Source organism: Nocardiopsis lambiniae (genome assembly GCF_031845465.1).
In the GTDB taxonomy this organism is placed as follows: Bacteria; Actinomycetota; Actinomycetes; order Streptosporangiales; family Streptosporangiaceae; genus Nocardiopsis; species Nocardiopsis lambiniae.
On record NZ_JAVREP010000018.1, the window covers coordinates 57,538 to 104,296 of the forward strand.

Genomic DNA, 46,759 nt, shown 5'->3' on the forward strand with positions numbered 1-46,759 from the left:
ACGTCGGGGACGACCGCCAAGCCCAAGCTCGTGGTGCACACCCAGCGCTCCTACCCGGTCGGACACCTGTCCACCATGTACTGGCTGGGCCTGCGACCGGGCGACGTGCACCTCAACGTGTCCGTCCCCGGGTGGGGCAAGCACGCCTACAGCAGCGTGTTCGGACCGTGGAACGCCGAGGCGACGGTGTTGACGGTCCGCCAGAACGCCTTCTCCCCCGAGCGACTGCTCGATGAGATCGTGCGTCGCGGGGTCGACACCTTCTGCGCCCCGCCGACGGTGTGGCGGATGCTGGTGCAGACCGACCTGGCGTCGTGGAAGGTGGGCCTGCGCGAGGCCCTGGCCGCGGGGGAGCCGCTGAACGCCGAGGTGGTGGACCGGGTGCGCGAGGCGTGGGGGATCACCGTCCGGGACGGGTTCGGCCAGACCGAGACGACCCTGCTCATCGGCAACTCCCCCGGACAGCCCGTGATCCCCGGCTCGATGGGCTGCGAGATGCCCGGCTACCGCGTCGTGCTGATCGACCCGGCCACCGACAAACCCGCCGACACCGGCGAGATCTGCGTGGACATGACCAACGCGCCGCCGGGGGTGATGAAGGGGTACGCCGACAGCCCGGAGCTGACCCGCGAGACGACCCGCCGGGGCCTCTTCCACACCGGCGACCTCGCCGCCCGGGACGCGAACGGGAACATTACCTATATCGGCCGCGGGGACGATGTGTTCAAGGCGTCGGATTACCGCATCTCACCATTCGAACTCGAAAGCGTCCTCGTGGAACACGAATACGTGGCCGAGGCCGCGGTCGTTCCCTCCCCCGATCCGTTGCGGCTGGCGGTGGCCAAGGCGTTCGTGACACCGGCACCGGGAGTGGCGCCCACCGCCGAGACCGCCCGGGCGATCCTGGCCCACACCCGGGACCGCCTCTCGCCCTACAAGAGGGTCCGCCGCCTGGAGTTCGCCGATCTGCCCAAGACCGTCTCGGGCAAGATCCGTCGGGTGCAGCTGCGCCGGGAGGAGGCCGAACGCGGCACGATCGCGGACGGTTCGCGCAATCCGAACGAGTTCTGGGAGGAGGACCTGTCCGAGCCGGACGATTGACCCGGGCACGTCACCGCCGGGGAATTTCCGTCTCGAATCGCGAGACGCGTTTTTCTCCATTGTCCGCGGTACCGCCGTCCGTCATGTGACCCTCGTCCGAAATACCGGTGTAACCGCGCCGTACCTCCGCGGTCGCGCTAGTGTGCACAGTGGCGGCAGCGCACACGAGAGCACAGGACAAGGGGAGCAGCATGCCCAGCACCAACGACACACGGGTGGTCGACTACAAGCCGCTCATCGCTCCCGGGGACCTGCTCTCGGAACTGCCCCTGGGCCCGGAGCGCACCTCCCTGGTCGAGCGTTCCCGTGCCGAGGTCAAACGGGTCCTGGACGGTGAGGACGACCGCCTGCTGGTCGTCGTCGGCCCCTGCTCGGTGCACGACCGGGAATCGGCCATGGACTACGCCCACCGACTGGCCGAACTGGCCCCCTCGCTGAGCGAGGAGCTGTGCGTGGTCATGCGCGTCTACTTCGAGAAGCCGCGCACCACCGTCGGGTGGAAGGGTCTCATCAACGACCCCGACCTCAACGACACCTACGACGTCCACCGCGGTCTGCGCCTGGCCCGCGAACTCCTGCTGGACATCAACTCCCTGGGGCTGCCCGCGGGCACCGAGTTCCTCGACCCCATCACCCCGCAGTACATCGCCGACGCCGTCTCCTGGGGCGCGATCGGCGCCCGCACCACCGAGAGCCAGGTGCACCGCCAGCTGAGCAGCGGCCTGAGCACCCCGGTGGGCTTCAAGAACGGCACCGACGGCGACGTGCAGGTGGCCGTGGACGCGGTGGGCGCGGCAGCCGCCTCCCACACCTTCTTCGGTGTGGACACGGCCGGCGCCGGTTCGGTGGTCGTCACCGAGGGCAACCCCGACTGCCACGTGATCCTGCGCGGCGGCCGCACCGGCCCCAACCACGACGCCGCCTCGGTGGCCTCCGCCCTCGACGTCATCGGCAAGGCGGGGCTGCCCCGCCGACTGATGATCGACGCCAGCCACGCCAACAGCGGCAAGGACCACGTGCGTCAGGCGGGTGTGGCCGCCGAGATCGCCGCCCAGGTCGCCGACGGCCAGCGCGGCGTCATCGGGGTCATGCTGGAGAGCTTCATCGTCCCCGGCGCCCAGAAGCTGGGCGACCCGACCGCGCTCGTCTACGGGCAGTCCATCACCGACAAGTGCATGGGCTGGGACACCACCACCGAGGTGCTGTCCACCCTCGCCGAAGCGGTCCGCACGCGCCGCAAGACCCTCTGAACCCACGGCACGCGCGAGCGCCCCGCCCCCTCGACCGGGGGCGGGGCGCTCGCGGCTCAGCGGGGCCCCGCGCCCTCCGGGAGGACCTCCAGGGCCGTCAGCAGCCCGCGCCCCAGGGTCTCGCACGAGTCGGGTTCGAACCCCTCGTCCGCCTCCAGGCGCAACGCGAACGTGTGCACGCCCGCCTCGCCCGTCACCCAACCGACCCACCATCCCGGCGCGTCGGTGCCGTCGTCGCAGGACGAGCGGCCGTACAGCGCGTACCCCCGGCCCCGCTCCACGAGGACCTCCTCGCGCAGCGCGCTCTGGTGCTCCGCGTCCACCGGCAGCTCCCCCCGGGCCAGCCCGGCCAGGAACTCCGTCTGCTCCACGGCGGAGATCCCGAGCGGGCCGCGCGACCAGAACGCCTCCACGTCCTCGGTCCCGCCGATGTCGCGACCGCCGTACTCGAAACGGTCCACCCACGTGGCCATCGGTCCGTGCCCCACCCGGTCGACCGCGTCCCGGGGGGCCGGACCCCCGGCGTCCACCACCTCACCGGGGTCGGTGATCGCGCCCGTCTGCAACGCCGTCAGCGCGATCACCAGGTCGAAGGTGTCCCCCGGAACGGCGCGTTCGCGCGCCCGCTCCGGTTCCACCAGCACCGAACGACGTTCCTGTGTGTCATAGAGCACGAACGTGCCCGTCACCTCGGCCGCCGCGAACACGTCGGCCAGGTCCGCCCGCTCCGAGGCGGCCACGTCGCCACCGACGACGGCGGCGGCCCTCCCCTCCCCGGAGTCCGGGGGGTCCTCCTCCCGGGGAGCGGAGCACCCCAGCAGCGTCACGACCGTCGCGCCGACCACCGACGCGCATCCGATCCGTCTCGTTCTCCGCATGTCGAACAGCACTCGTCCCCCTCGGTGCGCGTCCCGTTACAGGGCACACCGTAGTCCCTTCCCGCCCCTTCCGCCCGGGATTCGCCCGGTCCGGTACCGGAGGTGCCACCCTTGGGCGGCGGCGACGGCCGCTGCTAGGCTGAACGTGTTGCTGACCCCGTACGGGAGAGTGCCCGCGCATCCGGCTCGGGCCGCCGAAGGAGCAATCCCTCCCCGAAACAACCTCTCAGGCACAGTGGACCGTACGGGCGAGACCACTCTGGAAAGCAGGGACCCACATGTCCCTCGCCGAAGGTGCAAGCCACGCCGAGCACGTGGTGAAGCTCTCAGGCACAGATGACAGAGGGGGAGGATGGCAACGCCTATGCACGACACGACGCCCATCCTCTCGGGAGTGCCCATGTCAGAGCCCACCTCCGCGCCGCGGCCGACCGCGCTGCGCGCGATCCACGAGAAGGCCGGTGCCGCGCTCGTCGACTTCGCCGGTTGGCTCATGCCCCTGCGCTATGACAGCGAGACCGCCGAGCACAAGGCCGTCCGCGAGGCCGCGGGCCTCTTCGACCTCTCTCACATGGGCGAGATCCGCCTCACGGGCCCGGACGCCGCCCGAGCCCTGGACCACGCCCTGGTCGGGCACCTGTCACAGGTCAAGCCGGGCAAGGCCCGGTACACGATGATCACCAACGCCGACGGCGGCGTCATGGACGACCTCATCGTCTACCGGCTCGGCGAGGAGGAGTACCTGGTCGTGGCCAACGCCGCCAACGCCGACGTCGTCGCCGAGGCCCTCCTCGAACGCGCCGCCGGGTTCGACGTGAAGGTCACCGACGAGTCCGCCGAGTACTCGCTCATCGCCGTCCAGGGCCCGCGCGCCGTAGAGATCCTCGCGCCGCTCACCGACGCCGACCTGGACTCGATCCGCTACTACGCCGGGTACGAGCACACCGTCGCCGGAGTGCCCGCCCTGCTGGCCCGCACCGGTTACACCGGCGAGGACGGCTTCGAGATCTTCGTCCGGCCCGCCGACCGCGCCGTCGAGGTGTGGGAGGCCCTCGTGGCCGCTGGCGCCGACAAGGGCCTGGTCCCCGCCGGCCTGTCCGCCCGCGACACCCTGCGGTTGGAGGCGGGCATGCCGCTGTACGGGCAGGAGCTCACCTCCGACCTCACCCCCTTCGACGCCGGGCTCGGCCGCGTGGTCAAGTTCGACAAGGAGGGCGACTTCGTCGGCCGGGCCGCCTTGGAGGAGGCCGCCCGCACCGCGCGCCCCCGCCGCCTCATCGGTCTCGTAGCGCGCGGACGCCGTCCGCTGCGCCGAGGCCAGGACGTCCTGCGCGACGGCGCGGTCGTCGGCTCCATCACCAGTGGCGCGCCCTCTCCCACCCTGGGCCGCCCCATCGCCATGGCCTACGTGGACGGCGAACTCGACACCACGACCGGAGCGTTCACCGTGGACGTGCGCGGTCGGGGCGAGGACGTCGACGTGGTCGAGCTGCCGTTCTACCAGCGGCAGGCGTAGACGTGGGTCCCGCACCAACGGGACCTCGGCGCTTCGCACGGCGGAACCCCGGACCGGGGTCGGCACGGGCGGAGCGCGATCAGGCGTAGGCCGGGCCGGGCGGCCGTCATCCGGCGGCGCGGCAGGAATGAAGAGAACCTCCAAGGAGAGTTGAAGTGAGCGTTCCCACGGAGCTGGGTTACACCGCCGAACACGAGTGGGTCTCGATCGAGGACGGGGTCGCCACGGTCGGCATCACGGCGTTCGCCGCCGAGTCCCTCGGCGACATCGTCTACGTCGAGGCCCCCACCACGGGGACCGCGGTGAGCGCGGGCCAGACCTGCGGCGAGGTGGAGTCCACCAAGTCCGTCAGCGACGTCTACTCCCCCGTCGACGGCGAGGTCGTCGAGGTCAACGCGGACCTGGAGGGCGAGCCCGAGTCCATCAACTCCGACCCCTACGGCGCGTGGCTGTTCAAGGTGCGCCTGTCCGGGGAACCCGCCGCCCTGCTGTCCGCGGAGGAGTACACCAAGCTGACCGAAGGCGAGGACTGACCCCCGATGGCCACCGACAACACGCTCAACAAGAGCCTGAGCGAACTCGACCCGGAAGTATCGGCCGCGGTCGACGCGGAGCTGGCCCGCCAGCGCGACACCCTTGAGATGATCGCCTCGGAGAACTTCGCTCCGCAGGCCGTCCTCGAAGCGCAGGGCACCGTCCTGACCAACAAGTACGCCGAGGGCTACCCGGGCCGCCGCTACTACGGCGGCTGCGAGCACGTCGACGTGATCGAGCAGCTCGCCATCGACCGGGCCAAGGACCTGTTCGGCGCCGAGCACGCCAACGTGCAGCCGCACTCGGGCGCCCAGGCCAACACGGCCGTGTACTTCGCCCTGCTCAAGCCGGGCGACACCATCCTCGGTCTGGACCTGGCCCACGGCGGCCACCTGACCCACGGGATGCGGATCAACTACTCCGGCAAGGTCCTCAACGCCGTGGCCTACCACGTGCGCGACGAGGACGGCACCGTCGACTACGACGAGGTCGCCGCCCTAGCCAAGGAGCACCAGCCGAAGATGATCATCGCCGGCTGGTCGGCGTACCCGCGCCGGTTGGACTTCGCCCGGTTCCGGGAGATCGCCGACTCCATCGGGGCACTGCTCATGGTCGACATGGCGCACTTCGCCGGTCTGGTCGCCGCGGGCCTGCACCCCAACCCGGTGCCGTTCGCCGACGTGGTCACCACCACCACGCACAAGACCCTGGGCGGTCCGCGCGGCGGCCTGATCCTCACCAAGGCCGAGCTGGCCAAGAAGATCAACTCCGCGGTGTTCCCCGGCATGCAGGGCGGCCCGCTGGAGCACGTGATCGCGGCCAAGGCCGTGGCGCTGAAGGTGGCGGCGGGCGAGGAGTTCGCCGACCGTCAGCGTCGCACCGTGTCCGGCGCCAGGCTGCTCGCCGAGCGTCTGACCCGCCCGGACGCCGCCGAGGTCGGCGTCAAGGTGGCCTCCGGGGGGACGGATGTGCACCTGGTGCTGGTGGACCTGGTGAACTCCGAGCTCAACGGCCAGGAGGCCGAGGACCGGCTGCACTCCATCGGCATCACGGTCAACCGCAACGCGGTGCCCAACGACCCGCGACCGCCGATGGTCACCTCGGGTCTGCGGATCGGCACCCCGGCGCTGGCCACGCGCGGTTTCGGTGACGAGGACTTCGCCGAGGTCGCCGACGTCATCGCCGAGGCGCTCAAGCCGGAGTTCGACGCCGCGTCGCTGCGCGCCCGGGTTCGGGCGCTGACCGAGAAGTACCCGCTCTACCCCAACCTGTAGGGCCCCGCCGTGCGGGGCCGCCGGCCCCGCACGGCGTTCGTCCGGCAGGTACGGCCCCTGTGCTCAACGAGGAGGACAGACCCTTGGCCATCAGCGTGTTCGACCTGTTCAAGATCGGTATCGGACCGTCCAGTTCGCACACCGTCGGCCCGATGAAGGCCGCGCGCACGTTCGTCACCCGACTGCGCGAGGACGGACTCCTGGGCGACGTGGCGCACGTGCGCGCGGAACTGTACGGATCGCTCGCCCTGACCGGCAAGGGCCACGGCAGCGACACCGCCGTGATCCTCGGCCTGCTCGGCCACACCCCCGAGGGGGTGGACGTGGAGGCGGTGCCCGCGCTCGTCGAGAGGGTCCGCGGGGAACGCTCCATGGCCCTGGGCGGCCCGGACGGGCCCCGGGTGGGCTTCGACCCGGCCGTGGACGTGGACTTCCGCCGCAAGGAGAGCCTGCCCGACCACCCCAACGGGATGCGGTTCATCGCCCGGGACTCCACCGGCGCCGACCTGGCCGCCAAGGTGTACTACTCCGTGGGCGGCGGGTTCGTCGTGGACGAACGGGCCGCCGGTTCCGACCGGATCAAACCCGACGACACCGTGCTCCCGCACCCGTTCGACAGCGCCGAGGAGCTCCTGGGGCTGTGCGCGGAGACGGGCATGTCGATCAGCGCGATCATGCTCGCCAACGAACGCGCCTTCGGCCGCACGAACGCGCAGATCACCGACGAACTCCTGGAGATCTGGTCGGTCATGCGCCAGTGCGTGCGGCGCGGGGTGACGACCGAGGGCACGCTGCCCGGCGGCCTTCGGGTACCGCGCCGGGCACACCGGCTGTACCGGCAGCTCGGCGGGAACTGCGACGCCTCGGGACTGCTCGCCCCGACCGCCGCCGATCCGGACCCGATGCGCGGCAGCGACTGGATCACCCTCTACGCGCTGGCGGTCAACGAGGAGAACGCAGCGGGCGGCCGGGTGGTGACCGCGCCCACCAACGGCGCGGCCGGGATCGTCCCGTCGGTGCTGCACTACTACACGCACTTCAGTCCGGGCGCGGGGGACGAGGGTGTGGTCCGCTTCCTGCTGACCGCGGCGGCGATCGGCATCCTGTTCAAGCAGAACGCGTCGATCTCCGGCGCCGAGGTGGGCTGTCAGGGCGAGGTCGGCTCGGCGTCGTCCATGGCGGCGGCCGGTCTGGCGGAGGTGCTGGGCGGCACCCCGGCCCAGGTGGAGAACGCCGCGGAGATCGCCATGGAGCACAACCTGGGGCTGACCTGCGACCCCATCGGCGGTCTGGTGCAGGTGCCGTGCATCGAGCGCAACGCCCTGGCTTCGGTCAAGGCCATCAGCGCGGCCCGCATCGCCCTGCGCGGCGACGGCAGCCACTTCGTGTCGCTGGACAAGGTCATCAAGACCATGCGGGACACCGGCCGCGACATGCACGACAAGTACAAGGAGACCTCGCGCGGCGGCCTCGCCGTCAACGTCATCGAGTGCTGAGGATCCCCGCTCTGCACCTATTGACGAGAGCCACACCGCACGGATAGACGTTAACAACAATCGCGCACTGGAGTGCGCTTGACCAACACGATCGCCGTGTGTACCTTTTCATTTGCAGGATGGTCCACGCGATCGCGCTTTCGGTGAACCCACCCGGGCGGTGCGTGCAACCCTGCCCCGGAAAAAGCCGTGCCCCGGGTGGCATGCGATGCAGAGGCGAACCCGGGGCGTACGACTCTCATGGTACCCGATCTGTCGCCCCCTATCCTCTGTGGCCCGACCCGAGGTAGATCGAAGGTTGTCGTGAGCACTGGCTTCCCGGAGTGGATGAACTCCGTGTACTCCTCCCCGCGCTTGACGCCCTATCTGCGACACAGTCAGGGCGACCCGGCCAGGGCCGTCAACCTGTACTACTGGAACACCATGGTCTCAGCTGCCTTCTTGGGCCCTTTGCACACGTTCGAACTAGCCTTGCGTAACTCCGTCCACAACCGCCTGGGCACCCACTTCAGGCAGGAGGACTGGTGGAACAGGGCGCCGCTGGACAACGAGGGGCAGCGCCTCGTCCACCAAGCGCAGTCCCGCTTCCGCCGTGCGGCCACCCCGGACGACATCGTCGCCGAACTGTCCCTCGGTTTCTGGACCTCGCTGATCGCCCGCAGGTACGACCGGACCCTCTGGGTCCCCGCACTCCACCGCGCGTTTCCCGGCTACCGGGGCCCGCGCCGTGACCTCCAGGACCAGCTCTATTCCCTGCGCCTGCTGCGCAACCGCATCATGCACTGCGAGCCGATCCACCACCGCCATCTGGAGGCGGATCACGCCAAGCTCTACCAGGTGCTGTCCTACATCAACCCCGAGGCCGCAACCGGGATCAAGCCCATGGACAGGGTGCCCGAGGTGCTCCTGGTCAAGGAACAGATGTGCAGGGGTGACCTTCCACCGAGTTTCTGAGGGAGACCGTTGTGGACCAGAACGAACCGAGACTCGTATCGCGGGCACAACTCGCCCGATACGCCGAGGTCAGCCGCGCAGCAGTGACCAACTGGGGCAAGCGGGAGGCTGGCTTCCCCGAACCGGCGGACGAAGAAGGCAATCTGTTCGACCTCGACCAGGTGATCGAATGGCTGTCCACACGTGCCATCCCGGTCAACGCCCGTCACCCGCACGAATCAGTCGGTGCCACCTACGCCGATCGTGTGCGGGCCACAGTGGCGGCCGACACCCCGGGAGCGACGTCAGCGCCCAGACACCGATCCCCGGTCGACAGAGACGGCGTCGACGGCACCGTCTTCCGTTTGCTGGACGACCTCCGGGGTTTGTGCGCCCCGACCGAGTCCGCCCTCCTCGTCGCGGTACTCGTCTTCCTCCGTTCCTCACATGCTGACCAGTGGGGCCTTCTACGGGAACGGACCGGTCACGGCACCGTTGACGGGTCCGTGTTCGCGGCCGACTTCTGCGACCACCTCCCCCCTTTCGTCCCCGGTTCCCTCCAAGGACTGAGGGCTGACGCCTTCACCACGGCGGTTCGCGGAGTCGACACGATCGACACCCAAGGCCAGGAGCAGGACATCCTGTTGACCGCCTTCAACAGCGCTCTCTCCTTCCTCGAAAGAGACCGGCTCTCCCACCACTCGGATCTGCGCACCCCGGAGTCAGTGGTGCGCATGATGGTGGACCTCCTCACATCCGACAATCCTTTCGACAGTGTGTACGACCCCTTCTGTCGGACGGGTGAGTTCCTGACTGAGGCCGTACGAGCACAAACGGAAACCGACCCGACGCGGATCCCCCGTGTCAGCGGTACCACTTTCAACGAGCTGGCCTTCGGTATCGCCGGTATGAACATGCTGCTGCACGGCATCGAGGCCGAGTTCGGCCACCGCCCCGGATTCCCCTGGGACCGCGACGCCGCACACGACACCGCAGATCTTGTCCTGGCCAATCCGCCGTTCAACCTGAGCAGCGCGCCCGGAGACTCCACCCGCGAGAGCTTCCGCTACGGAGAACCACCGAAGGAGAACGCGAACTTCCGCTGGCTCCAGCACGTGATCGACCGCCTTTCCCCGAACGGTAGGGCGGGTGTGGTGATGGCCAACGGCGCATCAAGCTCGGCCAACGCCAAGGAGGCCGCGATCAGGGCGAACATGGTCGAGGACGGTGCCGTGGAGTGTCTCATCACCCTCCCCGGCCGGCTCTTCCAGCACACCGCCATCCCCGTGACCCTGTGGATACTGAAAGCTCCGACAGGCAGGTGCGAGGAGATCCTCTTCATCGACGCCGGCGGACTCGGCCGTATGACCTCGCGTACGATCCGAACTCTCCGAGAAGAGGACATCGCACTCGTCCAACACGCTTACAACGGATGGCGCAACGGGGAGCGAGATGACTCCGAGAGTGAAGCGTCGAGTATCAGTTACGTCGCAACGATTCAGGAGATACGCGATAAAAATTATTCACTTCGCCCATCGATCTATGTAACCGGACGTGCACCGCAGACGAGCCAGGCAGAGCAAGCGGAAATGCTCACGTCACTCATCCGATGCCTGGACTCTCTGGAGGCACAGATTCCCTACGTCGATGCCAGAACCAGTCAGGTGCTCCAGGAGGCACGGAAATGGATTCGCTGATCGGCCCGCTACCCGACGCTTGGAGCGAGCATCGGCTGGACGAGGTCTGCGAGATCCAGGCAGGCCCCTCCGGCGCGAGCCTGCCCTCCCGGGAGCTCGGCAAACAGGGAACCCCGCTGGTCAGACCCGGCGACATCGCCGACCGGCGAGTGTCGGATACCGGCCTGGCCCACGTCACCCGCACGACGGCTGGACGACTCCACCGCTACCGGCTCCGCTCGGGCGATATCGTCGGCACCCGAACCGGAACACTCGGCAGATTCGCCCGGGTCACCCCGGATCAACAGGACTGGCTGTACAGCACCCAACTGCTTCGTGTGCGCCCGTCCGAACGCGTGGACCCCGTGTACCTGGTGCACTATCTGACCCTGCCCACAGTCCAGCACTGGATCGACAGACACGCCTCTGGAAGCACGGTCAGGTCGCTCACGATGGACACACTGCGATCGCTCCCTACGGCGCTACCTCCCCTGCACGTTCAGCAGGAGATCGGAGCGTCCCTCGAAGCCCTGGACGAAAAGGCCCACCTGCACGCCGAAATCAGCCGGACCACGAGCGAACTGCACGACGCTCTGGCCCCCATGCTGTTCTCCGGTCGAATGCACGCTTCAACAACCAACACATGACACCCACCCCCCGAGGGAGTAGACCCCGGCTGAGGATTTTCCGCCCTCTCCGAGGCAGTACGGCGGCATGTCGTCAACCGTTGCACCGGACAAGGTCATCAAGACCATGCGGGACACCGGCCGCGACATGCACGACAAGTACAAGGAGACCTCGCGCGGCGGCCTCGCCGTCAACGTCATCGAGTGCTGACGCACCCGGCGGTTCAGGACGCCGCGTGGAACGTGCGCAGAGCCGCCGCGATGTCCTCGATGTCGTCGAGCCCTCCCGTAGCGACGTCGAGGACGAAGCGCTCGGCGCGGTCCACGTCGACAGGGTCCGCCAGGGGCCTTCCGTTCACTTCGAGGAAGACGGCCGTGGAGTTCCACGCGGCTCGCTTGTTGCCGTCCAGGAACACGTGGTTCCTGGCCAGGGAGTGCATCAACGCGGCGGCCTTCTCGAAGATGTCCGGGTAGTGCTCGTCCCCGAACGAAGACCCCTTCGGGCGGTGGACGGCGCTCTCAAGGAGCCCGTGGTCACGGACCACGGCAGCGCCCTGGTCCTCTTGGGCCAGAGCCATGGTGGTGATGTCGATGACCATCGCCGAGTCCAGGTAGAAGACGTCCTCCACCTACTTGGCGAGCCTCTCGTTGAGCTCGGCCGAGAGGGTGGTGACGCGCCGTGCGGCAGCCAGGAAACGGCGGCGGCGGATCTCGGCGAGCATGCTCTCCCGCATCTCCTGGACCAATTCCTGCGGTGGCCGCTTCTCAGCGGCGGCGATCTGACGGATCTGCTCCGCCTCCGCCTCCGTGAACTCGATACCGAGTACCGACATGCTCGCCCCCTTTCAAGGTACGACCCACCGCCAGAATACCCGAGGATGCCCGAACGCCGGGAGAGGTTGTGGATCCGTATCGCTGGACAAGGTCATCAAGGCCATCCGGGACACCGGCCGCGACATGCACGACAAGTACAAGGAGACCGGCCGCGGCGGCCTCGCCGCCAACGTCATCGAGTGCTGACCGGAGCCGGACGGACGACAGTCCGCCGGGGAGGTTCGCGGGACCCCGGGCGGACGGGCGACGGCTTCCCGGTGCCCTCCGGCGGGCCCGGGCCCACTCCCCCGGAGCGCGGGAACCGTCGGATCGCCTCGCGCGGAACGCGGTCGACGACCTCAGGGCGTCGCGGACGCGTCCATGTGGAGGATCTCCCAGAGGTGGCCGTCCAGGTCGGCGAAACTGCGCGAGTACATGGAGCCGTCGTCGACGGCGCCCTTGTCGTGGACGGTGGCGCCGCCGGCGATGGCCGCGTCGACCATCCGGTCGACCTCCTCGCGCGACTCCACTCCGATGCTGACGATCGTCTCCGCGCCCCCGGCGGGGTCGGCCACCCCGCCGGGTGAGAATCCGGCGAAGAAGGGCCTGGCGAGCAGCAGTACGAAGGCGTCCCCGTTGACGAGCATCGAGGTGCCGTTCTCGTCGGAGAAGTCCGGGTCGAACTCGAACCCGAGCCCGCCGAAGAAGGCGCGGGAGGCCTCCAGGGAGGCCACGGGGAGGTTCACGATCAGCTGTTTCGTCATGTGACGAAGGTAACGAACGCCCCCGACATTCCCCGGTACGACCCGCCCCGACCTCGGGGCGGGCGCAGGTCAGGTCAGGTCAGGCGAGACTGCGCCGGGGGTTCTTGGCCGGTGCGGTCATGGACATCCGCACCACCGCCGGGATCCGTTCCAGTTCCAGGGATCGGCGCAGGTTGGCCAGCGCGTCGGAGCGCACCCGGCGCCACACCCCGGTGACGTCGGCGTCGTCCTCCAGGGTCAGGGACAGGCGCAGGTGCGGCTCGTCGGCCGACTCGGTGAGGCGGGCCCGGGCCCGGCGCACCCCGGGGTAGTCGGCGACCTCCTGCTCCAGGGCTCCGCGCGCCACGCTCTCGGACATCTCGACGCGCCCCTCCTCGCCCCGTTCCAGGACCAGCCGGCCGACCGTGTCGTTGAGGCCCTGCACCATCAGCCAGCGCAGTGCCAGGAACGCGGCCACGAAGGCGACCGCCACCGCCACGTAAGGGGCCCACGGGCTCCCCAGGACCGCCATGGCCCCGTCGTCGAGCAGGCTCCCCTCCGCCACCCGCGCTCCGAACAGTCCCCGTCCGGCGGCGAACGCCACGGCGCCTCCGGCCAACAGCACGATCCCCACCAGCAGCAGTCCCTGCCGGTTGCCCCGGGCCGATCGGCGCGCCCTGTCCCGTGCCATGGTCATCCCTCCGCGTAACGGACGTGGGTGGCGATCCGCATGCTTCGCAGGGGCGCCAATTCCTCCAGCCGCCGTTCCACGGCGGCGGTCACCTCCGCCGGCAGCCCCGGCGACTCCCGCAGCCCGGTGCGCACGTGCACCCGGATACGGCTGCCGCGCACGTGCACCCCGACGTGGTCGACCCCGCTGACGTCGTGGGCGGCGGCGGTCACCGCGCGGCGCAGCGCGCTGCGGGTCATCCCCACCACCAGCGCGGGGTCGTCGGTGCGCAGCGCCGTCCAGTGACCGCGTCCCGGGGCGAGAGCGGCGACGATCAGGACGAGCCCGATCACGGCCACCAGCGCCGAGGCGATCTGCACGGACGGCTGCGACCAGGTGGTGGTCTGCGCGTACCCGGTCGCGCGGTCGACCGGGAAGAGCCCCAGCGGGCTGCCCGCCAACGCCGCGATGACCTCGGCGGCAGCGACGACGGCGACGACGAGGATCACGAACCCCGTGATCACCGCGGGCCATGAACGACGGGGGCGGAACGTGTGGACGGCCACTCTTCTGGCCGCCCGGTCGACCCCTTGGTCGGGACGGCCGAGCACCTCTTCCACGGTGGTCATCACAACTCCTAGCGCGGCGGCCCCCGACAGGGTCGGAAAGGGCGGACCTTCCCGACCCGTGGTCGTGGAGCGGTGGAACGGCGCGATCAGCGCACCGTTTCGGCGATCTCGATGTCGATGTGGTGGACCTGTTTGCCAGTGGTGTGCTCGACCCGGTCCCGGACCCGGGAACGGACGAGCGCGGCGATCCTTCGGACGGGTTCGGGGTAGTCCACGGCGATCCGCAGGCGCAGCAGGACGACGTCCCCGCTCACGCGGGCGCGCACCGACCGCCCGCGCGTCGCGCGGGCCCCCTCGACCTCGCCCACGGCCCGGGCGGCGGTCTTCTCTATGACCGCGCTCGCGATGTCCGTGCGCCCCCCGGGGCCGTGCGCGACCTCGGAACGGACGTGTCTCCCGGGCCCCTCCGACCGTTCCCTTTGTCGGGGAACGTCCTGAGTCCGTGTTCCGGGCACGCTCACCCCTTTCAGGCCGAACGGCGCGAGAACATCTCGCTCAGGTCGATGTCACCCTCCATCGCCCGGCCCCCGACGAATCCGGCCAGGCCGAGGACCAGTACGAGTGCGAACGCCGTGAATCCGCCGAACGCGCCGGCCAACCCCAGTACCGTCCCGTAGGACAGTCCGACTATGGGCCACATGGCCTCCCCCTTCCTTGTGTCCAGCGCTCATCTCGTATGCGGCCGGGTGCCCGCGGCGCCGACGACCACGTCCTCCACTGAGATGTGGACGACGCGGCCGCCGGCCAGCGGTGCGAGCCCTCGCCGGAGCTCGGTCGCGATCTCCGGCAGCGGGCGCCCGAAGTGGACCACGACGCCGACCTCGACGGTGTCGGAGCGCACCGCCACCCCTCGGATCCGCCCCCCGGGCACGGAGGTGGACAACGTCCCGAAGCCCCCGCTGGACAGCCTCACCACGTCCGGTGAGCGCAGAGCCGCCTCGGCCACCCGCCGGGCGATCGTTCCGGGGTCGTCGACGCCGTTCATCACTACTGGACCCGAGGTGCGGAGTCGGCCTCTGCGTCTTGGCCGTCGTCGTCATCGGGCAGGTGGATGTCGCCCACCCTGATGTTGATCTCGGTGACTTCGAGACCGGCCATCCTCTCGATGGCGTTGGTGACGTTGCGGCGCACGGCCGCGGCGAGGTCCTGGATGGCGGTCCCGTACTCCACGACGAGGTCGATGTCGACGGCGGCCTGCCGTTCACCGACCTCCACGGAGACTCCGCGCGCCGCCGACGAGGCGTCCCCGCCGCCGGTCATGGCGTCCCTCACCACGCCCATGGCACGGGCCGCCCCGCCGCCCATCGCGTACACGCCGCCGATCTCACGCGCGGCCATGCCGGCGATCTTGGCGACGACCCCGTCGGCGATCTGGGTGTGGCCGCCCTCGTTCGACGCGTCCCCGGTCCGGTTCGCCTCACGGGCCCCCGGCACCCTGGTCTCGGTCCTGGTGTCCGACACTGGTCCCCCTACGCAGTGTGCAGATGAGCCCGTGTCCCGGGCTCCGGTCGTATGAGCGACGTCAGCGCTTGAAGACGTCCTTGATCTTCTCGCCGGCGTTCTCGATGACCTCTTCGGCCTTCTCCTTGAACCCCTCGGCCTTCTCCTTGGCCTTGTCGGCGGTGTCCTTGGCGTCGGCCTTGGCCTGGTCGATCTTGCCCTCGGCCTGGACCGAGCGGTCACCGGTCGCCTTGCCGTAGGCCTCCTTGGCCTTGCCGGCGACGTCGTCGAAGTTCTTGCCCATGTGCGTACACGCCTCCCCACCCGGGGGATCCCACCCCGGGGATTACGGACCGAAACCCGTGGATCACTCCGCTGAGCGACCGAACGGGTTTCGAACTAGTTCACACCATATACACACTGTGAGTAGTCGACAAGGCACATGGAGTAAGGTGTTGCAGGTCAGAATAGGTAATGACATCCCCATCCCTGCCCCAAACCCGCCTCGAAACCCTGCCCCGGACAGAAAACGAAGGGGCGCCCGAAGGCGCCCCTGGTTCGTCCGAAAATCGACGCGGGTCGACTCACCCGAAGACGACGGTCTTGTCCCCGTTGAGGAGGACCCGACGCTGCGCGTGCCAGTTGACCGCGCGCGCCAGCGCCACCGACTCCAGGTCCCGACCGATCGCCGTGAGCTGTTCGGGGCTGTGCGTGTGGTCGACCCGGGACACCTCCTGCTCGATGATGGGCCCCTCGTCGAGGTCGGCGGTGACGTAGTGGGCGGTGGCCCCGATGAGCTTCACGCCCCGCGAGTGCGCCTGGTGGTAGGGCCGGGCGCCCTTGAAGCTCGGCAGGAAGGAGTGGTGGATGTTGATGATCCGGCCCGACATCTTGGCGCACAGCTTCTCGGACAGGACCTGCATGTAGCGGGCCAGCACCACCAGGTCCACGTCGTAGGAGCCGACCAGTTCGAGCAGCCGGGCCTCCTGCTCCCCCTTGCTCTGCGGGGTCACCGGCAGGTGGTGGAAGTCCACCCCGTAGGAGTCGGCCAGGAACTCCAGGTCGGGGTGGTTGGAGACGACCGCGGCGATGTCGATGTCGAGCAGGCCGCTGCGGTGACGGTAGAGCAGGTCGTTGAGGCAGTGTCCGAACTTGGACACCATCACGAGCATGCGCGGGCGCACGTCGCGCGGGCTGAGCGTCCACTCCACGAACGCGTCGCCATGGCCGAAGTCCCCGGCCAGCGCGGCGAAGGCACCGCGCAGGGCGTCCTCCCCGACGACCCCGTGCCCGCCCTGCTCGGCCACGAACTGCATGCGCAGGAAGAAGCGGCCGGTGTAGTGGTCTCCGTACTGCTGGCTCTCGGTGATGTTGCAACCGTGGTCGGACAGCAGATTGGCCACCGCCGCGACGATGCCGCGGCTGTCGGGGCACGACAGCGTCAGGATGTACTCGCGCTCGCTCATGGGAAGACAACCGTTTCTGGGGTCGGACCGGCCGTGCGGCCGTGACGTCCCAGGATATCCACCGGGTGTCGGTCGTGGGCGGCTCCGACCGAGACCGGTCGCAGTTCACACCCGTTCCGTGCGCACCGCGGGTTCCGGAACCCGTCGGCGGTCATCCGATTCCGGCCAGGGAATATGAAAAGTATTCATGTTCTGGCATGCTCGGAGTCATGACAAGCCTGCGTGAGAAGTACGAGGCCGCGACGCGCGAACTCCAAGCCCCCTTCGCCATGGTCGACCTGGCCGCCTTCCGCGCCAACGCGGCCGCCCTCACCCGCCGCGCGCACGGCCGACCCATCCGGGTCGCCAGCAAGTCCGTGCGCTGCCGCGCACTGCTGCGCACCGCGCTGGAAACGCCCGGCTACGAAGGCGTCATGGCCTTCACCCTGCCCGAGGCGCTCTGGCTCGCCCAGGACGACCCCGGCGGTCCCCTCGGCCGCGACATCCTCGTCGCCTACCCCACCGCCGACCTCGACGCCCTGGTCCGCCTGGCCGCCGACCCCGCGGCGGCCCGCGTCATCACCCTCATGGTGGACGACACCGCCCACCTCGACCTGATCTCCCGGGCCGTCACCGCCGCCGAACACGAGGGGGCCCGCCCCTCCGACGCGCCCCCCGTCCGGGTGTGCCTGGACATCGACACGAGCTGGCAGCCCTTCGGCCCCCGGATGCGCGTGGGCAGCCTGCGCTCCCCCGTGCGCACCCCCGCCCAGGCCGCCGACCTGGCCCGCGCCGTCGTCCGCCGCCCCGAACTGCGACTCGACGGGATCATGGCCTATGAGGCCCAGATCGCCGGCGTCGGCGACGCCCCCGCCGGCCGCCCCCTCTACGGTCGCCTGCTGCGCACCGTCCAGCACCGCTCCGCCGTCGAACTCGCCAAACGCCGGGCCGCCATCGTGCGCGCCGTGCGCGAGGTCGCCCCGGTGCGCTTCGTCAACGGCGGAGGCACCGGCAGCCTGCACACCACCGGCCGGGAGAAGGCCGTCACCGAACTCGGCGCCGGCTCGGGGCTCTACCACCCCCACCTGTTCGACCACTACCGGTCGTTCGAGGGCCGCCCGGCCGCGCTGTTCGCGCTGCCCGTCGTGCGCCGTCCCGCCCGCGGCGCGGTCACCGCCCTGGGCGGCGGCTACCTCGCCTCGGGGCCCGCCGACGCGCTCCGCCTGCCCCTCCCCCACCTGCCCGCCGGCCTGGCCTACAGCGCCAACGAGGGCGCCGGCGAGGTCCAGACCCCACTGCTGGGCGCCGTCGCCGACACCCTGGAGATCGGCGACCGGGTGTGGATGCGTCACACCAAGGCGGGCGAACTGTGCGAACGCTTCGACACCCTGCACCTCATCGACTCCGACACCGGCACCTACGTACGCGCCGTCCCCACCTACCGGGGTGAGGGCAGGACCTTCCTCTGACCCCCGGACACGACCGAAGGGCCCGTGCGCGAGCACGGGCCCTTCGACATGGGACTATGCGCGCCTGCGGCGCACGATCAGGGCCACCACGCCCACCGCGATGACCGCGCCCACACCCACCGCGAGGATCATCGCTTCGGGGGGGAGCCGTCCGCGGGACTGGTAGGTGGTCACGACCTCGTCGTCGCCCTTGAGGAGGATGCTGCCCTCCCGAGGCTCGACGAGGTGGCTCTCCACCCGTACCGCGCCACCACCGATGACCAGGGCGCGGGCCTCGTCGACCAGCCGTCCGCCCTTCTCCTTGACCCGGTTGATCTGTCGCCGTGCGATGTTCGCGGGCTTGGCCTGCACCACCAACTCGTCGATGGTCTCGGCGAGCCGTCGCTGCTCGCGGTTGATCTCGGCCTCGATATCGGCCGGAGTCCGGCGCGGTTCGGTGTCGCCTGCCGCCATCTGGGCTGCCTCTCTCACTAACGCAGAGTCGTATGAGATCCCGTGTCCGAGCCGGTGTCCCGACCCTCGTCCTCCGCGCCGTCGGACGGACCGGAGAATCTCAGCGCGCCGTCGATTCCGTCGACCACGCGGAAGAAGTCCCGCGTGGACAACCACAGTTTATAGATGATGGCGAGTTCGAAGGCGAGGAGCAAAACACCCGCCACGGCGGTGATCCAGCCGATAAGGGACGGAAGGCCCGTCACCGCCACCGCCACCGGCGCCACCACGAAGACCGCCATCTGGAACTCGATGCCGCCGACCAGGTGCGTGCGCACACGGCGCGCGTTGAGCGACGACCAGAACCGCTGGTACCAGGGGAAACGGGTACGGAACTCCTGATGCAGGTCCACCTTGGGCAGGGTCAGGTCCGGCTGCTTGCCGGCCGTGCGCCGGTTGCGGTTCTCCCGTTCGGTCTGGGTCCGCAGTATCCCTTCGAGGACCGCGATGCCGTGCCTGAGGACCGCCTGCTCGCCGCCATCGCTCATGGTCCGACCGCCCGCGCCGGTCGCCGCCGCGGTGTCGTCCCCCTCCGGGCCGAGCATCGACAGGGTCGCCCGTGCCCGCTCCAACGCGGCGGCCAGGTGCGAGCGCATCTCCCGGCGCACCTTGTACACCTGGAGCGCGTTGAGATAGCGCAGCATGTCCAGGAACACCACGGCCAACGCCAACCACACGAACCACACCGGGTCGGCACCCGGGTCGGCCTCCTCGGCCACCACGTACTGGCCGCCCATGAGGGCCACCACCGCGACCAGCACCCGGAACCGGTCGGACACGTAGTCCACCCAGGCGCCGAACACCGTCTCCGTGCCGGTCAGCCGGGCCAGCTTGCCGTCCATGCAGTCGACCAGGAAGGACAGGAAGTACAACACCGCGCCGAGCAGCAGGAACTGCCGGTAGCCCAGGGCGAAGCACACGGCCGCGCCCAACCCCAGGAAGAGGGCCACCACCGTCAACTGGTTCGGGGTGATCGATGTCCGGTTGGCGACCGGTCGCACGAGACGGACCGCGATCGGGTCCACGAGATAGACCGTCCACCAGGAGTCGCGCTCCTTGAGCGTACGGGCCTTGACCTCGTCGAGCGTGAATGCAGGCATCGGTGCCGAGACTCCCAACCGACCAATCATGAAGTGCGGTCAACAATAGGTGATCGAACCGGCGGTCGATCCCGCAGCGGATGAACCGAACCGGAATCGCAACCGAACCACGGGACACCACCGCCCCTCGCCCACGGGGTCGTTAGTGTGGAGACGAGAGCGACCGGGCCCGTCCCGGCATCCCGGCACAGAGAGGAATCCCACGTGAGCGACCCGATCCGGCTCGAACCCGGCGACCAGGCCCCCGACTTCACCCTGGAGGACGCCGACGGCAAGCCCGTCACCCTCGGCGAGGTCCTGACGCGGACCGACAAGAGCGTGGTGCTGTACTTCTACCCCGCCGCGATGACCCCCGGCTGCACCACCCAGGCCTGCGACTTCCGCGACAACATCCGCGAGTTCGACTCCGCGGGCTTCACCGTCATCGGCGTGTCCCCCGACACCACCGACAAGCTCGCGAAGTTCCGTGACAAGGAGGGGTTGACCTTCACCCTGGTCGGCGACCCCGACAAGGAGACCCTGCGCGCCTACGGCGCCTTCGGCGAGAAGAAGAACTACGGCCGGCTCGTCCAGGGCGTCATCCGCTCCACGGTCATCGTCGGCGCCGACGGCAAGGTCGTCAAGGCCTTCTACAACGTGAAGGCCACCGGGCACGTCGACCGGATCAAGAAGGAACTGGGCGTCTGATCCGCCCACCGGGATCGAGGAGGAGCACCGTCCGAGCCCCCCGGCCCGGCGGACCACGCCCTCCCGATCCCGGTACAGTTGTCCCCACGGGCACGCCCGGGGGCCGTAGTCCAATTGGCAGGAGACGCCAGCTTTAGGTGCTGTACAGTGCGGGTTCGAGTCCCGCCGGCCCCACTCCACTCCGGAACGACCCTGCTCGCGCGTGAACGCGCTCGCCGGGTCGTTCCGTCGTTTCCTCTGGAGGGCGACCCCCAGACCCCCGATGCGAGGCTTCGCCTCGCGGGTTGTAGTTGGCTTGCGCAGGGTCCACTCGACGATGGGGCGATCCCGTTCGACGGCCTCCGGCCGCCCCACCGGATCGCCTCGCCACCCGGGGACCACCCCCGCCCCCGGCCACGGATGATCCGATCCGTTCGATCCGGCCATCACCGCGGACCCTGGCCCGCACCTCTCCCGCCCTCGGAGGACCGGTCAGCGGCCCAGCAGCGCCCACAGGACGATCGCCAGCAGCACCAGCACGCCCAACGCGACCGCGAGGACACGGACGGGCGCGCCCGCGCCGCTCTTCCCGGCGTGTCGACCGGGGTTGGTGAGTCCCAGGGTGTCGGTGGACTCGCGCAGCGAGGCCACGAACGCGCTCATCGCCTCCGGGCTGTTGCGCAACCGGTCACTGATGTTCTCGGCCAGCATCCGGCCGCCCGCCTTGAAGTGCTCCTTGGCCGACTCGCGCGGCTCCGGCACCGCGGTCGGGTCCTCCCCGTCCTGCTCCGCGGTCCCCTCGGCGGGCTCCCCGCCCTTGCGGGCGTCCTCGCCGCTCCACGGGGCCAGCGCCGCGATGCGCAGCATCTTGGTGGCGTTCTCCGCGGTCAGCCGCTCCCCGGGCTCCACTTTGAGCAGCCCGGCCAGCGCCGGCGCCAACGGGCCGGCCTTACCGGCCATCGCGGGCTCGTCCAACGGCTCCTGGCGCAGGATCTTGATGTAGCCCTTGCGGTCGTAGGGCGGGTACCCCTCCACCGCCGCGTACAGGGTCGCGCCCAGGGACCACAGGTCCGACTCCGGGCCGACCGGACCGGCCTTGGCCCGCTCCGGCGACAGGTACGCGGGGGAACCGACGATCCGGCCGGACTCGCTGAGCGCCGACTCGCCGTTCCAGGCCGCCAGACCGAAGTCGGTGAGCACCACGCGACCGCTCCTGGTGATCATCACGTTGCCCGGCTTGACGTCGCGGTGGACGATGCCCTCGCTGTGCGCGACCTTGAGCGCGTCGATGAGCTGGAGCCCGATCTCGGCCACCCGCTGATAGGGCAGCGGGCCGCCCACATCGATGATCTCCTCCAGGGTGGAGGCCTCCAGCAGCTCCATGACGATCCACGGTCGCCCGTCCTCGTCCACGACGTCGAGCACCGTGATGAGGCTGGGGTGGCTCAGCCGTCCGGCCACACGGGCCTCGCGGGTGGTCCGCTGGAGCAGGGACTCGCGGTCGGACCGGCTCAGGGACTCGGGCAGACGCAGTTCCTTGACCGCGACCTCACGGTCGATCACCAGGTCGACGGCGCGCCAGATGGTGCCCACACCGCCCCTGGCGATCTCCGCGAGCAACTGGTAGCGCCCCTTCAGCAGACGCCCCTCAGGCGCGGGGGCGGCCACGGCGGCCTCCTCCGGGCGCGCGGGATCCGGCGCCGGCTCGGGACGCTGCGTGTGGGGGTTGTCTAGGGAGGACACGGTTATCCACGGGTCCATTCACCGGCCATGGTGGCCTCCTGCGGAGCATTGCGGTCGCTGTCACCACGTAGGTGCACGGATCAATCGTTATACCAGCAGGACACGGGCGCCCTACCGGCCGTTGCCATAACACCGACACATAGGTTCGCTTTCGTTATGTCCAACGAGAGCGAACACATGCGCCGATGACCCCTCCTCGACCCGTTCTCGACAAGGAGGGGTCCACGTGCGGATGAGACGCCTCCGCGCGCACATCGGTTCACAGTGGTCCCGGGTTTCACACCCAGAGTTCATCGGGGGTGCGCACCTCGACCGGGCCGACCCCGATGTCGGTGAGCGGAGAACCCAACCGCTCGGCGTCGCCGACGACGATGACCACGGCCTCCTCCGGGCGCAGGTACTCCACCGCGGCCGAGTCCAACGCCTCCTTGGTGAGCCGCTCGTACCCGGCCCGGACCCGGTCGACGTGATCGTCGGGCAGGTCGTGGACGACCATGTCGACCAGTGACCCGGCCATCGCGCGGGCGGTGGAGTAGGACACCGGCAGCCCGATCGTGTTGGACTCGCGGACCGCGACCAGCTCCTCCTCGGTGACCCCCGACTCGCGCAGCTTCGCCACCTGCTCCAGGGAGGAGGTGATGGAGTGGGCGGTGGTGTCCGCCTCGACCTGCGTGGACATGAAGAACACCCCGCTGTCGCGACGCAGGTCGAACCGCGCGCCGGCACCGTAGGTGTACCCCAGGCGCTCGCGCAGCTCCAGGTTGAGCCGGGAGCCGAACATGCCGCCCAGCACCTCGCCGATGCCCTCGGCACGCGGCAGGTCGACCTGCGAACGCGACGGCGCCCGGTGCGCGATGACCAGGGCCGACTGCACCGAACCGGGGCGGTCCACGATGAGGACGCGGGGCAGGGGCCCGGGCGGCGGGGCCGGCGCGGTGATGACGCGCTCGGGCGTGGGCGCGGTGTCCCCGAACACGGTCTTGCCCAGGTCCGTCAGGTCGACCCCGCTCAGGTCGCCGACCACGACGAGGGTGCCGGCGACGGAGGCCAGGGTGTCGGAGTGGAAGGACGCGACGGTCTCGGGGGAGACGTCGGCCAACCGGACCGGGCCGCCGGCCAGCGGCGTGGCGTAACGGCCGGTGAACAGCTGCCCGCCGAGGCTGCGCATGGCCAGGGTGCCGGCGGTGGCGGCCTCCAACCAGAAGCGCTCCAGCAACTGGTCGCGGCGGCGGACGATGTCGTCGGGGTTCAGCGCGGGCCGGCGCACCGCGTCGGCGAAGAGCCGAACGGCCTCGCCCAGGCGGCCCACGGGGACGTCGAGGCCGGTGATGAACCCGTCCCAGTTGACCCGGGACACCCATTCGGCGCCGTGCCGTTCCAGCGCGGGCGCCAGGGAGCTGTTGCCGTCGGGGCCGTCCTCCAGCACCTCGCTGGTCAGGGCGCCGACACCCATGGCGTCGAGCGGTTCCACCGCTCCGCCGTAGGGGTGCACCAGGCGAACGGAGACCAGGTACTGGCCGGGGACGTCGATCGCGACGACCGTACCGCCGCCGACGGTGATCCGCTGAGGCCGGGGAAAGGTGTAGGACGCCGGAGTACCGAGGTCCGGGCGGTTCTGCGACATGCTCTGCGACTCTTTCTGTGGTTGCTCGGGACTCAGGCGTCGTCGGAGGCGGTGGCCCGGGCCTCGACCTCCGGCGTCTCGGCGGCGTCCTCACCGCGCGGGTCGAATCGGACGACGAGCATGTTCTCGTCGACGAGCAGCCGTTCGGCGGCGGCGCGCACCTCCTCGGCCGTGATGTCCGCCCAACGGGTCGGCCAGGTCAGCGCCAGCTCGGGATCGTCGAACAGCTGGGTGCAGGAGCTGATGGAGTCGGCCAGCCCCGCGGGCCCGGAGATGGATTGCAGGTGGTCCCGCTCCAGGACGGCGCGCGCCCGGTCGAGTTCGTCCTCGGTGACGCCCTCGGCCAGCCGGGCGACCTCCGCGAGGATCTCCGCCTCCAGGGTGTCGCCGTCGACGTTCTCGCGGGCGAGCATGTTCACCAGCAGCAGGCTGTCGGTGTACCGGAACGGCAGGACGTCGGCGGCGGCCCCGCCGTCGTCGGCGGCGATCGGCCGGTCCACGACCAGCGACCGGTACAGGCGGCTGCCCTGCCCCTGCCCCAGCACGGCCGAGAGCAGGTGGGCGACGTCGAACCCGCGCTCGCCGTAGGACGGCGCCCGGTAGCACAGGAACACCCCGGCGGCCGGGACCGTCTCGACGACCCGGTCGCGGAGCGGTCCGCCCAGCGGCGCGTACAGGGTGGCGTCGGGGGCCTCGGGGATATCCCCGCGCGCCGGGATGTGGCCGAAGAACTTCTCCACCCGGTTGCGGACGTCCTCCGGGTCGAGGTCGCTGACCACGGTGATCACGCAGTTGTCCGGGCCGTAGTGGACCTTGTGGAACGACTTGACGTAGTCCAGGTCGGCGGCGTCCAGATCGGCCATGGAGCCGATGGTGGGGTGATGGTAGGGGTGCCCCTCGGGGTAGGCCAGGCGCAGGATGCGCTCCAGCGCGGTCCCGTAGGGCTGGTTGTCGTACCGCTGGCGGCGCTCGTTCTTGACCACGTCGCGCTGGTTGTCCAGCACCTCCTGGGTCATGCCCTCGCGCAGGGTGGCCAGCCGGTCGGCCTCCAACCACAGGATCCGGTCGAGGGCGTGGACGGGCACCGTCTCGTAGTAGTTGGTGCGGTCGCTCGAAGTGGAGGCGTTGATGTCACCGCCCAGCCGCTCGATCTCCTCGAAGTGCTCGCCCTTGGCCACGTTGCCGCTGCCCTGGAACATCAGGTGCTCGAAGAGGTGCGCGAACCCGGTACGGCCGGGCACCTCATGGCGGGAACCGACCCCGTACCACAGGTTCACGGCGGCCACCTGACCGGTGGAGGCGGGCGCGGTCACCAGACGCATCCCGTTCTCCAGCGTGTACTGAACCAACTGTCCCGCCGCTCCGATGCCGGTCACCAGTGCTGCACCCCGATTCACGCGTCGCCTGAAACCACCGTCACCGCATCGCGACGATGACGACTACGACCCTACGGCCTCAGGCCACCGTGTGGACACCCGAACGGGCCGACACGTCGCGCTCCTCGGCTCAGCCGCGGTACTCGGTGGTGTCCATCGAGCGGGCGATTTCGTCGTAGACCGCGCTGTACTGGGAGTCGGCCGACCACACGTACAACAGCACGTCGCTGACCGGCAGGAACCACATGCGCACCTCGAAGGCCTCGTCGTTGGCGCAGGTCACCTGCCACACGGAGTGGTGGGACTTCAGGGTGTCGGCGTGCTCGGTGAAGTCGGAGACCTTCAGCTCCGCCTCGGAGACGCCGATACCGCCCGAGGCGGCGGAGTTGAGGCTGCGGCAGCTGCCCGTGTCGTCGGCCCAGCCGTCGTCCTTGGAGTGGGCGTCGCCCTTCTTGGGCCAGTCGTCCGGGTTCTTCTCCGCGGCCTTGGGGGTGAGCTGGATCGACCCGTAGGCACAGGGGTCCTGCCCGGGCGGACTGGCGCACAGGGTGCCGTCCTGGTTCTGCACCGCCCATCCTTCGGGGACGTCGATCGCGACGCCGTCGACCTTCTCGGTGGTGAACCCCTCCGGGCCGGGCGGCTCCACACCGGGCACCACACCGTCGGCCCCCATCCGAAGACCGGCGTCGCCGCCCTCGTCCTCGGGGTCCCCGGCGCAGGCCGTCAGCAACAGGAGGGAGACGGCCGCGATCGCCGCTCCCGTGGCGCGCGCACCGCGTGCCCGATGACCTCGCCCGTGGATGCCCGCCATGCCTCGTCCCTCTCGACCGTGCGTCCCGATGGTCAGAACACAGTCGACCTTAGCGCCACCGGAAGGGAGCCCCGACAACCCGGTCCGCACGGGTACGAGCCGCACGTTCCCGACATCGTCCACAGGCGGCCCGCGACACCCGACCCGGTCGGCCCCCGGCGACTACCCTGGGGCCATGGTGGACCTCGCGAAGATCACGCAACCCTTGTCCCTCGACCGGTTCGGGCCCCGCCGGACCGGTCCCCTCGTACTGGAACTGGATTTGACCGAGGGGGTCGCCGACGAGGCCCCCGGGGACCCCATCGGTCAACTCTTCAACCGTCGCCGACAGCACTACCTCGACGTGGTGGAGGGGATCCGCCGCGGCGCCCGCGACCCCGAGGTCGCCGCCCTCCTGGTCCGGGTCGACACCCGGTCCCTGGGCTTCGCCAAGGTCCAGGAACTGCGCGCGTGCGTCGCCGACTTCCGATCCACCGGACGACCCGCCGTGGCCTGGGCCGATTCCTTCGGCGAGACGGGCGACGGCAACCTTCCCTACTACCTGGCGTGCGCGTTCTCCGAGGTCGCCATGGCCCCCACGGGGCTGTTGGGGCTGACCGGCCTCATGATCAAGAGCACCTTCGTCAAGGGCGCCCTGGACCGGCTCGGCCTGGACTACGAGGTCGGCAAACGGCACGAGTACAAGAACGCGCTCAACGGGGTCACCGAGACCGGGTTCACCGACGCCCACCGCGAGGCCACCGACCGGATCGTCACCTCCCTCGGCGACCAGATCGTCGAGGGGATCGCCCAGGCCCGCCCCCTCTCGGAGGAGCGGGTGCGCGCCCTCGTCTCCCAGGGGCCGTTCCTCGCCTCGGAGGCCCTCGAACACGGGCTGGTGGACCGGCTGGCCTACCGCGACGAGATCTACTCCGACCTGTTGGCGCGGGTCCGGGGGGACGCCGACGCCGAACCGCGCCTCCAGTTCGTCTCCCGCTACCACCGCAAGCACACACCGGCGCAGCGCCCGCGCCCGGTCGGCGACGCCGACCACATCGCGCTGATCACCGCCACCGGGACCATCAGCCTGGGCCGCACCCGGCGCTCTCCGCTGGGCGGCGGCACGGTCATGGGTTCGGACACGGTGGCGGCGGCGTTCCGCGCCGCCCGCCGCGACCCGCACGTCAAGGCCGTGGTGTTCCGGGTGGACAGCCGGGGCGGTTCCCCCACCGCGTCCGACGCGATCCGCCGCGAATCCCAGTTGACCCGTGAGGCCGGCATCCCGGTGGTGACGACGATGGGCGACTTCGCCGGTTCCGGCGGCTACTACGTGACACTGGGGTCGGACGCGATCGTGGCCCAGCCGGGCACCCTGACCGGATCGATCGGCGTCATCGTCGGCAAACCGGTCCTGGGACCGCTGCTGGAGCGGTACGGCATCACCAGCGAAACGGTGGGCACCGGCGAGCACGCCGGGATGTTCGGTTCCGACCGGGCCTTCACCGAGTCGGAGTGGGAGCGGGTCAACGCGCTGCTGGACCAGGTCTACGACGACTTCACCGCCAAGGTCGGCGCCGCCCGGAACATGACCCGCGACGAGGTCCACGAGGTGGCCCGAGGACGTGTGTGGACCGGCCGGGACGCCCGCGAACGCGGTCTGGTCGACGCCCTGGGCGGGCTGGAGACGGCGGTGCGCATCGCCCGGGAGAAGGTCGGCGGCCGGGCCCTGCCGCTGCGCCCCTTCCCCCGTCAGCACCCGCTGGACCGGCTGCGCCAGCACGAGTCCAGCGAGGACCCGGCAGCCGCCCAGCCGCAGAGCTCACTGAGCGCCTGGGGTCCGCTGCGGCACGTCGCCGCCGTCCTGGGACTGCCCGAGGGGGGCCCGCTCACCATGCCCGACCCCGGTCGCGTCCGGTAGGGCGCGGTCCGCGTCCCCGCCCGCCGGGACGCCGTCGGCAGCGGATCGCACCCGGGGCGGGAGGGCACCGCGGGCCGCCCGAGGACGACGGGAGGGCGCGCACGGGTGACACGCCCCGGATCGGGTGTGCGGGATGATCGACGTCGGCGACCGCGATGGCCGCCGACACCGAACGAGGGGACGACGAGGTGGACGACCCGGTGGCGACCGGACCGTACCTGGAGGCGATGGGGGCACTGCCCGCCGGGGTCACGGTGGTGACCGTCGCCGACGGCAGGGACGACATCGGGGCGACGGTGAGCGCCTTCGGGTCGGTCTCCGCCGACCCGCCCGTGATCTCGGTGAGCGTGGACTCCGAGGGGTACATGGCCGAGGTGATCGAGGAGGTCGGCGCGTTCGCGGTGAGCGTGCTCGGCGGCGACCAACGGGCGTTGGCGGGCCGCTTCTCCGCCGAGGGGCGGCCCAGCGCCCGGCTGCTGGTGTCGGGCCAGGCGCACCACCGGGGCGCGCGCACCCGGGCGATCGTCCTGGACGAGGCGCTGGCGGCGTTCGAGTGCGCGGTGCGCCGACAGGTGGTGGTCGGCGACCACACCGTCTTCTTCGCCGAGGTCGTCTCCCTGCCCAAAACGACGGGCACCGGGGCGGCCCTGGTCCGCCGGGCGGGCCGGTACCGCACCGTCGACTGACCCGGAGCGCACGACCGCGCCCGGCCCCGTGAGGCTCCGGGCGCGGTCGTGCGCGGAACGGGACTCCGAGAGGCCCCGGTCGGCACCCGTTCCCCCGCGCCCTCGGGTGTCGCCCCCGGGGTCACGAAGGCCCGGAGCGCACGTCCGGAAAACCAGGACGTGCGGACGGGGCCGAGGGTCCCCGCTCCCGGACCCGTCGGGCACGGGCCGAAGCGGAGCCCGGGTCCGAAGGAACGCGGAGGTTCACGAGAACAACGGCCTACACCAGGCCCTCGACCTCCAGCCACTCCTGGGCGACGTCGGCCGCCTCCTCCTTGTCGACGATGACGCGCTCGTTGAGCGTGGTCAGCGCCTCGGTGGTCAGGGCCGCCGAGACGGCGTTCAGCACGGCACGGGCGTCCTCGTCCACCTGCTCGGCGTTGACGAGCGGGGTGATGTTCTGGGCGCCGAACAGGTTCTCCGGGTCCTCCAGGACGACGAAGCCCTCCACCGCGATCTGCGGGTCGGTGGTGAACAGGTTCGCGGCCTGGATGTCGTCGTCCAGCAGCGCCTGCGGGATCAGCGCCGGCTCCAGGGCGCGGAACCCGCCGAACTCCACGCCGTAGGCGTCGGCGAGGCCGGGAACGCCCTGCGGCCGCGTCTCGAACTCGGGCGGCGCGCCCAGGGTGAGATCGCCGGCCACCTCCGCCAGGTCGCCGATGGTGCCCAGCTCGTACTCCTCCGCGGTCTCCGGGGTCACCGTCACCGAGTCCTTGTTCTCGGCGTCGGAGGACTCCAGGATCTCCAGGCCCTCGGGCAGCGCCTCGGTGATCGCGGCGTTGGTCTCCTCCGAGGTGCCCAAGGGCGCCTCGTTGTCCAGATAGGCCAGGATGCCGCCGTTGTACTCGGGGAACACCGACAGGCGGCCCGACTCGATCTGGGAGTAGTACACCTCACGGCTGCCGATGTTGAGCCGGTACTCCACCTCGAAGTCCTCGGCGGCCAGGGCGCGCCCGTAGATCTCGGCGAGCAGCGTGCTCTCGGGGAAGTCGGCCGAGCCCACGACGATGGTGCCGGAGCCGCCGCCCCCCGCGGCGTCGCCCCCGTCCTCCTCCTCGAAGGGGTCGCTGCCGCCGCAGGCGCTCAGCAGGAGCACCAGGGGGAGCCCGGCGAGGGCGATCCGTGTCTTCATCGTTCGCAACCTTCTCTCTCATCGGCCCGCCGACGGCGGGCACCTCAACGCGCGGTCGCGGCCTCCGCGCGCAACCCGGGTGCGACGAGCACGCGTCGCAACCCGGCGAACACCAGGGTGGTGGCCACCGCGAGCAGCACCACCAGGACGGAACCGCCCAGGATCATGGACAGGTCCTGACGGGCCTGACCGTCCACGATGTAACGGCCCAGACCGCCGACACCGACGTAGGCGGCGATGGTCGCGGTCGCCACGACCTGGACGGCGGCGGTGCGCATCCCGATGAGGATGAGCGGCATCGCCACCGGCACCTCCAGGCGCAGCAGGACCTCCCGACCGCGCATGCCCATGCCGGCGGCGGCGTCGCGCAGCCCCGGCTCGACGGAGCGCACCCCCTCGTGGGTGTTGACCAGGATGGGCGGCACGGCCAGGGCGACCAGTGCGGTGATCACCGGCACCAGGCCGATCCCCGCGGCCAGCACGATGAGGAACAGCACACCGATGGTCGGCAGCGCGCGGGCGAGGTTGGCCAGGCTCGCGGTGAGGAACCCGCCCACCCCGGTGTGCCCGGTGAGCAGTCCGATCGGCACGGCGATGAGCGCCGACAGCACCAGGGCCAGCAGCGAGTAGTACACGTGCTCGCCCAACCGGGCGGGGATGCCCGCGGGCCCGGCCCATTGGGCGGGGTCGCCGAACCAGGCGACGAGTCCGTCGAGGATCTCCACGGTCATCCCTTCCCGGGCGGCGCGCCCGCCGTCGACTCGATCGTCTCCGCGCCCGTCGGCGCCGTGGCGGCGGCCCGCCGGCGGGCGCGCCCGGTGCGCGCCCGCCGGTCCCGTCGCGCCCACGGGGTGAGCAGGCGTTGGGCCAGGACCAGGAGGGCGTCGGTGAGCAGGGCGAGTGCCACCACCAGGACGATGCCGACGATGATGGGCGCGTCGAACTGGCGGCGGAACCCGTCGCTGAGGATGAGCCGGCCCAGGCCGCCCAGGCCCACGAGGGAGGCGACACTGACCATGCTGATGGTGGCCACCGACGCCACCCGCAGCCCGGCGATGATGATCGGCAGCGCCACCGGCGTCTCCACCGAGATCAGGCGTCGCAGCGGCCCGAACCCCATGGCCACCGCCGCCTGGCGCACGTGGTCGGGGACCTGGCGCAGCCCGTCGACCACGTTGGGCAGCAGGATGACCAGGGTGTACAGGGCCAGCGGGACGATCGCCGTCCAGTCGCTGAACCCGGTGTAGGGCAGCATCAGGAAGAACAGGGCGATGGAGGGGACGGCGTAGAGCACGTTCACCCCGGTCAACAGCGGCGGGTACAGGATCCTCCAGCGCACGCACGCCAGGCCCAGCGGGATCGCCAGGGCCAGGCCGATGGCGATGGAGGAGTAGGCCAACCGGATGTGCTCCAGCAGGCGCGGCAGGATGCCCCGGTCGGGCTCGCCGGGGTGGCTCCAGTTGGCCACGGCCCAGCCCAGCACGCCCTCGGCCCGGTCCAGCGCCGTGCTCATGACGTCGTTCAATCGGTCACCGACCACAGTGCGGTGCCGAGGTCGTCCTGACCGACCACGCCGATGACGCACCCGTCCTCGTCCACTCCGACGGCGCGACCGGCGGGCGAGAGCACGGCGGCGTCCAGAGCGGCGCGCAGGGAGTCGGTCTCCACCGAGAAGGTGTGCCCGTAGGGGACGGTCTCCATCTCGCCGAGGCGGATCCCGGTGGGCGAGTCCCGAAGGGCGCGGGCGGCGATCCAGCCCAGAGGGGCGCGGGCCGCGTCGATGACGAGGATCCAGGGGTGTCCCTCGGCGATGTGCAGCACGTCCTCGACCTTGAGGTCGTCGCCGCAGACGACGTCCTCGCGCAGGGACAGGCTCCGGGCGGGGAAGAACGACAGCCGGCGTACGCCCCGGTCGTGACCGACGAAGGATTCGACGAAGGCGTCGGCGGGCTCGGTGAGCAGCCGTTCGGGGGTGTCGTACTGGGCGAGCTCGCCGCCGGGCCGAAAGACCGCGATGCGGTCGCCCAGGCGCACGGCCTCGTCGATGTCGTGGGTGACGAACACGATGGTCTTGCGCAGTTCCCGCTGGAGGCGCAGGAGTTCGTCCTGGAGACCGGTGCGCACGACGGGGTCGACGGCGCTGAAGGGTTCGTCCATGAGCAGGATCGGCGGATCGGCGGCCAGGGCGCGGGCGACCCCGACGCGTTGTTGTTGGCCGCCGGAGAGCTGGTGGGGCCAGCGTCGGCCCATGGAGGGTTCGAGGCCGACGAGTTCCATGAGTTCGGCGGCCCGGGCGCGGGCGGTCCTCTTGCGGACCCCGAGGAGCAGCGGCACGGTCGCGATGTTGTCCAGCACGGTGCGGTGGGGGAACAGGCCGGCCTGCTGGATGACGTAGCCGATGCCGCGGCGCAGCAGGGCGGGGTCGCGGTCGCGGATGTCGACACCGTCGACGCGCACGGTGCCCCGTGTCGGTTCGACCATGCGGTTGATCATCCGCAGGGAGGTGGTCTTGCCGCTGCCGGAGGGCCCGACGAAGACGGTGGTACGACCCGTCTCCACGGTCAGGTCCAGGTCGGCGACGGCCACGGTGCCGTCGGGATAGTGCTTGGCGGCGCCCTCGAAGGTGATCATCGGTGTCTCCAGTCCGGGGCGGGGTGATGGCGGTACGGATGCGAGCCCTGACGGGAGGGGGGACCCCGGGGGCGGACCGTTCGCACGGTACCCCTGTTCGAGTCCGCCAAACGGGAGTGGCGCGCACCGTGGCCGAATCGGGCCACCATCACCCTTTTCGACCTGGTATGGGGGCACGTGTCCGACGGGCGGGCGGCCGGAGCCCTCAGGCCCGGCCCAGGGCCCACTCGGCGACCGCGTGCAGGTCGTCGGCGATGACGTCGGCCGCTGCGGCCTCGGCGGAGGCGGCGTGCCGGTACCCGTAGATCCCCCGGCGCAGCAGGGCCGCGGCCATGCCCGCCCGCCGCGCCGGCAGGACGTCGTTGTCGACCCGGTCGCCCACGTAGAGGATCTCCTCGGCCGCGATCCCCGGACGGGCGACCGCGGACAGCTCCAGCACCCGGTCGAAGAACTCCTCCTGCGGCTTCTTCACACCCCAGGTGTCGGAGATCCCGATCCCGTCAACGCCCAGCCCCATCGCCTCCAGGGCGGGCCCGGCCTCGGGCGGCTGGTTGCCGGCGATGACCAGCGACAGGCCGGCCCCGCGCATGGTCTCGAACGCGGGCCGCACGTCGGGGTAGAGATCCTTCTCACCGAAGTGCTCGCGCTCGCCGTGCGGGTCCTCCGCGTGCCAGCGCGCGCTCTCGGCCGCCAGGTCGAACCCGGGCACCAGCAGCCGGAACCCGTCGGTGAGCGTCCCGCCGTCGGACAGGACGCCACCGATGGTGCCGAAGAACGCCATGTGCGGGATCTCGAACCGGTCCGCCCAGCGCGCGAAGATCCGCGTCTCGTCGACCAGGGTCTCTCCGACATCGAACACCACAGTACGAATAGCCACGTCGAAGGAGTCTACAAGCCGCCCGAACCGGGACCGGGGGGACGTAGGACCGCGAACGCGTCGGTGATCTGGAGACTCAGCGAACGGAACCGGAAGAGCGCGGCCGGCCGACCGCCCGACCTCCCCGACGGCACCGAGCGCCCGGTCTCCTCGATCTGACCGCGGCGCAGCAGGACCCGGCGCAGGTTGGTGGCGGCCACGTCGTGCCCCAACGCGGCCCGGTAGTACCCCGACAGTTCGGACATGGTGAACTCCGGTGGGGCCAGGGCGAACCCCACGTTGGTGTAACTGAGTTTGGCGCGCAGCCGACGCCGGCCGGCGCGGACGATGGAGGCGTGGTCGAAGGCCATCGGGGGCAGGTCCGCGGCCGGATGCCACCGGGTGTCGTCGGGCACGACCGGGTCGATGTCGGCGGGCACCAGCCCCAGGTACGCCGTGGCCAGGGTGCGCCGCTGGGGGTTGCGATCGGGGTCGCTGCGGGTCTCCAGCTGTTCCAGGTGCGAGAGGTCGCGCACGTCGACCTTCTGGGCGAGCTGGCGGCGGATCGAGGCGCCCAGGCTCTCCTCGGGCCGCAACCGCCCGCCGGGCAGCGCCCACTCCCCCTCGCAGGGCGGCAGGGCGCGCCGCCACAGCAGCACGCACAGCTCACCTCGGCGGATCTGGAGGACGACGGCGAGCGCCTCGTGCGCCGACAGGCCCGCGTCCTGCGCCACGACGCCCGCCGCCTGTCCGTTTGCTTCCGGGATATCCACCCTGTCCCTTCCGTTCCCCGACATGTTAAGCTGCATGAGGTTTGTGCCTGGCAGACAAAAACCTGCCGGCCCGCACCGACCAGCCACGGCACGGCGCCCGCGCCCTGCCCACAGCCTCAAGGAAGTAGTACGGACATGGCACCGGTCACCACCGCGGCGGACACCATGACCAGGCAGGAATGGGCCACCGAGGTCCGCCGCCTGGCAGAGGAGCGCGACGCGGTCATCCTCGCGCACAACTACCAGCGCCCGGAAATCCAGGACGTCGCCCACCACACCGGCGACTCCCTGGCCCTGTCCCGTCTGGCCGCCACCGTCGACGCGAGCACCATCGTCTTCTGCGGCGTGCACTTCATGGCCGAGACCGCCAAGATCCTGGCACCCGAGAAGACCATCCTGCTGCCCGACCCCGACGCGGGCTGCTCCCTGGCCGACACCATCACCGCCGAACAGGTGCGGGAGTGGAAGGCCGAACACCCCGGTGCCGTCGTCGTGGCCTACGTCAACACCACGGCCGCGGTCAAGGCCGAGACCGACATCTGCTGCACCTCCTCCAACGCCGCCGACGTCATCAGGTCCATCCCCGAGGACCGCGAGATCCTCTTCCTGCCCGACCAGTTCCTGGGCGCCCACGTCAAGCGGGTCACCGGCCGCGAGAACATCCACATCTGGATGGGCGAGTGCCACGTGCACGCCGGCATCGACGGCCACACCCTGCGGCGGCGGGTGGAGTCCGAGCCCGACGCCGAGGTCTACGTGCACCCCGAGTGCGGCTGCGCGACCTCCGCCCTGTACCTGGTCGGCAGCGGCGCCGTACCGCGGGAACGCGTGAAGGTCCTGTCCACCGGCGGCATGCTCACGGCCGCCGAGAAGACCACCGCCAAGAAGGTCCTCATCGCGACCGAGACCGGCATGCTGCACCAACTGCGCAACGCCAACCCGAACACCGAGTTCGAGGCGGTCAACTCGCGCGCCGAGTGCCACTACATGAAGATGATCAACGCCGACAAGCTGCTGAACTCGCTGCGGTACGGCACCACGGAGATCACCGTCGACGCCGAGACCTCGGCTCTCGCCCGCCGTTCCGTCGAACGCATGATCTCGATCGGATCGCCTTCGCGCGGCGGTGAGTGACCCGGCGGGACGGGTCGGCGACAAGGTGTGAGGTAACAGAACTCTTACCTTCGAGCCACAGTCAGCCGATTCCCCCACACCCCCCTTCTCCCCCCACTACCGTCTGCGGTGAGTGGGGGGAGAATCGTGACCAGAGGCAACGAAAGAGACGAACCGACGCAGGAGACGGTCGAGGCGCTCTACGACGCCTTCGCACCGGTCCTGTACCGGTACGCCTGGTCACTGCTGGGCGAGGGCCCGGGGGTGGCCGACGCCGTGCACGACGGCCTCGTCGCCGCGCGCACCCTGGGCGAACGCCCCGCCGACCCGGCCGAACGCGGCCCCTGGCTGTACGCCCTGGTCCGGGCCGCCGCCCGCCGTCGCGGGTTCGCCCACGCATGCCCCTACACCCGCCTGGCCACCGTGCCCGCCGAGCAGCCGGTCGCGCGCATGTTCTCCCGACTGCCGGCCAGCCACCGCGAACTCGTCGAACTCCACCTGCGCCACGCCCTGCCCGCGTCGGCGATCGCCCGCATCCTGGGGCTGGACCCGGAACTGTGCGTCGAACTGGCCCGCTCGGCCGTGCGCCGCGCCGCCGACGGCCTGGCCGAGGCCCGCGACCCCGAACACGCCGCCCGCGCCCGCGCCCGGATCCCCGAGGACGAGGGACCGATCTCCGCGACCGGGTGGCGGGCCCGGATGGAGGAGGTCTCCACCGCCCTGGCCCTGCTGCGCCCCCCGGGTCCACCCCCGAGCCTGAGGGAGCGCATCGTGAAGAGCTGCACCGACCCCGAACTGGCCGACGAACGGCGACGCGTCGCCCGGGAGATGCACCCGCTCACCTCCGAGGGTTACCCGCTGCACCGCTCCCGTGCCGCCGAGACCACCGACACCGCCGTCGAGACCGGACCGGCCGACGACGAGCAGGGCGCCCCGCGCCCCACCCGGTTCCTGCCCGGAGACCGCCTGCACACGGCCGACCACCCGGTCCGGGAGGAACCGCGGGCACCGCTGCCCGGCCCCGAGGGCGCCGCCGAGGACGAGGACCTCCCCCGCCGGCACTCGCGCCGGACGCTGCCGGTGATCGCCGGCCTGGCCACCGCCACCCTGGCGGTGGCGCTGTGGTCGTGGGCGGGCGCCGTGGAGGGCCCCACCACCGTCATCGGCACCGGCCCCGAGGAGACGGGGGACGGACCCCCCGCCCTCGTCCAGGTGGAGACCGCCTCCACCGCCGCCGACACCCGCCCCGAGGCGGACGCCACCACCGGTGTCTCCGACACCCCCGCCTCCCCCGAGGAGGGGGAGCCCACCGAGGCCCCCGGCGACGGGGCACAGACCTCCCCCGACCCCCGGGCGCCCGGTGAGAACACCACCCCGCCCGACCGGGAGGACCCGCCCGCGGGCGAGGCCCCGCCGCAGCAGCCCTCGGTGGAGCCCTCCGGAAACGACGACGCCCCCGACGAGGAACCCGACGACGGGTCCGATCACGGAGGCGGTCTGCTCAGCGGTCTGCTGGGGCTGCTTCTGGGCGGTGGCTGACGCCCACGGCCCCGCTCCGGCGGGGGCCCGGAAGGTCAGAAGGAGACGAGGAGGCGTTCGGCGGCGATGTGCAGTCGCCGTTCGACCTCGTCGACGTCCCGGCGGCCCTTGAGGATCTCCACCAGCTCGAAGATCCACACGCTCGTGAGCGATCCGGCCAGCACGTAGCCGACCTCGTCGCGGTCGATGTCGTCGCCCTCGCCGTTCTCCGCGTCCAGGGAACCGGTGGCCACCCGCCACACCAGGTCGGTGATCCGGCTGTCGAGCTCGATCTTGACCTCGGCCATGATGAGCGAGCGCACCAGGGCGTCGGCCAGCTCCGGCTCGCGCATCAACCCCCGGGTGGCGCGCAGCAGCACGTCCACGGCACGCCCCGCCGGGGTGTCGGCGGTGGGCGGACGACGGACGATGCCGCCCTCCAACAGGTCCAGCTCCTCGGTGACCACGGCCACGACGAGGTCCATCTTGGAGGGGAAGTACCGGTAGAGGGTGCCCAGGGCCACCCCCGCGCGTTCGGCGACCGAGCGCATCTGCATGGCCTCGACGCCGCCGCGCACGGCCAGGGCCGCGGCGGTCTGCACGATGCGCTTACGGCGCTGGGTCTGGCTTCGCGACATGGTTCCGATCGGCGCCTGCACCGCCACAGGATCTCTCCCATTCGTCGTCAGTCCCGCGTGTCGAGCACTCGCCGCGGCACTGGGAGGGGCTACCAGGTGTCATGGCCGAAGCCCACCGGGAGCACCGACCTGATGAGAACACGTTATCCAACCGCTTCCCGTTCGCGCAGCGGTTCTCATCCATGATCCACGCCTCATTGACCGGCAGAGCAGCGGCATGGCGGAATCGATCCAGGGTTTTTAGGAACACCGGTACAAGATTTGTAGAATATGTTCTATTTCGCTCGGCGCGCGTCCCTCTCCCCCGATCGGTGACTCTGGGTGCTCCCCCCGAGGGCCCGACCGCCGCCCGCCCGCCCCCGGCGACCTCGACCATCCTAGAATCGAACCCGATTCGGTTTCCAGTGAGAGGTGGCCCATGCCCGAGACACCCCCCGTCGAGGACCTCGGAGCAGGCGTGTGGAGCCTGCCGGTCCCCATCCCCGGCAACCCCCTCGGCTTCACCTACGTCTACGTCCTGACCGGGTCCGACGGCCCCGTGCTCATCGACACCGGCTGGGACCACGACGACTCCTGGGAGGCCCTCGTCAAGGGCCTGGCCCGGATCGGCCACGGCATCGACGAGGTCCGCGGCGCCGTCCTCACCCACTTCCACCCCGACCACACCGGGCTCACCGGCCGACTGCGCGCCGCCTCCGACGCCTGGATCGCCATGCACCCCGCCGACATCACCGTCACCGAACGCCTGCGCGCCCGGGACGAGAACGAACAACGGAGCGACCTGGCCGACCAGATGCGCTCCGCCGGCTTCCCCGAGACCGACACCGCCGAACTCCTGGCCGGCCCCCGCTACTCCCCTCCCCCGGTCGTCCCCGACCTCCCCCTGGCCGACGGAGAACGCGTCGACCTGCCCGGCCGCGACCTGCGCGCGGTATGGACCCCCGGCCACACCCCCGGCCACCTGTGCCTGCTCCTCGCCGACGGCGGCCGTCTCTTCACCGGCGACCACGTCCTGCCCCGCATCACCCCGCACGTGGGCCAGTTCCCCCTGACCACCGACGACGGCGACCCGCTCGGCGACTTCCTCGCCTCCCAGCGCGCGATCGCCGACCTCGCGGACGCCGAGACCCTGGTGTGCCTTCCCTCACACGAGCGCCGCTTCACCGGCCTGCGCACCCGTGCCGAAGAGATCATGGGACACCACGAGGACCGCCTCCGCGAGATCCTCGACCTGCTACCCGACGGCACCGCCGCCACCCTCTGGGAGATCACCTCCGGCCTCACCTGGCGCCGCCCCTGGGCCGACATGAGCGTGAGGGCCCGGCACATGGCCGCCGCCGAGACCTCCGCACACCTGCGCCTGTCGGAGGAACGCCGCCTGACCACGCGGATCGCAGGGGCCGACCGACCCCGTTGGGCCGCCGTCACCGGCCCGAACGACCCGGCATAGGATTCCCTACCAACCGGCCCGGGGCCGACCCGAGGACAACTGACGAGTAACATATGGGGCGCCCACACCCGCCGCCGGACGACGCGCGCACGACGCCCGACGGCGACCACCCCGCCGGTCGACGGCGGCGAACGGGCCCCGCGACCCAACGAAGAGGTGGACTCTTGACCCAGTCGGGCATGAACACGGGACCGCACCCCGAACGCCCCCTGCGCGTCGCCCTGCTCTCCTACCGAAGCAAACAGCACGTCGGCGGCCAAGGCGTGTACGTCCGCCACCTCTCCCGGGAACTCGCCGCGCTCGGCCACGAGGTCACCGTCCTCTCCGGACAGCCCTACCCCGTCCTGGACGAGGGCGTCACCCTGGAGAAGATCCCCTCCCTGGACCTGTACAACGACGCGAACCCCTTCGTCGCCCCGCCCCTACGCGAATGGCGCGACTGGATCGACGTCCTGGAGGTCGCCACCATGTGGACCGCCGGTTTCCCCGAACCCCTCACCTTCTCCCTGCGCGCCAACCGGGAACTGCGCCGCCGCCTGGGCGAGTTCGACGTCGTCCACGACAACCAGACCCTCGGCTGGGGCCTCCTCGGCATCACGTCCGCCGGGATCCCCCTGGTCACCACCATCCACCACCCCATCAGCGTCGACCGCCGCATCGAACTCGACGAGGCACGGGGGTGGCAGAGGCTCTCCAAACGCCGCTGGTACGGGTTCGTCAAGATGCAGGCCAGGGTGGCCCGCCGCCTCGACCCGATCCTGGTCCCCTCCCGGTCCTCCGCCGACGACATCGCCCGCGAGTTCGGCGTCGACCCCGCCGCCATGGAGGTCACCCCGCTCGGCGTGGACACCCGCTCCTTCCACCCCCGCCCCGAGATCGAGCGGATCCCCGGACGCATCGTGTGCACCGCCAGCGCCGACAGCCCCCTCAAGGGCGTCGCCACGCTGCTGCGCGCCGCCGCGAAACTGGCGACCGAACGCGACGTCACCCTGACCATCGTCAGCAAGCCCCGCCCCGGCGGCCCCACCGACCTCCTCGTGGACGAACTCGGCCTGCGCGACCGCGTCGAGTTCGTCAGCGGCATCGACGACACCGCCCTGGCCGAACTCATCGCCGCCGCGCAGATCGCCGTCGTACCGTCCTTCTACGAGGGCTTCTCCCTGCCCGCCGTGGAGGCCATGGCCTGCGGCACCCCGCTCATCGCCAGCCACGCCGGGGCCCTGCCCGAGGTCGTCGGCACCGACGGCGACGCCGGCCGCCTCATCCCCCCGGGCGACCCCGAGCTGCTCGCCGCCGAACTCACCGCCCTCCTCGACGACGACACCGAACGCGAACGCATGGGCGCAGCCGCCTGGCACCGCGTCCAAGAACGCTTCACCTGGCGCGCGGTGGCCGAGTTGACCGCCCGTCGCTACGCGTCCACCATCGCGTCCGTCACGGGCGGCCACCCCACCGACGGCGACAGCCGACCCGCCCCCGTGCGGGCCAACGGCGCCTGAGCGCGCCGCACCCCCGCATCCGCAGAATCCTAGGGAGCCTCCACTGATCACCGTCGACTTCACCCTGTTCCCCGTCGGCCCGGGAGACCGCGTGCTCGACCTGGGCTGCGGCGGCGGCCGCCACGCCTTCGAGGTCTACCGTCGCGGCGCCGACGTCGTCGCCTTCGACCAGAACGTCGAGGACCTGGCCTCCGTCGAGACCATGTTCGCCGCCATGAAGGAGGAGGGCGAGGCTCCCGCCGAGGCCACCGCCGAGACCGTCAAGGGCGACGCCCTCGACATGCCCTTCGACGACGGGTCCTTCGACCGCGTCATCGCCGCAGAGATCTTCGAGCACCTCCCGCACGACACGGCGGCGATGAAAGAGCTGTACCGGGTCCTCAAGCCCGGCGGCATCGCCGCGGTCACCGTGCCGAGCTTCCTCCCCGAGCGGATCTGCTGGGCCCTGTCGGAGGAGTACCACACCAACGAGGGCGGCCACATCCGCATCTACACGCGCGCCGAACTGGAGGCCAAACTCAAGGCCACCGGGTTCGAGATCGGCCCGCACCACCACGCGCACGCCCTGCACGCGCCCTACTGGTGGATCAAGTGCGCGGTGGGCACCGACAACAACGACCACCCGCTCGCCAAGGCCTACCACGAGCTGCTCGTCTGGGACATGTTCCAGGCCCCCACCGTGACCCGGGTGGCCGAACGCCTGCTCAACCCGGTCATCGGCAAGAGCGTCATCGTGTACGTGCGCAAGCCGCGCACCGCCGCGTGATGTCCGTCATCACCGACGTCACCGAGCCCCTGCGCCTGCCCGGCGTCCTCGACGCCGGACAGCTGCTGCGCTCCGCGGACTACCTGGTCCACAGCCAGGAGGCGAACGGGGCCGTCCCCTGGTTCCCCGGAGGCCACACCGACGTGTGGGACCACGTGGAGTCGGCCATGGCGCTGACCGTGACCGGCCGGTGGGAACCCGAGCACGCCGCGGCGGCCCGACGCGCCTACCGGTGGCTGGCGGTCTCCCGTCACCCCGAGGGCGGCTGGCCCGCCAAGTTCCGCCAGGGCACGCCCGTGACGGAGTTGCGGGAGGCCAACCACGCCGCCTACCCGGCCGTGGGGCTGTTCCACCACCTGCTCGTCACCGGCGACACCGCCTTCGCCGAGGAGCTGTGGCCCGTCGTGGAGGAGGGCCTGGAGTTCGTCCTCGACCTGCGCGGCGAACGCGGGGAGATCCTCTGGGCCCGCTCGGAGGACGGCTCACCCGGCGACCACGCGCTGCTCACCGTGTGCGCCAGCGTGCACCACGCGCTGCGCTGCGGAGCGGCTCTGGGCGAACGCCTGGGCCGCCCGCGCCCGGAGTGGACGAAGGCCGCCGACCGGTTGGCCGACCTCATCAACGACGACGAGGACCTGTTCGCCGACCGCGCCCGCTTCTCCATGGACTGGTTCTACCCGGTCCTGGGCGGCGCGGTCGTGGGGACCGCCGCACAGGAGCGCCTCGCCGAACGCTGGGAACGGTTCGTCGTCCCGGGACTCGGGGTGCGCTGCGTCAGCGACCAGCCGTGGGTGACCGCCGCCGAGACCGCGGAGCTGGTCATGAGCCTGGCCGCCGTGGGCCGGATCGACGACGGCGTACGGATCCTGCGCGAGGTACAGCACCTGCGCGACGGAGACGACGGCATCTACTGGACCGGTTACCAGTTCGCCGAGCAGGTGCGCTGGCCGGTGGAACGCAGCACCTGGACCTCCGCCGCCGTGATCCTGGCCGTGGACACCCTCACCGGAACGACCCCGGGCTCCCAGGTCTTCCTGCACACCTGGGACGCCTGAGACACACGTGAGGGGGGCGCGGGCATCACGGCCGCGGCCCCCTCACGGCACGACGAGGACGACACGACGAGGACTACTCCGACTCCGGGAAGAACCGGCCCTCCTCGCCGCGTCCCGGTGGCACGTCGCCACCGCCCGTGTCACCGTCACCGGGACCGGGGATCTCGGGAACCTCGGGGATCTCGGGAACCTCCGGCACCTCAGGGACCTCGGGAATCTCCGGCGAGATCGGCTCCTCCGGGGTTCCGGGGTCCACGGGGGTGTCGTCCACCGGCGGATCGGGCTCCTGCGTGGACGGGTCCGGGGCCCAGTACTGGGTGGACCCGGCGAACGCGGGCGAGGGGAACTCCTCGCGCTCGTACCCCTCCATCGCCTTGGCCATGTAGTCACGCCAGATCGGCGCGGCCACACCGCCGCCGGAGATGTCGTACCCGGGGATGCTGAAGCTCTCGTTGTTCTCGTTGTACACGCCCACGGCCGTGGACAGCTGCGGGGTGTACCCGACGAACCAGGCGGCGACGCTGTCGGAGGTGGTACCGGTCTTACCGGCCACCGGATGCGTCCAGATGTTGGCGGAGGTACCGGTACCGCCCTGCACGACCTGCTGCAACGCGTAAGTGACGTCGGAGGCGGTGGACTCCTTGAGCGCACGTTCGCTCTCCACCTCGGGTCGCACCTCCTCGCCCTCGGCGTTGAGGATCGACTTGATCACGTGCGTCTCGACGTGCTCCCCGCCGTTGGCGAAGGTCGCGTACCCGCCGGCCTGGTCGAGCGGGGTCACGGTGGAGACGCCCAACGCCAGGGTGGGCACCAACTGGTGGTCCTCGATGCTGCCATCGCGCAGCCCGATGCCGTACGCGGTGTCGCGCACGTTCTCGTAGCCGACCTCCATGTTCAGCTCGACGAAGCCGAGGTTGTTGGAGACCCGGGTGGCCTGGATGAGGTCCATCGGACCGCCGGGCGCGTTGCCCGCGTTCTGGATGCGCGAGCCCTGGATCTCCCTGGGACCCCTGCCGTCCACGAAACTGTTGAGGCTGTACCCCTCCTCCAGCGCGGTGGCCAGCACGTACGGCTTGAACGCGGACCCGGCCTGGGCACCGCCCAGCAGGGCGCTGTCGTACTGGTTCTCGCGGTAGTCGTGGCCACCGTAGAAGGCCAGGACCTCACCGGTGGCGGGGTCGACCGTCGCCAGACCGATGTTGACGCCGTCGGGAATGGCCTCCTGCGGGATCGCGGCCTCCACCACCTCGTAGGCGGCGTCCATCATCCCCTCGTCGAACGTGGTGACGACGGTGTAGCCCTGTCGGTTGATCTGGTCCTCGGTGTACCCGAGGTCCGCCAGCTCGCGCACCGCGGCCTCGTACATGTAGCCCCGGTAACCGCTCAGGTCGTTGTTCTCACCGGGGTTGTACTCCACCGGCGCCGGGAACTCCATCGCGTCGGCCTGGCCCTGGCTGATCGCCTCGGTGGTGACCAGACCGTTGACGACGTAGCGCCAACGCTGCTCCATCTCCGGGGTGGTGTTGACGTCGGCCTCGCCGAACGGCGTCGGCTGCTGGATGGCGGCGGCCAGGAAGGCGGCCTCCTCCGGCGTGAGCTCGTCGACGTCCTTGTGGTAGTACGCCTGCGAGGCGGCCTGGATGCCGTAGGCGTTGCGACCGAAGTAGATGGTGTTGAGGTACTGCTCCATCACCCACTCCTTGGACTCGCTCTGGTCGATCTTGATGGAGATGATGATCTCCTGGATCTTCCGCGCGACCGTCTGGTCGAGGGAGACGCCCTCGTAGTAGTTGCGGACCATCTGCTGGGTGATGGTGGACCCGCCCTGGACCTGCTTGCCGGTCACGGTGGACCACACGGCCCGGGTGGTGCCCCGGACGGAGACACCGGGCTCGGTCCAGAAACCACGGTCCTCGGCGGAGATGACCGCCTCGACGATGTGGTCGCCGCCCTCGGTCATCTCGTCGTAGGTGATGGGGTCGCGGTCGGTGCCCCGGTAGGCGAACTGGGTCTCGCCGTCCCCGAAGTAGAAGGTGGAGCCCTGTTCGAGGGCGTCGGCCTTGGCTGCGTCGGGAACCTCGACGGTGGCGTAGAAGTACGCGAAGGCACCGCAGGCGGCCACGATCATCAGCCCGGTGACGATGAGGAAGGTGCGCAGCAGCCGCCACCAGAGCGGCTTCTTACGCTTGGTCTTCTTCTGGCCCGGGGGCCGCTGCGGCCCGCTGCCGGCCGGCCCGGAGGGACCGGGAGGAGGCCCCTGGGGGGGCTGCGCGCCACCGGAACCACTCCGGCCGACGTGCTCGGACAATCTTCGCGGCTGAGGCCACATCGCGGCCGCCTCGGCGGCCGACTCTTCGCTGATGGGCGTGGTCGGCCCACCTCCCGGAGCCTCGGCCGGCCAGGAACCCGCCACCGGAACCGGAGGCGGAACGTCGAAGCGCGGCGTGGCCTGGGGAGCGGGTGGTGCCTGGGAGGCGGGCGGCGCCTCCGCAGGGGTCTCGGACGGGGTCTCGGACCTCGTGAAAGGCGCGGTCGCCGAATCCCCGGCGGGCGCCTCGGAAACAGGCGGCGTCTGGGGAGCGGGTGGTGCCTGGGAGGCGGGCGGCGCCTCCGCAGGGGTCTCGGGCCTCACCAAGGGCACGGTCGTCCAACCGTCGGCGGGCTCCTCGGACCCAGGTCCGCTCTCAGCGTCTCTCGGAACGGCCTGGGCCTCGGCCTCGGAAGGAAGATCCGGGGCGTCCTGTACGGTCTCCGAACCGCTCTGCTCAGTCACAGCGGAACCATTTTCGGTCCCTCCCTTGACCGAGGTTCCGGTCACCGAAGGCTCATCGGGGGCGGACGACTTCTCAGGGTCGCCCTTCCCCGCTTCCTCGGCGTCGTCGAAACCCTGCTCCGCGAGTACCTGAGCGACACGCTCGCGGAAGAAGGTGCCGCTGGTCTTGAAAGTGATCGGACCGGTCTCGAACTCCGGCCCCGTCGCGTCTTCGTCGGTGGACGGGGCACCACCGGTCGCGCTGTCATCCGCCACGGACTCGTTGGACATGTCCTCGGCAGAGGTCTTTTTCGTATCCGGCGCGATGTCCTCGTCATGCTCGGGACGCTGTCCATCCGCCCCGTTCGCGCCGTTCGTGCTCTCGCTCAGCTCCCCGCCCCCATGGCAAATCACGTCCGGCACCGTGCCGTCCTGGTGTTTGACGCGCGACTGCCCCGGATCGGTTCAGTTCAAGTCGGGACCGAAGCGGTATTTCGGGGAATGGCGCTGCCCCCGCTCCGCCCCTCTCCGACACGATACCGGCCCGTAACCATGTCAAGGTCGAATCCATAACCGGGTGATGACTTCTTACCCAAGGCTTACCCTGCGTAGGTGTGTATCCGGGAGTCTGTTATATCGCTCACCGTCACCCTCTCCCGGAAAACACGACGGGCCCCGGGTGACCCGGAGCCCGTGACGGACACGAAAGTCAGCCGACCCGTTCCAGGATCCGCATGGAACCCACCACACCGACCTCCTTGAACGCCCCCGACTCCAGTGCGCGCAGGTAGATGTTGTACGGCGGTCGGCCGCCGTCCTCCGGGTTCGGGAAGACATCGTGGATCACCAGCGCCCCACCCGGCGCCACGTGCGGGCTCCACCCGGAGTAGTCGTTCTGGGCGGCCTCCTCACTGTGGCCCCCGTCGATGAACACCATTCCCAGAGGGGTACCCCACACCGAGGCCACATCGGCGGAACGACCGACGATCGCGATGACCTCGTCATCGAGCCCGGCCTCGGTGATGGTCCGCCGGAAGTGCGGCAGGGTGTCGAACTTCCCGGTCACCTCGTCGACGAGCGACTCGTCGTGGTACTCCCAGCCCTCTTGGTGCTCCTCGGAACCACGGTGGTGATCGACGGTGAGGACCTTCACCCCGGCGACCCGGGCGGCGGCTCCCAGGAAGATCGTTGACTTGCCGCAGTAGGTACCGATCTCGACGATGGGCCCCACATGGGCGTACCGGAGAGCGGTCTCGTAGAGCGCGGTGCCTTCGTCCGTGGGCATGAACCCTTTGGCCGCCTCGGCCACGGCCGCCAGGTCGGCGGGGATGGGAATCGTCATGGGTGAATCATTCCACCACCCATCAGGGGAAGGTCCGCTGGGCCGCCCACAGACCACCTCCACCCCCCACCCCAACACAAAAAAAAAGGGGGGCCGCCCACGGCGACCCCCACACACCAACCCCACCCACGAAGGGAGACCCGCCTCAACAGAGACGGGCCTCGACCCCCAAGAAAAACCGTGGCGGCAACCTACTCTCCCACCCCACCACAGGGCAGTACCATCAGCGCAAGGAGACTTAACGACCGGGTTCGGAATGAGACCGGGTGTGACCCTCCCACCATAACCACCACGGAAACCAACACCC

The 46,759-nt window shown here is 70.5% G+C and carries 46 protein-coding genes, 1 tRNA gene, 1 rRNA gene, 2 pseudogenes and 1 riboswitch (1 of these 51 cut by a window edge); of the genes and pseudogenes, 22 read left to right on the top strand and 28 right to left on the bottom strand.

Translation table 11 applies throughout. From position 1 onward, the window contains the following. Positions 1 to 1,101 carry the 3' portion of an AMP-binding protein gene (locus RM479_RS21945; RefSeq protein WP_311513645.1) on the top strand. 618 nt of this gene lie to the left of the window's left edge, so the window shows 1,101 of its 1,719 coding nt (coding positions 619-1,719); the start codon falls outside the window, past its left edge; it ends in the stop codon at positions 1,099 to 1,101. A gap of 191 nt (positions 1,102 to 1,292) precedes the next feature. Beyond that, positions 1,293 to 2,351, top strand: coding sequence for a 3-deoxy-7-phosphoheptulonate synthase (locus RM479_RS21950; protein ID WP_311513646.1), 1,059 nt, complete (start codon positions 1,293 to 1,295; stop codon positions 2,349 to 2,351). A 56-nt stretch (positions 2,352 to 2,407) separates the two neighbouring features. Here the strand turns inward: RM479_RS21950 and RM479_RS21955 are convergent, their stop codons facing one another. After that, complete coding sequence (locus RM479_RS21955; RefSeq protein ID WP_311513647.1) at positions 2,408 to 3,229, bottom strand: penicillin binding protein transpeptidase domain-containing protein; 822 nt, start codon at positions 3,227 to 3,229, stop codon at positions 2,408 to 2,410. Between the two features lie 152 nt (positions 3,230 to 3,381). Further along, positions 3,382 to 3,482: riboswitch (glycine riboswitch) on the top strand. 147 nt (positions 3,483 to 3,629) lie between these two features. Between RM479_RS21955 and gcvT the strand changes: the two genes are divergently transcribed. The 8 genes and pseudogenes from gcvT to RM479_RS21995 all read left to right on the top strand — a co-directional run. Beyond that, entirely contained in the window at positions 3,630 to 4,745 is a 1,116-nt protein-coding gene (gcvT, locus tag RM479_RS21960; protein WP_311513648.1) for a glycine cleavage system aminomethyltransferase GcvT, read from the top strand. A 155-nt stretch (positions 4,746 to 4,900) separates the two neighbouring features. Continuing rightward, positions 4,901 to 5,278: a glycine cleavage system protein GcvH gene (gene gcvH, locus RM479_RS21965; protein WP_311513649.1), complete on the top strand. Its 378-nt coding sequence runs from the start codon at positions 4,901 to 4,903 to the stop codon at positions 5,276 to 5,278. 6 nt (positions 5,279 to 5,284) lie between these two features. Further along, complete coding sequence (locus RM479_RS21970; protein WP_274807385.1) at positions 5,285 to 6,553, top strand: serine hydroxymethyltransferase; 1,269 nt, start codon at positions 5,285 to 5,287, stop codon at positions 6,551 to 6,553. Positions 6,554 to 6,636: 83 nt separating this feature from the next. After that, a complete protein-coding gene (locus RM479_RS21975; RefSeq protein WP_311513650.1) occupies positions 6,637 to 8,049 on the top strand; it encodes an L-serine ammonia-lyase in 1,413 nt (470 codons plus the stop codon). 303 nt (positions 8,050 to 8,352) lie between these two features. Beyond that, the gene (locus tag RM479_RS21980) at positions 8,353 to 9,003 is read left to right on the top strand and encodes a hypothetical protein (RefSeq protein ID WP_311513651.1); all 651 of its coding nucleotides are present in this window, start codon (positions 8,353 to 8,355) and stop codon (positions 9,001 to 9,003) included. Between the two features lie 11 nt (positions 9,004 to 9,014). After that, a complete protein-coding gene (locus RM479_RS21985; RefSeq protein WP_311513652.1) occupies positions 9,015 to 10,679 on the top strand; it encodes an N-6 DNA methylase in 1,665 nt (554 codons plus the stop codon). Further along, the gene (locus RM479_RS21990) at positions 10,667 to 11,305 is read left to right on the top strand and encodes a restriction endonuclease subunit S (protein WP_311513653.1); all 639 of its coding nucleotides are present in this window, start codon (positions 10,667 to 10,669) and stop codon (positions 11,303 to 11,305) included. Before RM479_RS21985 ends, RM479_RS21990 begins: the two co-directional genes overlap by 13 nt. A 79-nt stretch (positions 11,306 to 11,384) precedes the next feature. Further along, positions 11,385 to 11,495, top strand: a pseudogene (locus RM479_RS21995) (L-serine ammonia-lyase, iron-sulfur-dependent, subunit alpha); the annotation flags it as partial. A gap of 13 nt (positions 11,496 to 11,508) precedes the next feature. Here RM479_RS21995 and RM479_RS22000 read toward each other — a convergent pair. After that, positions 11,509 to 11,913, bottom strand: coding sequence for a type II toxin-antitoxin system death-on-curing family toxin (locus RM479_RS22000; protein ID WP_311513655.1), 405 nt, complete (start codon positions 11,911 to 11,913; stop codon positions 11,509 to 11,511). Then, complete coding sequence (locus tag RM479_RS22005) at positions 11,914 to 12,117, bottom strand: hypothetical protein (RefSeq protein ID WP_311513656.1); 204 nt, start codon at positions 12,115 to 12,117, stop codon at positions 11,914 to 11,916. It lies immediately after the preceding gene. A 61-nt stretch (positions 12,118 to 12,178) separates the two neighbouring features. Between RM479_RS22005 and RM479_RS22010 the strand changes: the two are divergent. After that, positions 12,179 to 12,304, top strand: a pseudogene (locus tag RM479_RS22010) (L-serine ammonia-lyase, iron-sulfur-dependent, subunit alpha); the annotation flags it as partial. Positions 12,305 to 12,456: 152 nt separating this feature from the next. Here the strand turns inward: RM479_RS22010 and RM479_RS22015 are convergent. The 9 genes from RM479_RS22015 to purU form a co-directional block, all read right to left on the bottom strand. Further along, positions 12,457 to 12,861 carry a VOC family protein gene (locus RM479_RS22015; RefSeq protein WP_311513658.1) on the bottom strand — a complete coding sequence of 135 codons (405 nt, stop codon included), beginning with the start codon at positions 12,859 to 12,861 and terminating at the stop codon, positions 12,457 to 12,459. A 79-nt stretch (positions 12,862 to 12,940) separates the two neighbouring features. Then, positions 12,941 to 13,531 (bottom strand): Asp23/Gls24 family envelope stress response protein, encoded by a 591-nt coding sequence (locus tag RM479_RS22020; RefSeq protein ID WP_311513659.1) that lies wholly within the window; start codon positions 13,529 to 13,531, stop codon positions 12,941 to 12,943. 2 nt (positions 13,532 to 13,533) lie between these two features. Beyond that, the gene (locus RM479_RS22025) at positions 13,534 to 14,139 is read right to left on the bottom strand and encodes a DUF6286 domain-containing protein (protein ID WP_274807378.1); all 606 of its coding nucleotides are present in this window, start codon (positions 14,137 to 14,139) and stop codon (positions 13,534 to 13,536) included. 86 nt (positions 14,140 to 14,225) lie between these two features. Next, entirely contained in the window at positions 14,226 to 14,594 is a 369-nt protein-coding gene (locus tag RM479_RS22030; protein WP_311513660.1) for an Asp23/Gls24 family envelope stress response protein, read from the bottom strand. A gap of 11 nt (positions 14,595 to 14,605) precedes the next feature. After that, on the bottom strand, positions 14,606 to 14,779 hold the full coding sequence (locus RM479_RS22035) for a hypothetical protein (RefSeq protein ID WP_274807376.1): 174 nt from the start codon (positions 14,777 to 14,779) through the stop codon (positions 14,606 to 14,608). Between the two features lie 27 nt (positions 14,780 to 14,806). Next, positions 14,807 to 15,124 carry an Asp23/Gls24 family envelope stress response protein gene (locus RM479_RS22040; protein WP_311513661.1) on the bottom strand — a complete coding sequence of 106 codons (318 nt, stop codon included), beginning with the start codon at positions 15,122 to 15,124 and terminating at the stop codon, positions 14,807 to 14,809. 2 nt (positions 15,125 to 15,126) lie between these two features. Then, complete coding sequence (locus RM479_RS22045; RefSeq protein ID WP_311513662.1) at positions 15,127 to 15,600, bottom strand: Asp23/Gls24 family envelope stress response protein; 474 nt, start codon at positions 15,598 to 15,600, stop codon at positions 15,127 to 15,129. Between the two features lie 61 nt (positions 15,601 to 15,661). After that, positions 15,662 to 15,883: a CsbD family protein gene (locus RM479_RS22050; protein ID WP_311513663.1), complete on the bottom strand. Its 222-nt coding sequence runs from the start codon at positions 15,881 to 15,883 to the stop codon at positions 15,662 to 15,664. A gap of 280 nt (positions 15,884 to 16,163) precedes the next feature. Beyond that, positions 16,164 to 17,045 (bottom strand): formyltetrahydrofolate deformylase, encoded by an 882-nt coding sequence (gene purU, locus RM479_RS22055; RefSeq protein WP_311513664.1) that lies wholly within the window; start codon positions 17,043 to 17,045, stop codon positions 16,164 to 16,166. Between the two features lie 209 nt (positions 17,046 to 17,254). On the opposite strand from purU, the gene RM479_RS22060 reads away from it, so the two are divergent. Continuing rightward, positions 17,255 to 18,493, top strand: a complete 1,239-nt coding sequence (locus tag RM479_RS22060; protein WP_311513665.1) for an alanine racemase — start codon at positions 17,255 to 17,257, stop codon at positions 18,491 to 18,493. 54 nt (positions 18,494 to 18,547) lie between these two features. Here the strand turns inward: RM479_RS22060 and RM479_RS22065 are convergent, their stop codons facing one another. Then, positions 18,548 to 18,946: a DUF3618 domain-containing protein gene (locus RM479_RS22065; protein ID WP_311513691.1), complete on the bottom strand. Its 399-nt coding sequence runs from the start codon at positions 18,944 to 18,946 to the stop codon at positions 18,548 to 18,550. Between the two features lie 17 nt (positions 18,947 to 18,963). Beyond that, a complete protein-coding gene (locus RM479_RS22070; protein ID WP_311513666.1) occupies positions 18,964 to 20,085 on the bottom strand; it encodes a CDP-alcohol phosphatidyltransferase family protein in 1,122 nt (373 codons plus the stop codon). Positions 20,086 to 20,289: 204 nt separating this feature from the next. Between RM479_RS22070 and bcp the strand changes: the two genes are divergently transcribed. After that, entirely contained in the window at positions 20,290 to 20,772 is a 483-nt protein-coding gene (gene bcp / locus RM479_RS22075) for a thioredoxin-dependent thiol peroxidase (RefSeq protein ID WP_311513667.1), read from the top strand. A gap of 99 nt (positions 20,773 to 20,871) precedes the next feature. Continuing rightward, a tRNA-Leu gene (locus RM479_RS22080) sits at positions 20,872 to 20,946 on the top strand. Between the two features lie 297 nt (positions 20,947 to 21,243). On the opposite strand, the gene RM479_RS22085 is transcribed toward RM479_RS22080, so the two are convergent. From RM479_RS22085 to RM479_RS22100, 4 genes are all read right to left on the bottom strand, one after another. Beyond that, positions 21,244 to 22,512, bottom strand: a complete 1,269-nt coding sequence (locus RM479_RS22085; RefSeq protein WP_397222848.1) for a serine/threonine-protein kinase — start codon at positions 22,510 to 22,512, stop codon at positions 21,244 to 21,246. A 259-nt stretch (positions 22,513 to 22,771) separates the two neighbouring features. After that, complete coding sequence (locus RM479_RS22090) at positions 22,772 to 24,118, bottom strand: M16 family metallopeptidase (protein ID WP_311513669.1); 1,347 nt, start codon at positions 24,116 to 24,118, stop codon at positions 22,772 to 22,774. 32 nt (positions 24,119 to 24,150) lie between these two features. Further along, positions 24,151 to 25,494, bottom strand: a complete 1,344-nt coding sequence (locus RM479_RS22095; RefSeq protein ID WP_311513670.1) for a M16 family metallopeptidase — start codon at positions 25,492 to 25,494, stop codon at positions 24,151 to 24,153. A 130-nt stretch (positions 25,495 to 25,624) separates the two neighbouring features. Continuing rightward, positions 25,625 to 26,305, bottom strand: a complete 681-nt coding sequence (locus tag RM479_RS22100; protein ID WP_311513671.1) for a hypothetical protein — start codon at positions 26,303 to 26,305, stop codon at positions 25,625 to 25,627. Between the two features lie 175 nt (positions 26,306 to 26,480). On the opposite strand from RM479_RS22100, the gene sppA reads away from it, so the two are divergent. After that, the gene (sppA, locus tag RM479_RS22105) at positions 26,481 to 28,202 is read left to right on the top strand and encodes a signal peptide peptidase SppA (RefSeq protein WP_311513672.1); all 1,722 of its coding nucleotides are present in this window, start codon (positions 26,481 to 26,483) and stop codon (positions 28,200 to 28,202) included. 155 nt (positions 28,203 to 28,357) lie between these two features. Next, on the top strand, positions 28,358 to 28,888 hold the full coding sequence (locus RM479_RS22110; protein ID WP_311513673.1) for a flavin reductase family protein: 531 nt from the start codon (positions 28,358 to 28,360) through the stop codon (positions 28,886 to 28,888). Between the two features lie 259 nt (positions 28,889 to 29,147). Here RM479_RS22110 and RM479_RS22115 read toward each other — a convergent pair whose 3' ends face one another. From RM479_RS22115 to RM479_RS22140, 6 genes are all read right to left on the bottom strand, one after another. Beyond that, on the bottom strand, positions 29,148 to 30,059 hold the full coding sequence (locus RM479_RS22115) for an ABC transporter substrate-binding protein (protein WP_311513674.1): 912 nt from the start codon (positions 30,057 to 30,059) through the stop codon (positions 29,148 to 29,150). A gap of 44 nt (positions 30,060 to 30,103) precedes the next feature. Continuing rightward, on the bottom strand, positions 30,104 to 30,784 hold the full coding sequence (locus tag RM479_RS22120; protein ID WP_311513692.1) for an ABC transporter permease: 681 nt from the start codon (positions 30,782 to 30,784) through the stop codon (positions 30,104 to 30,106). 2 nt (positions 30,785 to 30,786) lie between these two features. Continuing rightward, positions 30,787 to 31,572 (bottom strand): ABC transporter permease, encoded by a 786-nt coding sequence (locus tag RM479_RS22125; protein WP_311513675.1) that lies wholly within the window; start codon positions 31,570 to 31,572, stop codon positions 30,787 to 30,789. A gap of 8 nt (positions 31,573 to 31,580) precedes the next feature. Continuing rightward, positions 31,581 to 32,690 carry an ABC transporter ATP-binding protein gene (locus RM479_RS22130; protein WP_311513676.1) on the bottom strand — a complete coding sequence of 370 codons (1,110 nt, stop codon included), beginning with the start codon at positions 32,688 to 32,690 and terminating at the stop codon, positions 31,581 to 31,583. Positions 32,691 to 32,895: 205 nt separating this feature from the next. Then, entirely contained in the window at positions 32,896 to 33,567 is a 672-nt protein-coding gene (locus tag RM479_RS22135) for an HAD family hydrolase (RefSeq protein WP_311513677.1), read from the bottom strand. Between the two features lie 11 nt (positions 33,568 to 33,578). Next, on the bottom strand, positions 33,579 to 34,319 hold the full coding sequence (locus tag RM479_RS22140; protein ID WP_311513678.1) for an NUDIX hydrolase: 741 nt from the start codon (positions 34,317 to 34,319) through the stop codon (positions 33,579 to 33,581). A 135-nt stretch (positions 34,320 to 34,454) separates the two neighbouring features. On the opposite strand from RM479_RS22140, the gene nadA reads away from it, so the two are divergent. Then, the gene (nadA, locus tag RM479_RS22145; RefSeq protein WP_311513679.1) at positions 34,455 to 35,453 is read left to right on the top strand and encodes a quinolinate synthase NadA; all 999 of its coding nucleotides are present in this window, start codon (positions 34,455 to 34,457) and stop codon (positions 35,451 to 35,453) included. Between the two features lie 126 nt (positions 35,454 to 35,579). After that, the gene (locus RM479_RS22150; protein ID WP_311513680.1) at positions 35,580 to 36,971 is read left to right on the top strand and encodes an RNA polymerase sigma factor; all 1,392 of its coding nucleotides are present in this window, start codon (positions 35,580 to 35,582) and stop codon (positions 36,969 to 36,971) included. Positions 36,972 to 37,006: 35 nt separating this feature from the next. Here the strand turns inward: RM479_RS22150 and RM479_RS22155 are convergent, their stop codons facing one another. Beyond that, positions 37,007 to 37,615, bottom strand: a complete 609-nt coding sequence (locus tag RM479_RS22155) for a TetR family transcriptional regulator (protein WP_311513681.1) — start codon at positions 37,613 to 37,615, stop codon at positions 37,007 to 37,009. 391 nt (positions 37,616 to 38,006) lie between these two features. On the opposite strand from RM479_RS22155, the gene RM479_RS22160 reads away from it, so the two are divergent. The 4 genes from RM479_RS22160 (at position 38,007) to RM479_RS22175 (ending at position 42,358) form a co-directional block, all read left to right on the top strand. Beyond that, on the top strand, positions 38,007 to 39,038 hold the full coding sequence (locus RM479_RS22160; protein ID WP_311513682.1) for an MBL fold metallo-hydrolase: 1,032 nt from the start codon (positions 38,007 to 38,009) through the stop codon (positions 39,036 to 39,038). Positions 39,039 to 39,202: 164 nt separating this feature from the next. Further along, positions 39,203 to 40,537 (top strand): glycosyltransferase family 4 protein, encoded by a 1,335-nt coding sequence (locus tag RM479_RS22165; protein WP_397222856.1) that lies wholly within the window; start codon positions 39,203 to 39,205, stop codon positions 40,535 to 40,537. 100 nt (positions 40,538 to 40,637) lie between these two features. Next, entirely contained in the window at positions 40,638 to 41,303 is a 666-nt protein-coding gene (locus RM479_RS22170) for a class I SAM-dependent methyltransferase (RefSeq protein WP_397222863.1), read from the top strand. Further along, positions 41,303 to 42,358: a glucosidase family protein gene (locus RM479_RS22175; protein WP_311513685.1), complete on the top strand. Its 1,056-nt coding sequence runs from the start codon at positions 41,303 to 41,305 to the stop codon at positions 42,356 to 42,358. The genes RM479_RS22170 and RM479_RS22175 overlap by 1 nt, the downstream gene beginning before the upstream one ends. A gap of 73 nt (positions 42,359 to 42,431) precedes the next feature. Here the strand turns inward: RM479_RS22175 and RM479_RS22180 are convergent, their stop codons facing one another. From RM479_RS22180 to rrf, 3 genes are all read right to left on the bottom strand, one after another. After that, complete coding sequence (locus RM479_RS22180) at positions 42,432 to 44,666, bottom strand: transglycosylase domain-containing protein (protein WP_449590055.1); 2,235 nt, start codon at positions 44,664 to 44,666, stop codon at positions 42,432 to 42,434. A gap of 1,153 nt (positions 44,667 to 45,819) precedes the next feature. Further along, on the bottom strand, positions 45,820 to 46,452 hold the full coding sequence (locus RM479_RS22185) for a class I SAM-dependent methyltransferase (protein ID WP_311513687.1): 633 nt from the start codon (positions 46,450 to 46,452) through the stop codon (positions 45,820 to 45,822). Between the two features lie 178 nt (positions 46,453 to 46,630). Next, a 5S ribosomal RNA gene (gene rrf / locus RM479_RS22190) occupies positions 46,631 to 46,746 on the bottom strand. Positions 46,747 to 46,759 lie beyond the last annotated feature (13 nt).

What these genes read in the sequence shown, in the direction of transcription:
- RM479_RS21950 (WP_311513646.1), top strand. Translation starts at nt 1,293, where the DNA reads ATGCCCAGCACCAACGACACACGGGTGGTCGACTACAAGCCGCTCATC.
- RM479_RS21955 (WP_311513647.1), bottom strand. Translation starts at nt 3,229, where the DNA reads ATGCGGAGAACGAGACGGATCGGATGCGCGTCGGTGGTCGGCGCGACG.
- gcvT (WP_311513648.1), top strand. Translation starts at nt 3,630, where the DNA reads ATGTCAGAGCCCACCTCCGCGCCGCGGCCGACCGCGCTGCGCGCGATC.
- RM479_RS21970 (WP_274807385.1), top strand. Translation starts at nt 5,285, where the DNA reads ATGGCCACCGACAACACGCTCAACAAGAGCCTGAGCGAACTCGACCCG.
- RM479_RS21990 (WP_311513653.1), top strand. Translation starts at nt 10,667, where the DNA reads ATGGATTCGCTGATCGGCCCGCTACCCGACGCTTGGAGCGAGCATCGG.
- RM479_RS22005 (WP_311513656.1), bottom strand. Translation starts at nt 12,117, where the DNA reads ATGTCGGTACTCGGTATCGAGTTCACGGAGGCGGAGGCGGAGCAGATC.
- RM479_RS22015 (WP_311513658.1), bottom strand. Translation starts at nt 12,861, where the DNA reads ATGACGAAACAGCTGATCGTGAACCTCCCCGTGGCCTCCCTGGAGGCC.
- RM479_RS22020 (WP_311513659.1), bottom strand. Translation starts at nt 13,531, where the DNA reads ATGGCACGGGACAGGGCGCGCCGATCGGCCCGGGGCAACCGGCAGGGA.
- RM479_RS22025 (WP_274807378.1), bottom strand. Translation starts at nt 14,139, where the DNA reads ATGACCACCGTGGAAGAGGTGCTCGGCCGTCCCGACCAAGGGGTCGAC.
- RM479_RS22035 (WP_274807376.1), bottom strand. Translation starts at nt 14,779, where the DNA reads ATGTGGCCCATAGTCGGACTGTCCTACGGGACGGTACTGGGGTTGGCC.
- RM479_RS22040 (WP_311513661.1), bottom strand. Translation starts at nt 15,124, where the DNA reads ATGAACGGCGTCGACGACCCCGGAACGATCGCCCGGCGGGTGGCCGAG.
- RM479_RS22050 (WP_311513663.1), bottom strand. Translation starts at nt 15,883, where the DNA reads ATGGGCAAGAACTTCGACGACGTCGCCGGCAAGGCCAAGGAGGCCTAC.
- purU (WP_311513664.1), bottom strand. Translation starts at nt 17,045, where the DNA reads ATGAGCGAGCGCGAGTACATCCTGACGCTGTCGTGCCCCGACAGCCGC.
- RM479_RS22060 (WP_311513665.1), top strand. Translation starts at nt 17,255, where the DNA reads ATGACAAGCCTGCGTGAGAAGTACGAGGCCGCGACGCGCGAACTCCAA.
- RM479_RS22065 (WP_311513691.1), bottom strand. Translation starts at nt 18,946, where the DNA reads ATGGCGGCAGGCGACACCGAACCGCGCCGGACTCCGGCCGATATCGAG.
- RM479_RS22070 (WP_311513666.1), bottom strand. Translation starts at nt 20,085, where the DNA reads ATGCCTGCATTCACGCTCGACGAGGTCAAGGCCCGTACGCTCAAGGAG.
- RM479_RS22085 (WP_397222848.1), bottom strand. Translation starts at nt 22,512, where the DNA reads ATGGACCCGTGGATAACCGTGTCCTCCCTAGACAACCCCCACACGCAG.
- RM479_RS22090 (WP_311513669.1), bottom strand. Translation starts at nt 24,118, where the DNA reads ATGTCGCAGAACCGCCCGGACCTCGGTACTCCGGCGTCCTACACCTTT.
- RM479_RS22100 (WP_311513671.1), bottom strand. Translation starts at nt 26,305, where the DNA reads ATGGCGGGCATCCACGGGCGAGGTCATCGGGCACGCGGTGCGCGCGCC.
- sppA (WP_311513672.1), top strand. Translation starts at nt 26,481, where the DNA reads ATGGTGGACCTCGCGAAGATCACGCAACCCTTGTCCCTCGACCGGTTC.
- RM479_RS22110 (WP_311513673.1), top strand. Translation starts at nt 28,358, where the DNA reads ATGGCCGCCGACACCGAACGAGGGGACGACGAGGTGGACGACCCGGTG.
- RM479_RS22115 (WP_311513674.1), bottom strand. Translation starts at nt 30,059, where the DNA reads ATGAAGACACGGATCGCCCTCGCCGGGCTCCCCCTGGTGCTCCTGCTG.
- RM479_RS22125 (WP_311513675.1), bottom strand. Translation starts at nt 31,572, where the DNA reads ATGAGCACGGCGCTGGACCGGGCCGAGGGCGTGCTGGGCTGGGCCGTG.
- RM479_RS22130 (WP_311513676.1), bottom strand. Translation starts at nt 32,690, where the DNA reads ATGATCACCTTCGAGGGCGCCGCCAAGCACTATCCCGACGGCACCGTG.
- nadA (WP_311513679.1), top strand. Translation starts at nt 34,455, where the DNA reads ATGGCACCGGTCACCACCGCGGCGGACACCATGACCAGGCAGGAATGG.
- RM479_RS22160 (WP_311513682.1), top strand. Translation starts at nt 38,007, where the DNA reads ATGCCCGAGACACCCCCCGTCGAGGACCTCGGAGCAGGCGTGTGGAGC.
- RM479_RS22175 (WP_311513685.1), top strand. Translation starts at nt 41,303, where the DNA reads ATGTCCGTCATCACCGACGTCACCGAGCCCCTGCGCCTGCCCGGCGTC.
- RM479_RS22185 (WP_311513687.1), bottom strand. Translation starts at nt 46,452, where the DNA reads ATGACGATTCCCATCCCCGCCGACCTGGCGGCCGTGGCCGAGGCGGCC.